The sequence below is a fragment of the Providencia sp. PROV119 genome (assembly GCF_028482435.1).
GTDB classification, from domain to species: domain Bacteria; phylum Pseudomonadota; class Gammaproteobacteria; order Enterobacterales; family Enterobacteriaceae; genus Providencia; species Providencia stuartii.
Window position 1 is genome coordinate 1 of the sequence record NZ_JAMPQL010000007.1, and the last position, 57671, is coordinate 57671.

General features: G+C 39.5%; 54 protein-coding genes and 3 pseudogenes (1 of these 57 running past the window's edge). 25 read left to right on the top strand and 32 right to left on the bottom strand.

Going from position 1 to position 57671, the window contains the following annotated elements:
- Positions 1-63 precede the first annotated feature (63 nt).
- The 8 genes and pseudogenes from PSF11_RS07860 to PSF11_RS07895 form a co-directional block, all read right to left on the bottom strand.
- Entirely contained in the window at positions 64-567 is a 504-nt protein-coding gene (locus tag PSF11_RS07860; protein WP_053110412.1) for a hypothetical protein, read from the bottom strand.
- Positions 568-917: 350 nt separating this feature from the next.
- Positions 918-1109, bottom strand: coding sequence for an RHS repeat-associated core domain-containing protein (locus PSF11_RS07865; protein ID WP_014656624.1), 192 nt, complete (start codon positions 1107-1109; stop codon positions 918-920).
- Between the two features lie 48 nt (positions 1110-1157).
- Positions 1158-1238: pseudogene (locus PSF11_RS07870) on the bottom strand (RHS domain-containing protein); the annotation flags it as partial.
- 30 nt (positions 1239-1268) lie between these two features.
- Entirely contained in the window at positions 1269-1433 is a 165-nt protein-coding gene (locus PSF11_RS07875; RefSeq protein WP_225829627.1) for a hypothetical protein, read from the bottom strand.
- A 684-nt stretch (positions 1434-2117) separates the two neighbouring features.
- Positions 2118-2423, bottom strand: a complete 306-nt coding sequence (locus tag PSF11_RS07880; RefSeq protein ID WP_004927190.1) for a hypothetical protein — start codon at positions 2421-2423, stop codon at positions 2118-2120.
- 15 nt (positions 2424-2438) lie between these two features.
- On the bottom strand, positions 2439-3683 hold the full coding sequence (locus PSF11_RS07885; RefSeq protein WP_225829628.1) for an RHS repeat domain-containing protein: 1245 nt from the start codon (positions 3681-3683) through the stop codon (positions 2439-2441).
- Between the two features lie 399 nt (positions 3684-4082).
- Entirely contained in the window at positions 4083-4853 is a 771-nt protein-coding gene (locus tag PSF11_RS07890) for an RHS repeat protein (RefSeq protein ID WP_072502481.1), read from the bottom strand.
- Positions 4854-4908: 55 nt separating this feature from the next.
- Positions 4909-6561, bottom strand: coding sequence for an alpha-keto acid decarboxylase family protein (locus tag PSF11_RS07895; protein ID WP_072502480.1), 1653 nt, complete (start codon positions 6559-6561; stop codon positions 4909-4911).
- Positions 6562-6851: 290 nt separating this feature from the next.
- Between PSF11_RS07895 and PSF11_RS07900 the strand changes: the two genes are divergently transcribed.
- The gene (locus tag PSF11_RS07900) at positions 6852-7121 is read left to right on the top strand and encodes a DUF1471 domain-containing protein (protein WP_004922790.1); all 270 of its coding nucleotides are present in this window, start codon (positions 6852-6854) and stop codon (positions 7119-7121) included.
- Positions 7122-7282: 161 nt separating this feature from the next.
- On the opposite strand, the gene PSF11_RS07905 is transcribed toward PSF11_RS07900, so the two are convergent.
- The 4 genes from PSF11_RS07905 to gltS form a co-directional block, all read right to left on the bottom strand.
- Positions 7283-7633 carry a RidA family protein gene (locus tag PSF11_RS07905; RefSeq protein ID WP_004922788.1) on the bottom strand — a complete coding sequence of 117 codons (351 nt, stop codon included), beginning with the start codon at positions 7631-7633 and terminating at the stop codon, positions 7283-7285.
- A gap of 9 nt (positions 7634-7642) precedes the next feature.
- Positions 7643-8884 (bottom strand): D-amino acid dehydrogenase, encoded by a 1242-nt coding sequence (locus PSF11_RS07910; RefSeq protein ID WP_036941455.1) that lies wholly within the window; start codon positions 8882-8884, stop codon positions 7643-7645.
- Between the two features lie 56 nt (positions 8885-8940).
- The gene (locus tag PSF11_RS07915; RefSeq protein WP_004922785.1) at positions 8941-9846 is read right to left on the bottom strand and encodes a LysR family transcriptional regulator; all 906 of its coding nucleotides are present in this window, start codon (positions 9844-9846) and stop codon (positions 8941-8943) included.
- Positions 9847-10076: 230 nt separating this feature from the next.
- Entirely contained in the window at positions 10077-11282 is a 1206-nt protein-coding gene (gltS, locus tag PSF11_RS07920) for a sodium/glutamate symporter (RefSeq protein WP_000599533.1), read from the bottom strand.
- A gap of 443 nt (positions 11283-11725) precedes the next feature.
- On the opposite strand from gltS, the gene PSF11_RS07925 reads away from it, so the two are divergent.
- From PSF11_RS07925 to PSF11_RS07935, 3 genes are read left to right on the top strand one after another with little or no spacing between them, the layout of a single operon-like run.
- A complete protein-coding gene (locus PSF11_RS07925; RefSeq protein WP_040132382.1) occupies positions 11726-12046 on the top strand; it encodes an antibiotic biosynthesis monooxygenase family protein in 321 nt (106 codons plus the stop codon).
- Entirely contained in the window at positions 12039-12425 is a 387-nt protein-coding gene (locus PSF11_RS07930) for a hypothetical protein (protein WP_000460651.1), read from the top strand. The genes PSF11_RS07925 and PSF11_RS07930 overlap by 8 nt, the downstream gene beginning before the upstream one ends.
- A gap of 7 nt (positions 12426-12432) precedes the next feature.
- Entirely contained in the window at positions 12433-13119 is a 687-nt protein-coding gene (locus PSF11_RS07935) for an ArsR/SmtB family transcription factor (RefSeq protein ID WP_001284954.1), read from the top strand.
- Here PSF11_RS07935 and tetR(B) read toward each other — a convergent pair.
- A complete protein-coding gene (tetR(B), locus tag PSF11_RS07940; protein WP_000088605.1) occupies positions 13097-13720 on the bottom strand; it encodes a tetracycline resistance transcriptional repressor TetR(B) in 624 nt (207 codons plus the stop codon). The two genes, PSF11_RS07935 and tetR(B), sit on opposite strands and share 23 nt — an antisense overlap.
- A gap of 81 nt (positions 13721-13801) precedes the next feature.
- Here tetR(B) and tet(B) point away from each other — a divergent pair, with 81 nt between their 5' ends.
- Positions 13802-15007, top strand: coding sequence for a tetracycline efflux MFS transporter Tet(B) (gene tet(B), locus PSF11_RS07945; RefSeq protein ID WP_053110393.1), 1206 nt, complete (start codon positions 13802-13804; stop codon positions 15005-15007).
- A gap of 112 nt (positions 15008-15119) precedes the next feature.
- On the opposite strand, the gene PSF11_RS21290 is transcribed toward tet(B), so the two are convergent.
- The gene (locus PSF11_RS21290; RefSeq protein WP_001121511.1) at positions 15120-15374 is read right to left on the bottom strand and encodes a hypothetical protein; all 255 of its coding nucleotides are present in this window, start codon (positions 15372-15374) and stop codon (positions 15120-15122) included.
- Positions 15375-15455: 81 nt separating this feature from the next.
- Positions 15456-15713, bottom strand: a complete 258-nt coding sequence (locus PSF11_RS21295) for a TetR family transcriptional regulator (protein WP_425401916.1) — start codon at positions 15711-15713, stop codon at positions 15456-15458.
- An 87-nt stretch (positions 15714-15800) separates the two neighbouring features.
- On the opposite strand from PSF11_RS21295, the gene PSF11_RS07955 reads away from it, so the two are divergent.
- The 4 genes from PSF11_RS07955 to PSF11_RS07970 all read left to right on the top strand — a co-directional run bounded on the left by PSF11_RS07955 (position 15801) and on the right by PSF11_RS07970 (position 19040).
- Entirely contained in the window at positions 15801-16733 is a 933-nt protein-coding gene (locus PSF11_RS07955; RefSeq protein ID WP_004922753.1) for a helix-turn-helix domain-containing protein, read from the top strand.
- A gap of 83 nt (positions 16734-16816) precedes the next feature.
- Positions 16817-17221 (top strand): RidA family protein, encoded by a 405-nt coding sequence (locus PSF11_RS07960; RefSeq protein WP_004922750.1) that lies wholly within the window; start codon positions 16817-16819, stop codon positions 17219-17221.
- Positions 17222-17620: 399 nt separating this feature from the next.
- Positions 17621-18772 (top strand): lactonase family protein, encoded by a 1152-nt coding sequence (locus PSF11_RS07965; RefSeq protein ID WP_014656610.1) that lies wholly within the window; start codon positions 17621-17623, stop codon positions 18770-18772.
- A 64-nt stretch (positions 18773-18836) separates the two neighbouring features.
- The gene (locus PSF11_RS07970; RefSeq protein WP_014656609.1) at positions 18837-19040 is read left to right on the top strand and encodes a hypothetical protein; all 204 of its coding nucleotides are present in this window, start codon (positions 18837-18839) and stop codon (positions 19038-19040) included.
- 37 nt (positions 19041-19077) lie between these two features.
- On the opposite strand, the gene PSF11_RS07975 is transcribed toward PSF11_RS07970, so the two are convergent.
- Positions 19078-20421, bottom strand: a complete 1344-nt coding sequence (locus PSF11_RS07975; protein ID WP_272682752.1) for an NCS2 family permease — start codon at positions 20419-20421, stop codon at positions 19078-19080.
- A gap of 24 nt (positions 20422-20445) precedes the next feature.
- Positions 20446-22236 (bottom strand): adenine deaminase, encoded by a 1791-nt coding sequence (locus PSF11_RS07980; protein WP_004922737.1) that lies wholly within the window; start codon positions 22234-22236, stop codon positions 20446-20448.
- A gap of 195 nt (positions 22237-22431) precedes the next feature.
- On the opposite strand from PSF11_RS07980, the gene PSF11_RS07985 reads away from it, so the two are divergent.
- The gene (locus tag PSF11_RS07985) at positions 22432-23346 is read left to right on the top strand and encodes a LysR family transcriptional regulator (RefSeq protein WP_004922734.1); all 915 of its coding nucleotides are present in this window, start codon (positions 22432-22434) and stop codon (positions 23344-23346) included.
- A 12-nt stretch (positions 23347-23358) separates the two neighbouring features.
- Here the strand turns inward: PSF11_RS07985 and PSF11_RS07990 are convergent, their stop codons facing one another.
- Positions 23359-23865 (bottom strand): DUF2165 family protein, encoded by a 507-nt coding sequence (locus PSF11_RS07990; RefSeq protein WP_040132372.1) that lies wholly within the window; start codon positions 23863-23865, stop codon positions 23359-23361.
- Between the two features lie 279 nt (positions 23866-24144).
- Here PSF11_RS07990 and PSF11_RS07995 point away from each other — a divergent pair, with 279 nt between their 5' ends.
- The 4 genes and pseudogenes from PSF11_RS07995 to PSF11_RS08010 all read left to right on the top strand — a co-directional run.
- Positions 24145-25038: a hypothetical protein gene (locus PSF11_RS07995; RefSeq protein WP_014656606.1), complete on the top strand. Its 894-nt coding sequence runs from the start codon at positions 24145-24147 to the stop codon at positions 25036-25038.
- A 200-nt stretch (positions 25039-25238) separates the two neighbouring features.
- A complete protein-coding gene (locus tag PSF11_RS08000) occupies positions 25239-25976 on the top strand; it encodes a vWA domain-containing protein (RefSeq protein ID WP_072502478.1) in 738 nt (245 codons plus the stop codon).
- A gap of 480 nt (positions 25977-26456) precedes the next feature.
- Positions 26457-26729 (top strand): hypothetical protein, encoded by a 273-nt coding sequence (locus tag PSF11_RS08005; protein WP_053110384.1) that lies wholly within the window; start codon positions 26457-26459, stop codon positions 26727-26729.
- 27 nt (positions 26730-26756) lie between these two features.
- A pseudogene (locus PSF11_RS08010) lies at positions 26757-26891 on the top strand (IS256 family transposase); the annotation flags it as partial.
- 52 nt (positions 26892-26943) lie between these two features.
- Here the strand turns inward: PSF11_RS08010 and PSF11_RS08015 are convergent.
- The 7 genes from PSF11_RS08015 to PSF11_RS08045 form a co-directional block, all read right to left on the bottom strand.
- The gene (locus PSF11_RS08015; RefSeq protein ID WP_072502477.1) at positions 26944-27645 is read right to left on the bottom strand and encodes a tetratricopeptide repeat protein; all 702 of its coding nucleotides are present in this window, start codon (positions 27643-27645) and stop codon (positions 26944-26946) included.
- Positions 27646-27979: 334 nt separating this feature from the next.
- The gene (locus PSF11_RS08020) at positions 27980-30379 is read right to left on the bottom strand and encodes a beta-N-acetylhexosaminidase (RefSeq protein WP_072502476.1); all 2400 of its coding nucleotides are present in this window, start codon (positions 30377-30379) and stop codon (positions 27980-27982) included.
- 264 nt (positions 30380-30643) lie between these two features.
- A complete protein-coding gene (efeB, locus tag PSF11_RS08025) occupies positions 30644-31915 on the bottom strand; it encodes an iron uptake transporter deferrochelatase/peroxidase subunit (protein ID WP_072502475.1) in 1272 nt (423 codons plus the stop codon).
- An 11-nt stretch (positions 31916-31926) separates the two neighbouring features.
- Positions 31927-32826: an EfeM/EfeO family lipoprotein gene (locus tag PSF11_RS08030; protein WP_036941362.1), complete on the bottom strand. Its 900-nt coding sequence runs from the start codon at positions 32824-32826 to the stop codon at positions 31927-31929.
- Positions 32819-33652, bottom strand: coding sequence for an FTR1 family iron permease (locus tag PSF11_RS08035; protein ID WP_004922715.1), 834 nt, complete (start codon positions 33650-33652; stop codon positions 32819-32821). Before PSF11_RS08035 ends, PSF11_RS08030 begins: the two co-directional genes overlap by 8 nt.
- A gap of 11 nt (positions 33653-33663) precedes the next feature.
- Complete coding sequence (locus PSF11_RS08040; RefSeq protein ID WP_014656601.1) at positions 33664-33999, bottom strand: cupredoxin domain-containing protein; 336 nt, start codon at positions 33997-33999, stop codon at positions 33664-33666.
- 226 nt (positions 34000-34225) lie between these two features.
- A complete protein-coding gene (locus PSF11_RS08045; RefSeq protein WP_014656600.1) occupies positions 34226-34783 on the bottom strand; it encodes an iron transporter in 558 nt (185 codons plus the stop codon).
- 264 nt (positions 34784-35047) lie between these two features.
- Here PSF11_RS08045 and PSF11_RS08050 point away from each other — a divergent pair, with 264 nt between their 5' ends.
- The gene (locus PSF11_RS08050; protein WP_004922707.1) at positions 35048-35977 is read left to right on the top strand and encodes a DUF7916 family protein; all 930 of its coding nucleotides are present in this window, start codon (positions 35048-35050) and stop codon (positions 35975-35977) included.
- 102 nt (positions 35978-36079) lie between these two features.
- Here PSF11_RS08050 and PSF11_RS08055 read toward each other — a convergent pair whose 3' ends face one another.
- Positions 36080-36970 (bottom strand): hypothetical protein, encoded by an 891-nt coding sequence (locus PSF11_RS08055; RefSeq protein WP_225829630.1) that lies wholly within the window; start codon positions 36968-36970, stop codon positions 36080-36082.
- Positions 36971-37295: 325 nt separating this feature from the next.
- Between PSF11_RS08055 and rimO the strand changes: the two genes are divergently transcribed.
- Both rimO and PSF11_RS08065 read left to right on the top strand, forming a co-directional pair.
- On the top strand, positions 37296-38630 hold the full coding sequence (gene rimO, locus PSF11_RS08060; protein ID WP_004922699.1) for a 30S ribosomal protein S12 methylthiotransferase RimO: 1335 nt from the start codon (positions 37296-37298) through the stop codon (positions 38628-38630).
- A 721-nt stretch (positions 38631-39351) separates the two neighbouring features.
- Positions 39352-39489, top strand: a pseudogene (locus PSF11_RS08065) (helix-turn-helix domain-containing protein); the annotation flags it as partial.
- Positions 39490-39677: 188 nt separating this feature from the next.
- Here the strand turns inward: PSF11_RS08065 and dhaM are convergent.
- Together dhaM and PSF11_RS08075 are read right to left on the bottom strand one after the other, a co-directional pair.
- On the bottom strand, positions 39678-41111 hold the full coding sequence (gene dhaM / locus PSF11_RS08070) for a dihydroxyacetone kinase phosphoryl donor subunit DhaM (RefSeq protein ID WP_072502472.1): 1434 nt from the start codon (positions 41109-41111) through the stop codon (positions 39678-39680).
- Positions 41112-41812: 701 nt separating this feature from the next.
- Positions 41813-42442, bottom strand: a complete 630-nt coding sequence (locus tag PSF11_RS08075) for a response regulator transcription factor (RefSeq protein ID WP_014656595.1) — start codon at positions 42440-42442, stop codon at positions 41813-41815.
- A 488-nt stretch (positions 42443-42930) separates the two neighbouring features.
- Between PSF11_RS08075 and PSF11_RS08080 the strand changes: the two genes are divergently transcribed.
- The gene (locus PSF11_RS08080) at positions 42931-43926 is read left to right on the top strand and encodes a LacI family DNA-binding transcriptional regulator (RefSeq protein WP_036941349.1); all 996 of its coding nucleotides are present in this window, start codon (positions 42931-42933) and stop codon (positions 43924-43926) included.
- A gap of 39 nt (positions 43927-43965) precedes the next feature.
- Here PSF11_RS08080 and PSF11_RS08085 read toward each other — a convergent pair whose 3' ends face one another.
- Positions 43966-45420 (bottom strand): glycoside hydrolase family 32 protein, encoded by a 1455-nt coding sequence (locus PSF11_RS08085; protein ID WP_072502471.1) that lies wholly within the window; start codon positions 45418-45420, stop codon positions 43966-43968.
- Between the two features lie 231 nt (positions 45421-45651).
- Here PSF11_RS08085 and PSF11_RS08090 point away from each other — a divergent pair, with 231 nt between their 5' ends.
- The 3 genes from PSF11_RS08090 (at position 45652) to purT (ending at position 48923) form a co-directional block, all read left to right on the top strand.
- The gene (locus PSF11_RS08090) at positions 45652-46596 is read left to right on the top strand and encodes an aminoimidazole riboside kinase (RefSeq protein WP_072502470.1); all 945 of its coding nucleotides are present in this window, start codon (positions 45652-45654) and stop codon (positions 46594-46596) included.
- 112 nt (positions 46597-46708) lie between these two features.
- Complete coding sequence (rarD, locus tag PSF11_RS08095; RefSeq protein ID WP_004922670.1) at positions 46709-47626, top strand: EamA family transporter RarD; 918 nt, start codon at positions 46709-46711, stop codon at positions 47624-47626.
- Positions 47627-47744: 118 nt separating this feature from the next.
- A complete protein-coding gene (gene purT, locus PSF11_RS08100; RefSeq protein ID WP_004922667.1) occupies positions 47745-48923 on the top strand; it encodes a formate-dependent phosphoribosylglycinamide formyltransferase in 1179 nt (392 codons plus the stop codon).
- Between the two features lie 45 nt (positions 48924-48968).
- Here purT and PSF11_RS08105 read toward each other — a convergent pair whose 3' ends face one another.
- Entirely contained in the window at positions 48969-50576 is a 1608-nt protein-coding gene (locus tag PSF11_RS08105; RefSeq protein WP_036941340.1) for a GMC family oxidoreductase, read from the bottom strand.
- A 353-nt stretch (positions 50577-50929) separates the two neighbouring features.
- Between PSF11_RS08105 and PSF11_RS08110 the strand changes: the two genes are divergently transcribed.
- From PSF11_RS08110 to yjiA, 4 genes are all read left to right on the top strand, one after another.
- Positions 50930-51406 carry a WG repeat-containing protein gene (locus PSF11_RS08110; RefSeq protein ID WP_014656592.1) on the top strand — a complete coding sequence of 159 codons (477 nt, stop codon included), beginning with the start codon at positions 50930-50932 and terminating at the stop codon, positions 51404-51406.
- A 382-nt stretch (positions 51407-51788) separates the two neighbouring features.
- Complete coding sequence (locus tag PSF11_RS08115; RefSeq protein ID WP_004922657.1) at positions 51789-53942, top strand: carbon starvation CstA family protein; 2154 nt, start codon at positions 51789-51791, stop codon at positions 53940-53942.
- Positions 53943-54012: 70 nt separating this feature from the next.
- Complete coding sequence (locus tag PSF11_RS08120; RefSeq protein ID WP_072502469.1) at positions 54013-54216, top strand: YbdD/YjiX family protein; 204 nt, start codon at positions 54013-54015, stop codon at positions 54214-54216.
- Between the two features lie 23 nt (positions 54217-54239).
- Entirely contained in the window at positions 54240-55214 is a 975-nt protein-coding gene (gene yjiA, locus PSF11_RS08125) for a GTPase (RefSeq protein ID WP_014656591.1), read from the top strand.
- A 663-nt stretch (positions 55215-55877) separates the two neighbouring features.
- Here yjiA and PSF11_RS08130 read toward each other — a convergent pair.
- Entirely contained in the window at positions 55878-56249 is a 372-nt protein-coding gene (locus PSF11_RS08130) for a helix-turn-helix domain-containing protein (RefSeq protein WP_004922647.1), read from the bottom strand.
- A 780-nt stretch (positions 56250-57029) separates the two neighbouring features.
- On the bottom strand, positions 57030-57671 hold the final stretch of the coding sequence (locus PSF11_RS08135; protein WP_004922642.1) for an L-cysteine desulfidase family protein. Its footprint extends 678 nt past the window's final position; 642 of the gene's 1320 nt are visible here — the last part of the coding sequence; its start codon lies beyond the right edge, outside the window; the stop codon is at positions 57030-57032.

Consider the following 57671-nt stretch of genomic DNA (forward strand, 5'->3'; position numbering starts at 1 on the left):
GTGTATCAGTATAGTTAAGCTAGAAGATTGAAATATCTTCTAGCTTAACTACGATAAAGTTCTTTACTGGTCAAGCTTTAGTAGGGTTAGATCATTCACTATATGACGCAATTCATCATATCTAAACTCTTCATAGAAGATATTTTTAGGATAATCTATTAAATCCTTCAATGATTCACTAGTATCAACAAATCTCCATAAAATGGCACCAATTTCATCGGTTAATTTGTATGAATATATATTAAAATAATCTGACCAAGTTCCTAAATTCACATTAAAATTTTCGGCTAACTCATACTCTTCACCATTAAAGTCTAAGATATCTGCTTCTAATAGTTCATAAGTAGAACAATAATTATCAAGCAAGTATCTTTGATTTAAGTGTTTTTTGTTTAAAATTTCATTGAGCCCACCGATTAAGTAGCCATCAAAAAAAATTGTATCGTCTAAGCTTCCAAAAAATAAGTCATTAATCCAAAACTTTGCTCGGCCAATAAATTTCTCCTTATTTTCAAAAAAATATTCGACTGCAAGAGTATTTTTTTTTCCTATAAGTCTTGTCTTCATTTGCACGGTTTTATACCTTCCATATTTTTTGCATACTTAGGGACATTTCTTGGATCTATAGCTCTAGGTTTGCCTCTAATATCAACACTATCCGTTGAACCATTCCAATGGAATGGTCCTGAGCCATCAGCAGCACTACTTTGGAATCTATGCCAAACAGCTTTTTTACCTTCCCCAATTTTGACCTAACTCGTTTTTGAGTCATTAGGGTCTAACTGACTAAGTTTAAAGAGCTCTTCAGCGTTAGGTGGTATTATGCTTTTGGAGCTATTGAATGGCACTTGTCTACCTGGTAAATACCCGGGTTCATGATGTCCGGGATTTTTATAAATTAAAGCCTCCGTCAATCCTCAAGGATTCACCCACATTAGCGGGTTAGGTGCATACTGATACAGATTTATCCCACCCAATAACCCAATTGGGTCGGACATGATAAAACGGCCTATCTGTGGGTCATAGAATCTGAAGGTATTAAAATGTAATCCTGTTTCAGTGTCAAAATACTGTCCAGCATAGCGTAAGTTCTGCTCAAAGGACTCCATCTTGCGATCTGGGTCGGAGTAGAAACTTAATGGGCTATTGCGAACAAAGCCAAAGCGTTCATATTTCCCTGACCATACCGTATTGCCTTGTTCGTTGGTGACATCAAGTGGGGCACTGCTAATGTCGCAGTGATGCCAGTAATAGTGGTATCCACTGGATTACTTCACAATAACGGCGAGTGGGGTATAGCTGCCGTGTTCTTCGCAGTAATAGGTTTGGCATTTACCGGTATTGATATTCTGCTCTTGCAGTAACCGTAGTCCTTGCCAGACAAAATGGGTTTCGTGGCGTGTTGGTTTGCCGTGAGCCCGTGATTCAACCACTTTATGAATATGACGACTCAGTGCATTGTTATTTCAAGAAGGCTATGCCTGTAAGGCAAATATTGAAAAGCAGGGTTGCCCCTGCTGATCGTTATGAAAAATATGAAGGTAGAGCGCCTCCTGTAAGTCTAGGTAACCCCTAATAATTCTTTAACCTGATAATCAGAATGTGGGCTTAATGGTGGGTATTTGGTTAAATACATCAAAGAAGACGGGGCACCCCCAACTTATGATGAGATCGGAAAAGCGTTGGGTTATTCAAAAGGTCTGGTCGCACACCGTGTGAGGTTGTTGGCAAAGCGGGATAAAAGCGTGGTTTTTCCCACTTTGTGTTATCAGCCGAAAATCAATAAATTGATTTTCGTAATTTATTTTCAAAACCTATTAGACTTGCCGCCAAACATAATATGTTTGTTAGCAGTCTGAGATGGCAGGTAAAACTGCCTTCTATACTTGTTATTTAGCAATATAAAAATTAAATGCGGTAGCTGTTAAGTAGCGACCATCTGTACCATCATAAATTTTTGCAGCATCAGGCCAAGCAAAATACCGAGTTTCAGGTTTGTCACGATACAATTCACCCGTTTCCCTGTTAATAGCATAAACCTTTTTGGCTCCTTTTTTGAAGATTTTCCAAACGCCCTTAACGAATGCATCTGTTTTTGGGGCTTATTGGATATTTACCTACTCATCAGTAAACGAATAAGCACTCTCACATAAGAGATTTTGTTTTGATAGCGATTCTAACTTTCTGATATCATTTATTATTCTCTCTAATGCTAAATACAAACCTTCTAATTCCTTTATAGATAAATTGTATGTTGCTGCATTCTCGATAATATCTATGCCACTTTTACATTTATCATGTATGTACAACGTTATGAATTTTTCATAATTAGGCAGCTTTATGGTACTTGATACCCCCCCAAAAGAAGTGTTTGAATTTACATCACCAAATAAATAGGTTCCAGTGTATATCTCTTTGGGCATATATAACTCCAGATGTTAACATTTTTTTAATTTAACTTCAGGGTGATTAGGTGATGGCAGCCTTGAACCGCCATCTGTTAGTTTATTATATGTATTTAAACCTTTGCCTTTTTTGTCTATAGCATCTACATTTTTGAGCCCTGCTTGTTGGGCAACGTAAGTCGTACGATTATTTAAGGTTGCATACACCTCTTGCCCATTAGGCATTATTATTTTTTCATAACTAATTTGAAGACCATCTGGTAATTTACCTAGTTTTCTAGTTTCAATGATGGCCTCTTCTACTGTTTTACCTTTCCATGGGCCTTGCGCAAAAATATCCGAAATAGAATTTTGTGTATACCATAAGTCATTAGGATTAATTAATCCTAATGGATCTGTATGTGACAACGGATTCGGTGCATATCGATACAAATTCATCCCACCCAACAACCCAATCGGATCAGGCATGATAAAACGGCCTATCTGTGGGTCGTAGAACCTGAACGTATTAAAATGTAGCCCCGTTTCATTGTCAAAATACTGCCCGGCATAGCGTAAGTTTTGCTCGAAGGACTCCATTTCACGTTCTGGGTCAGAGTAGAAACTCAATGGGCTACTGCGAACAAAGCCAAAGCGCTCATATTTCCCTGACCACACCGTATTACCTTGTTCGTTGGTGACATCAAGTGGGGCGCTGTTAATGTCGCAGTGGTGCCAGTAATAGTGGTATCCACTGGGTTGCTTCACGATGACGGCGAGTGGGGTATAGCTGCCGTGCTCTTCGTAGCAATAGGTCTGACATTTACCCGTATTGATATCCTGCTCTTGCAGCAACCGTAGCCCTTGCCACACAAAATGGGTTTCATGTCGTTTCAGTGTGCCGTAAGCCCGTGACTCAACCACTTTATGAATGCGACGACCCAGTGCATCGTAGTGATATTGGGCTTTCATGTCGCTGGTTTGGGCGATAACTAAACGGTTATCCCCATCATACTGATAAGTTTGTTTGGCTTGGTTAGGGTGCCCGCGTGAAATCACGTTACCATAGGCATCATGGCGATATTGCCAGCCTTGAAATTGAAGTAGCCTATCCCCTTGTGGGCTTAGGGCAGGCATTGATGGCGTTTGAGCCTCGATTTCTGATTGAGGACGCTCTAACAGATTATCCGCACGGTCATAGAACAGCATGGCATCCATGTTTTCGCCACTGGAGACTTTTTTCAGTCGCTGCTCAGAGTCATACAGGTATTCCACCCAACCCCGATAATGGTCTTCCATCGCGCCAAGGTTATCTTGTTCGTCATAGAACCATTTTCGTGATGAGGCAATGCCGTTGAGTGGATGCGGTTTATTGCGTGAGCTGAAGGTACTTATCGTCCGTCCCAGCTTATCGTACTGTCGATATTGGGTTAGAGCACCTTGGGTACGGCTAATTTCACGGTGCAGGTCATCGCGTTCAAATTCGGTGATTAAGTGCGGGGTGCCGTCGACAAGGTGATTGATGGCAGTGGCATGCCCTGAACCGTAATAGAGCCAGTTTAGGCTGTCACCTTGAGGTAACGTCAGACAGCTCAGATTATTGAGTTCATCGTAAGCAAATTCGACGATATCATCGCCCGTTTGCTCACGGGTAATGCATCCCAGCGCATCGTACTCAAAGCGTACTTGGCTGGCTTGTCATCCCAGCTCAAACCCTATTTTATTGGGTTGCCTTGATGCGAGTAACAGACGGTTCATGCTATCCCACTGATATTGATAGCAATCAGTTAACGTTTCACGTTGGGCAAGGTTACCCGCAGCGTCATAATAGAGTGATACCGTACGCGCGGCGGATGGGAATACACGGTCGCTTAAGTGAGACTCTTCCGCGAGTCGCCCAATGTGGTTATAGGTGTATTTCAGCAGTGTATCATCCGGGCGGATTTCTTCGATGAGTCGGCCTTCGGCATCACGGTTAAGTAGGTAACGTCCGCCGTTGGCGTTTTCAATTGAAATTAATACGCCTTCAGCATTGTAATGGTAATGGATATGTCGAGTGAGTTTATCGATTTCCGTTGTGACGCGACCGAAGGCGTTGTATTGCCACTGACGCGGAGTATTGTCATTGCGTTGGTGATGGGTGAGGAGCCCCGCGGCATTCCAGGCCAATTGAACGGTAGAATTATCCGGCAACACAATGCGCGTGATGTGTCCTGCATTATCGTAGTGGTACTCTGTGGCTTCATGTAAGGCGTTAGTGTGAGAAACCAAACGACCTTCATCATCATAATGCCAGTAGTGCTGCTTGCCAGAGCAGTCGGTATGACGCAGTAATTGTCCGCGTTTTGTCCAGAGGAACTCGCTGCGCCCCTGTTTGGCATCAATGCGGACGGTGGGGCGCAGTGTAGTTTTAAAGTCATAGCGGTATTCGGTCGTTTGCTCCAGTGGAGAGATTTCTTTAACTGGCAAGGTTTTGATTGTTTAATAACCAGCTGCCAGTTCTTATCATAATAGTTATTTCATATTAAGAAGAGTATAACGAATCTAATGCTCCCCGTAATTTATGTGCAAGCTCAGGTGCAACGTATTTATCAGTGACCACTTCAATGTAGGATGCAAAAGGGGATGACTCAGCATGATTGATGGCGATATCAAGTTCATTACAACGTGTTACCTTTTGGCAATTCCAATCATGACAACCTAATGCAGCGGGTAATTTTCCATAATCCCATTTAGCGATATCATTGTAATAAGCTTCCGGATCTTTGCATATTAAGCGCTCAAATAGATACCCATCATTATTGATAATGAAAATAATCGGTTTTAATTGAAAACGTGCAAACTGGCAAATTTCTTGTGCTGTTAACTGATGAGCCCCTTCCCCTGTAATTAAGATCACTCTACGCTTAGGTGCTGCCAAAGCCGCTCCGAAAGCGGCGGCAGTAGACCATCCAATAGACCCCCACAAGGTTTGGTTACAGAATTGAACCCCTTTAGGAAGTTGTGCAAAGACTAAACCCATTAATGGGGTTCCTGTGTCAGTAAAAATAATATCATTTTCTTTAAACATCTTTTCGAATCGAGAATATAGATATTCAGCCGATATTGATTGATAGCCGGTGAACAATGATTCATCTAAGCATTGAACTTTAGGGTGGTTTTGATGAAATGAGGGAATTCGCTCTTTCAATTTAGCGAGTACATCCTTCATATACACCTGAGAGTATACTGTAGAACCAATTTTGACATAATCAGGCATGATATTGATATGATATTCTGAAGGGATAGCGGCAGTAAAACAGCCCGTATTCATATCCGTCATCATTGCACCGATGCTAATAATACAATCGCTGCTTTCTATATATTCACTAACAGGGGTATTTATTAAATGCCCGTAATAGATGCCCATATAATTAGATGCTGTTTCATTGAGTACCCCTTTATCCATAATCATGGTGGCATAAGGTAAGTTTGATTTATTTATTAGGGTTTGAAGCTCATCGATTAATCCTAAACGAGAAGCTAAAATTCCCGGAAGTAGGCTAATTTTTTGGCTAGTTAATAGTTTATTTAAAATTATATTAATAACTTTGGTTAGGTTTTGATTATTACTTTGGGGAATATCAGTGCATACTGAATACCGTTTATTTGTATGAATAGGCATTTCAGCATAATCGGATGGAATACCGATATAGACAGGTTGGCGCTTAAATAAAGCGTATGTGATCAGCCGTTCTACTTCTTCAATACAATTTTCAGGGGTAAGAATTGCTTGCGCACAACTAATAGGTTGAAACATTTTATAGAACAGAGTGAAATCCCCATCTCCTAAAGAGTGATGAAGAATTTTTTTACTTTCCTGTGCACCGCTAGATGGCATTCCTACCAAATGAAAAATAGGTAAATATTCAGCGTAAGAGCCCGCAATAGCATTGATAGCACTGAGTTCACCAACACCGAATGTTGTTGATAATGCAGCTATACCTTTTATTCGCGCATACCCATCTGCAGCATATGCTGCATTTAATTCATTACAGCAGCCAATCCAGCGCATTTTATTATTTTCACAAATGGCATCATTAATTGGAAATGAATAATCCCCAGCAACACCAAAAATATCGCTAACACCTATATCGTATAATCGAGTTAATAAATATTGTACCACTGTTTTTTTCATCATTTTCTCCATTATGCTTTTAAGACAGTCGGTAATGAATAATGAAATATCATTTGTAGATGAGTTTAAATGGAACTGCTCTATGTGATCGCTGTTATATAAATAAAATAATATAATAAAGCTTAAAAATGAGAATGTAGGGTAATCTTTTGTTTATTAAGAGCTAACAATATTTTCAATCTAGAAAGGAATAAACGAATTAGATAATGTAGTCATTGACAGAACAAATATAAGCCATTAACGTTTTTTATTGTTTATAAACAAAAAATTATTGTTAAGGTGGCTTTATTATGAAAAAACTAAAAATACTTGTATTATCTTTTGCATTATTAAGTCCATTAGCGTTTGGGGCGACAGAAATTAATTATACAAAATCTCTGTATTTGAAATTTGCAGGCACGGTCAATGTTGTTATGAATGATGGTGTATCTGCTGATTATGTAAAGGCAATCTCTCAAAAAGCGGATGAGAAAGGTGCTGAATATTTTGTTATTACTTCGGTTGAGTCTGAAGGAAGTGGAAACGATGTTTCGGTAACGGCCAGCTTATATAAAAAATAATCATTAAACTAAGTTGTATCATTCACCCTTTATTAAAGGGAACGATGCAACTTAGTTGTTTTTTAGGTAGGGATTAACCTGTTGAGAGTGATATGCAAAGGTCAAACGCCCATGGAATATAAAGCGATTTTTAGGCCAAAGTATCGTTATTGAAATCGGCACTAACGTTGCGCAGCGGTTACCATGATTTCCACAAGCACTTGCTCTCTAGCCATATTTGCTTCAACGGCAGCACGTGCAGGGCTATTCTCTGTTGGCATCCATGATTCCCAAACAGCATTAAAAGCAGCAAAATCACGTTCCATATTTTTGATCCAAACTTGGGCTGAAAGAATACGTGTTTTGTCACTGTTACTTGCAGCTAATAGAGTATCTATTTTTGCAAGTACATCTTGTGTCTGAGCTGTGATATCACCATTTAAATCATTAGGAACTTGTCCTGATAAATAAACTAAACCTGCATATTCAACGCTATCAGCTAAACGTGGCTTTGGATTATTACGTTTGATCATATTGTGGTATTACCTCGTTAATCCAGTTAAAGAGATGGGAGATGTTTCCCCTGAAACTAATTGGCTGAGAATTTGAGCGCTGCCAGCGGCTAAGGTAAACCCTAAGCTACCATGACCAATATTTAACCAAAGATTGTTATATCCAGTTTTGCCTAATATTGGTGGCCCTTTTGGTGTTGATGGACGTAATCCACACCATGTTTCGGCATCTTCAATATTTGTTACATCAGGGAATGTGTTTTTAATAATATTTTTTAAGGCGGAAATTCGGTTATCACGCAAGCCTAATTTGTCATAACCGATATCCACCATTGCGGCGATGCGAAGTTGCTGATTAAGTTTTGCATAAACAATTTTATTTCCATAATCAGTTACATTGATTTTAGGCACCACATGTTCTTTTTCTGGATAAGGAATAGAAAGGCTATAGCCTTTTAAGCCAAGCATTGGTACATGAATACCTAATGTTTTTAGCAGTTTCCTGCTTCCATTCCCGGCACATACAATGACATCATCGGCAGAAATTGTTCCTTGCGGAGTAATAACACCTGTAATTCGCTTATCATCTTTAATAAATGAAACAACAGAATGTTGTAAGCATAGTGTAAAATCTGCTTGAGTTGATAAATATTGGAGTAAGTTTTTACAGAATAAATAACAGTCCGCACTTTCATCATCAGGAGCATAAATTGCGCCCACTAACTGTGATTGAATATTCTTTAATGATGGCTCTAAGGCGGTAATTTCAGTCGGATTTAAAACCTTTTGAAATTGACTGTCGATGGTTTCGCAAGCTTTATTAAAGCTTTTTTGGTCACGGTGAATAATTAGTTTACCCGATTTTTCCCAAGCAAAGTCACCGATATCACCATTATTACGCCAGATATTCATGATCTCTTGGCTGAGTAAAGAGAGGCGTAGTTGGTGAGCACCATTAATTTTATTTGTTTTGCGATTACAAGCTAAGGTGAATTGAGTTAACCAAGCCCATTGTTGCAGGGAAAATTGTATTTTTAAATTCAATGGTGAATCATCTTTCCCCATCCAACTTAAACCTTGTAATGGTACTCCTGCATCTGCTAACGGCGAAACATAGCGATAGCTAAGTTGTCCGCCATTGGCGAAACTTGTTTGCATGCCGACATCAGATTCTGATTCTAATAAAGTGACGGCATGACCCGCTTTGATTAAAGCATATGCAGTACTAAGGCCAATGACACCTGCACCAATAACCACCACATGTTTTTTCATAATTATCCGCAACCAATAATAACTGAGGAGTTATTATTTAACGGCGAATAAGTTAACTAAACAATTGAGTTTTCATTGCCAGAGTATAACTTTTGGTTAACTACTTTATTTCTTTTTTCGAGGGTTAGTGACAAAGTATTTACATAGTTTTGAGCCGCTTTAGTCAATGGTCTATCCGCACGATGGAAAACTGAAACAGCTAAATGCAGATCCTCTTTGAGTGGATAGATCATCGATTTTGGTAATGTGTGCTCAGCAGAGAAAATATCAGTAATACTGCAACCTAACCCTGCTCGAACAAATTCAGCCGCCATGTGGTAGGTATGCACACTAATATTTGAAACCGAGAACTCATGGTATTGCTGTAATAATTGCGCTAATGAGTCTGAACCTGGATGTATCCAACGATCTTGGTCAATATCAGCTAATGAAACAGGACCTTCATGTTTTTGCGTATCAACATAAACAAGGGGGATTTCAGCGATGGGTAATACCGTAATTCCGCCTTCAATAGCCAAATTGAAACCAATACCAATATCAAGGTCTTGTTGGGTTAATAATTGCATGATATCGACGGTATGATGGGTGCCAATCGTTAATTTTATATTGGGGTGTTTTTTAATAAACAGAGCGGTGACTTCAGGTACTAAGTTTAAACCTAGGCTTGGTAAACAGCCAATCGCTAATTTTCCCTGAGGGTTTTTGGATAAATTTTGCGCTAATATTCTTAAGCGGTCTAAATTTCGATAAACTTCTTTTGCTTCATCAAAAAGCAGTAAAGCCTCATCGGTTGGTAATAATTTCCCTCTAATTCGTTGGAATAATACTAACCCTAATTGTTGCTCAGCATGTTTGAGTGCTTTACTCGCCGCGGGTTGAGAAATATGTAAAACTTCAGCCGCACGCGTTAAGGAACCACAAGTCATTACAGCATAAAAGATATCGAGATGTCTTAATTTCATTCCATGTAGCCTACTGATTATTTATTTCTACGGACTATTCTAACGAATAAAGTATAAATAATCAGATATACTCGTCATAATTCAAATTTTGGTTTAGTTGTCACGAGAATTAATTCGTAAACGTGCAAGCTAAATAGATTGACTAGGGGAATATACGGGGTAAGAAAGCGGCTCGGCATACTGCCCTATAATAAATTGTTAGGAGAAGTACGCCGAGTAGTGTGTAGCTATTAGGTAAAGTACGTACCAATTTCAATAAATATTTTAATTAAGATACTGTTTGAAATATCAACAATAAAGGCACCGACCATAGGAACGACAAGGAAAGCTTTATGTGATGGTCCAAATGCTTTTGTGACTGTTTGCATATTCGCAATTGCTGTTGGTGTTGCTCCCATACCAAAGCCACAGTGACCCGCGCTGATCACGACAGCATCATAATCTTTGCCCATCATTTTGAAGGTGACAAAGCAGGCAAATAGCACCATGACAACAGTTTGTACAGCAATGATAATTAATACTGGCCCTGCCATGCTTGCCAATTGACCAAATTTTAATGACATTAACGCCATTGCCAAGAAAAGCGATAAAGCAACGCTACCTAATACATCGACGGTCGGCTCAAACACTTCGTGTTTAAATACATGAGTCAGTGTATTACGGATAATAATACCGACAAATAAACACCAGACAAAAGTAGGCAGTTGCAGAAAAGTATCTTTAAACAATGCACTGATATAGCCACCAACAACAATACAGATAATCAGCATTGAAATGGTTTCAATAACGTTATTTGCATTGATTTTTCTTTTGACGCTTGGTTGCTCAAAAGCTTCAACGATAGTGTCGCGCTCTTGCTCGGTTGTTTTAGGAATAGAGACCTTTTTCAAAAGATGACGGGCAACAGGGCCGCCAACTAAACCACCCAACACTAATCCAAGTGTTGCACAAGCCATCGCTAATTCAACGGCGCCTGTTACACCATATTTATCAGCGAGAATAGGGCCCCATGCTCCGGCATTACCATGACCACCTGTTAGAGTAATTGAACCTGCAATTAAGCCAATAAATGGACTTTCATTCATCATGACAGCCATACTCATGCCGACAGTATTTTGAATGGCGATTAGGATCGTTACTGCAATAGTTAATAGAACTAACGGCTTTCCTCCTTTAATCAGTCGAGAAAAGTCAGAACTTAGCCCGATAGAGGAAAAGAATGTGAGCATTAATAAACTTTGCAATGAAGCATCAAAAGTAAACGAATAACCTGATGTTTTATCAATAATTAACAGAACAATTGCAACAATAAAGCCACCAACGACGGCTTCTGGTATGTGGTTTTTTTGTAGGAACGGGGTAAATTTTACGACAAACATTCCTATGAGTAGCGCGATACATGCGACTAATAATGTATAACTGGCATCTAGGATCATTTTTTTACCTCTATTAGTTTACCAGAATTTTCACTATAACAATTTAACAATAGTGAAAAATGAAGTTACTTTGGTTAACTAATTTTTAACAATGAGTTTTATTAGGGTATCCATAACTTTTAGTTAATAGGGTCATAATTTAAGTGTGATCTTAATCATGAAATATTAAAAAGGTTAAAATAACAACAATGGTATTTAATGATGGGTAAACCTGAATACCATGCGGGATCCGCACTATTTTCGGTGATAGCAAAAAATAAAAAAGTATAAATAATAAACAAAATTATAAGAGAAGGAGAACATGATAAGCGCAGGCCGAGCAATTTAAAGAAGTGTGATATACAACATAAAACAGCAGCATGACCTTTCTATATTTCGTTGCTTATCGAAGTGTTAATTTTCGGGTGGATTACTCTGTTTATTGATTAATAACGGAGAAAAATATGATTGCTGTAATATTTGAGGTGCAAATACAACCCGACCAACAAACTCGCTATTTGACTTTAGCTGAGGAGTTAAGACCACTGTTAAGTCATGTAGCTGGTTTTATTTCAATTGAACGTTTTCAAAGTTTAGCTACAGAAGGAAAAATATTATCGCTATCTTGGTGGGAAAACGAATACGCAGTTCTGCAATGGAAAAATCATGTTTTACATGCGAAAGCTCAGCAAGAAGGGCGAGAGTCAATATTTGATTTTTACAAAATTAGTATTGCTCATATTACTCGCGAATATTCATTTAAAAAGGACAAGGATAATGTTTGATGTTCACGTTGTTTTAGACAATCAAATAGGACAATTAGCATTACTAGGAAAAACATTAGGTAATAAAGGTATTGGATTGGAAGGGGGAGGGATATTTACGGTTGGTGATGAATGCCATGCTCATTTTCTTGTTGAACAAGGAAAGGAAGCTAAAATAGCGCTAGAGCAAGCTGGACTGTTAGTACTTGCGATCCGGACACCATTAATTCGTAAGTTAAAACAGGAAAAACCGGGGGAACTTGGCGAAATAGCACGAGTATTGGCGGAGAATAACATTAATATTTTAGTGCAATACAGTGACCATGCTAACCAACTGATATTAATAACGGACAATGATAGTATGGCTGCATCTGTTACGCTCCCTTGGGCAATAAAGTGAACTTGCGATGGCTAATTTAATACGAAAAGAGGTTACCTTTGAGTCCTCAATAGCCGCGATAGGGGCGGCTATGTCTGACATTTCACGAGTTAAAATACTCAGTGCTTTGATGGATGGGCGAGCTTGGACGGCCACTGAGCTAAGTTCTGTGGCGAATATATCAGCTTCAACGGCGAGCAGTCATTTATCTAAATTATTAGATTGCCAGCTAATCACAGTAGTAGCTCAAGGCAAGCATCGTTATTTTCGGCTAGCAGGAAAAGATATTGCTGAATTGATGGAAAGTATGATGGGGATCTCCTTAAACCATGGCGTACATGCCAAAGTTTCCACGCCAGTGCATTTACGAAAAGCACGTACTTGCTATGATCATTTAGCTGGTGAAGTTGCCGTTAAGATCTATGATTCCCTTTGTCAACAGCAATGGATCACTGAAAATGGTTCAATGATCACATTAAGTGGTATTCAATATTTTCATGAAATGGGAATTGACGTTCCTTCCAAACATTCACGTAAAATCTGTTGTGCGTGTTTAGATTGGAGTGAACGCCGTTTCCATTTAGGTGGGTACGTTGGAGCCGCATTATTTTCGCTTTATGAATCTAAAGGGTGGTTAACTCGACATCTTGGTTACCGTGAAGTTACCATCACGGAAAAAGGTTATGCAGCTTTTAAGACCCACTTTCACATTTAAGTTGTTTTTCTAATCCGCATATGATCAATTCAAGGCCGAATAAGAAGGCTGGCTCTGCACCTTGGTGATCAAATAATTCGATAGCTTGTCGTAATAATGGCGGCATACTATCAGTAGTAGGTGTTTCCCTTTCTTCTTTAGCGACTTGATGCTCTTGATCTTCCAATACGCAACCTAAAGTAAAATGCCCCACAGCGCTGAGTGCATATAATGCATTCTCTAGTGAAAAACCTTGTTGGCATAAAAAGGCTAATTGATTTTCGAGAGTTTCATACTGTTTTTCTGTAGGCCGTGTACCTAAATGTACTTTTGCTCCATCGCGATGACTTAGTAAAGCACATCTAAAACTTTTAGCGTTATTACGTAAAAAATCTTGCCAGCTTTCCCCTTCTAAAGGGCAAAAGTGAGTATGGTGCCTATCTAACATCTCAATGGCTAAGGCGTCGAGCAAAGCCCGCTTATTTTTTACATGCCAATACAATGTAGGCTGCTCCACACCTAGCTTCTGGGCGAGTTTACGGGTTGTTAAACCTTCGATTCCGACCTCATTAAGCAGCTCTAATGCGCTGTTAATCACTTTACTTTTATCTAATCTAGACATCATTAATTCCTAATTTTTGTTGACACTCTATCATCGATAGAGTTATTTTACCACTCCCTATCAGTGATAGAGAAAAGTGAAATGAATAGTTCGACAAAGATCGCATTGGTAATTACGTTACTCGATGCCATGGGGATTGGCCTTATCATGCCAGTCTTGCCAACGTTATTACGTGAATTTATTGCTTCGGAAGATATCGCTAACCACTTTGGCGTATTGCTTGCACTTTATGCGTTAATGCAGGTTATCTTTGCTCCTTGGCTTGGAAAAATGTCTGACCGATTTGGTCGGCGCCCAGTGCTATTGTTGTCATTAATAGGCGCATCGCTGGATTACTTATTGCTGGCTTTTTCAAGTGCGCTTTGGATGCTGTATTTAGGCCGTTTGCTTTCAGGGATCACTGGAGCTACTGGGGCTGTCGCGGCATCGGTCATTGCCGATACCACCTCAGCTTCTCAACGCGTGAAGTGGTTCGGTTGGTTAGGGGCAAGTTTTGGGCTTGGTTTAATAGCGGGGCCTATTATTGGTGGTTTTGCAGGAGAGATTTCACCGCATAGTCCCTTTTTTATCGCTGCGTTGCTAAATATTGTCACTTTCCTTGTGGTTATGTTTTGGTTCCGTGAAACCAAAAATACACGTGATAATGCAGATACCGAAGTAGGGGTTGAGACGCAATCGAATTCGGTATACATCACTTTATTTAAAACGATGCCCATTTTGTTGATTATTTATTTTTCAGCGCAATTGATAGGCCAAATTCCCGCAACGGTGTGGGTGCTATTTACCGAAAATCGTTTTGGATGGAATAGCATGATGGTTGGCTTTTCATTAGCGGGTCTTGGTCTTTTACACTCAGTATTTCAAGCCTTTGTGGCAGGAAGAATAGCCACTAAATGGGGCGAAAAAACGGCAGTACTGCTCGGATTTATTGCAGATAGTAGTGCATTTGCCTTTTTAGCGTTTATATCTGAAGGTTGGTTAGTTTTCCCTGTTTTAATTTTATTGGCTGGTGGTGGGATCGCTTTACCTGCATTACAGGGAGTGATGTCTATCCAAACAAAGAGTCATCAGCAAGGTGCTTTACAGGGATTATTGGTGAGCCTTACCAATGCAACCGGTGTTATTGGCCCATTACTGTTTGCTGTTATTTATAATCATTCACTACCAATTTGGGATGGCTGGATTTGGATTATTGGTTTAGCGTTTTACTGTATTATTATCCTGCTATCGATGACCTTCATGTTAACCCCTCAAGCTCAGGGGAGTAAACAGGAGACAAGTGCTTAGTTATTTCGTCACCAAATGATGTTATTCCGCGAAATATAATGACCCTCTTGATAACCCAAGAGGGCATTTTTTACGATAAAGAAGATTTAGCTTCAAATAAAACCTATCTATTTTATTTATCTTTCAAGCTCAATAAAAAGCCGCGGTAAATAGCAATAAATTGGCCTTTTTTATCGGCAAGCTCTTTTAGGTTTTTCGCATGTATTGCGATATGCATAAACCAGCCATTGAGTAAGTTTTTAAGCACATCATCATCATAAGCTTTAAGTTGGTTCTCTTGGATCAATTTGCTGACAATGGCGTTTACCTTACCAGTAATGTATTCAAGGCTAATTTTTTCAAGTTCATTCCAACCAATGATAGGCATCACTTCTTGGATAGGGATAAGGTTTTTATTATTATCAATAATATAATCAAGATAATGTTCAAATATACTTTCTAAGGCAGACTAACCATTTGTTAAATCAGTTTTTGTTGTGATGTAGGCATCAATCATAATTAATTGCTGCTTATAACAGGCACTGAGTAATTGTTTTTTATTTTTAAAGTGATGATAAAAGGCACCTTTGGTCACCAATGCTTTTCCCGAGATCTCATCTATTGAAACAGCTTGATAGCCTTTTTCAACAAACAATATTCGTGCTGAGTTAACCAGTGATTGATAGGTACTCTTAAAATTTTCTTGTTGATGATTTTTATTTTCCATGATAGATCTAAAATAACATACCGTCAGTATGTTTATGGTATCATGATGATGTGGTCGTGACAATCTTAAGAACATTTAGGTTATTTTATGTATATTGAACAGCATTCTCGCTATCAAAATAAAGCTAATAACATCCAATTAAGATATGATGATAAGCAGTTTCATACAACGGTTATCAAAGATGTTCTATTATGGATTGAACATAATTTAGATCAGTCTTTACTGCTTGATGATGTGGCGAATAAAGCGGGTTATACCAAGTGGTATTTTCAGCGGCTGTTCAAAAAAGTAACAGGGGTCACACTGGCTAGCTATATTCGTGCTCGTCGTTTGACGAAAGCGGCTGTTGAGTTGAGGTTGACGAAAAAAACTATCCTTGAGATCGCATTAAAATATCAATTTGATTCCCAACAATCTTTTACACGTCGATTTAAGTACATTTTTAAGGTTACACCAAGTTATTATCGGCGTAATAAATTATGGGAATTGGAGGCAATGCAGCCACCTATCAATTTCGATATTGATTATTTAGCAATCCCTCAAATTGTTGAGTGTGAACAGTATACTTTGCATATTAAAGAGTATCAGTATCTATCTTCATTAGATGAGGTTGGATTATTGCATGAAAATATTAGGGGAAGTTTTTGGGATGATTTTTTTAAGGCGACAAATTTAAAAATAAAAGAATGCTATGTGTTGATCAATTATCAGAAAACAGAGAAAAGATCACACATGGTGCAAGTGAAATACCAGATTGGCTTAAAAGCAATAGATCCAATTGTTGATCACAACCAGTTTAAAGAAATTTATTTGCCTAGTGGAAAATACGCAAAATTTTCATTTAAAGGCTCTTTGGCTGAATACCGTGATTTTAGCTTAAATCTTTATCTTTATTCTTTGCCTTCTCTAGGGCTACTTCGTCGTGAAGGGGTGGATATTGAAAAATATATTAATAATAAAGAAAATGTAGAATTACCAATAAAAGAAATTGAAATAGAATATTTTGTGCCAATTTACTAACACTGAAAACTAGTTTGTTCAAGCTTTGTTTAAATATGAAAAGGTATTTTATTCAAAATACGATTATTTTAAAATGAGATAATATGTCAAAAAAATCAATTAATCCTTCATCTGTTTTTAATTCATTGCAGTATGGATTTAGTCAAGCTATTGAAACTACAGGTACTCGGCAGCTTTTTCTCTCTGGGCAAGTTGGTGTTGATGCGAATCAACAAACCGTGGCTGGTGGTATTTATGAGCAAACCATTCAAGCAATTAAAAATATCGAGTATGTCCTTAAAGAAGCCCACGGAACGCTGAATGATGTTGTTATGCTGCGGATTTATATTAAGCAAGGTTGTGATAGTGATGAAGAGCAAAATGCGATATCTCAGGCACTAAAAGAAAAGTTTACCTCGGCGCCACCAGCATCATCTTGGGTGATCGTTACGGGGTTATCATTGCCAGAGTGGCTGATTGAAATTGAAGCCCATGCAGTGCTTAATTAAATGAGATTAACCGATAATATTAATTATCGGTTTTCGCCAATTCAATAAAATCTAGGTGAAATACAGACTGTTATTGATGATTAAATAATGATGATTTTTGTTCAATAGCGCGACGCTTATCTCAAAAATAAAAATACATACTAAAGTTAAATTATCTATCCAGATTGATTTTAAAATTCAATTTTATCAACAAAGCCAGTTGTTAATGTGTAACACCAGCTAAGTGGAAATGGATAACGCTAGTTAGTAGATTATTTCCACGAGAAAATGGAAATAATGTGGCTGCACAGTCATAGATGATTTTTCTATTCTACCAATGTAGTGGTTAAGTTTAATACTCATATTCGGTCATATACCAAGATATGAGCGTGTATTGTTATTTAACTAGGAAAATTTATCATGGCAAATAAGTTATCTATCTGGGCGGCGTCATTTATGTTTGCGAGTACTTCTTTGGTAGCCGCTCCTCAATTTGCGTGGGTTGGAACTTATAGCCCTAATGGTGAAGGAATATATCGTTTTGATATCGATAATCAAACGGGGCAATTAAGCCGTAAAGTTTTAGCCGCTCCACTTACAAATGCTGCACAATTGGTTTTATCAAAAAATGGTAAAGTGCTGTATGCAGGGAGTGAAACAGAAAAGGGAACGGTTCATGCATGGCAGGTTAAGGATAATGGGGAGTTACAGGCGATAAATAATGTTTCATCTGGAGGGGATGGCCCTGTTTATTTATCGATAACCCCAGATGGGCGCTACTTATTGGTTGCGAATTACCATAGTGGTGCTGTGTCGGTGCTTCCTATTCGAGATGATGGCGGTCTATTACCTGCAAGTGAAGTTATTCAACATGATGGTCCTGCTGGAGCCGCCTATCCTGAAGCGGCAGTTGAGGGGAGCTTTGCAATCAGTGATCATAACGGGCCTCATGCTCACATGATAGCAACCGACCCTTCAGGGGAATATGTGTTTACCACAGATCTCGGTCTTGACCGCATCTATCAATATCGCTTTGATGGAAAGAATGGAAAATTAATTGCAAATGATCCCCCATACATTATGGCATCATCAAAAGGTGCTGGCCCTCGCCATTTTGTTTTTTCTAAATTAGGAGACAGAGTTTGGTTGGTTAATGAAGAAGCATCAACATTGACTGAATATCAATTTGATAAACAAAAAGGTACTTTAAAAGAGAAGGCGACAGTTTCGACGTTACCTGAAAATTATAAAGGCACAAATTTTATTTCGGGTATTGTAGAGAGCCAAGATGGTAAACATCTCTATGTTGGAAATCGTTTACACAATAGTGTTGCACATTTTAGTATTAATGAAGAGGGTTCACTCAGCAAAGTATCGCAAACATGGACACGAGGGGATTACCCAAGAACATTAACATTGTCTCCAGACGGTCAATATTTATATGTTATGAACCAACGTAGTGACAATATTACCCGTTTTAAGGTTGAACCGAATACAGGGGAATTGGTGTTTGTTGATGACTATGTACCGATTGGCGCCCCTTCACAAATGGTCGTCAGTGAGACAAAATAACTTACAGGTTTTATTGGTGGTGCTAATAAGTGCGATCAATGCGAGTTGAGAAAAGGAAATTGCAATGTCCGGTGAAAAATTAGGGAATGAACGTATTCGAAGTGCAACAGGGAATAATAAGCGTCTGTCACGGCTCGAAATCAATGAAATTAAGCGTGCGGTTGAAATTGAAAATTCAATCAGTAAGCGTCAAGGTAAACAGCCTAAACAACCTCAAATTGTGCGTTTTCACTGTGGCTGTAATTGCTTTTCAATTAAGGTTGATTAATGGGAAAGCACCCAACAGTTGTTGGGTGCTTATATGATCAGTGTTTGACCAGCGTAGAAAAATAGTAGACGAGTGGTACAGCTAATACCCATAAGCTGATAGGGATCTCTCTCCATTTCCCTGCAACAGCTTTAATCAGAATATAGAACAGTAGGCCACCTGCAATACCCGTACCGAAACTATTGGCGATCAATGTGATCATCACCATCATTAAAACAGGTAAACCATCCGTAAAGTTTGCAAGGTCAACTTTACGTAGTCCACTGAACATATTTAGTCCAATCAAAATTAATGCAGGCGCGGTGGCTTGCGCTGGGATCATTAAAGCAATTGGTGTAAACAGTAGCATTAATAGGAACATAAAGGCCGCTGCAAGAGCCGTAAGTCCCGTTTTACCGCCGGCTTCCGCAGCCGCTGAAGACTCAATTAAAGCGGTTGCCGCAGGAATGCCTACCCATGGGCCGAGTGCGGCTGCAATTGAGCCAACGATAAATGGGCGGTTAATGTTCGGCATATTGCCTTCTTTATCAAGTAACCCCGCTTCACCACCGACAGCCAGTGTCGTGCCCATCGTCGAGAAAAATTCAGCGGCAAAAAATACAAATAAAAAGGGTAAGAAGGCGATGTTTAAGGCGCCAATTAAGTCAACCTCTCCGAATACAGGGCCTACTGAATGAGGAATACCAATAAAGCTATCGGGTAATTTTGTGACCCCAAAAGGAATACCTATAACGGTGGCAAATAAAATTGCCCATAAAATAGCTCCGGGTATACGTCGTGCTTGCAAGGCGATGGCGACAAAGAAACCAGCCAAAGCCACTAATGCCCCCGGTGATAAAAAATCACCTAACATCAAGGCGTTGGTTTTAGGGTTAGCAAGTACTAAACCTGCATTTCGAAAACCGAGAACGGCAACAAATAAACCGATAGAGGCGGTTAGCCCAAGTTTGATCGATTGAGGAACCGAGCGAGTGACAACTTCGCGTAAACCAAATTTAGTGAGCAGGAAGAATAAAATGCCTGACCAACAAGCTATGCCCAAACCAATTTGCCAGTTAATCCCTTCGCTACCTGCAAGTGTGATACCTACCAGTACAGAGCCGCCAATGCCTGGTCCAACGACGAAAGGAAGGTTGGCATAGAAAGCCATTAGCAGACTCGCCAGCACAAAAACAATGATCGTGCCTGTTGTTGCGGCACCTTTATCCATTCCCCCAGCGGCGAGCAGCCCGGGGATCACAACTAACAAATAAGCGGCAGCAAGAAAACCTGTTACCCCTGCTAAGAACTCTGTTCTGACGGTGCTCCCTCGAGCGCGCAATGCAAAACGTTTTTCTAGCCAACTCCCTGATGTTGGCACATTAATCATATTGTCAGCCATAAATTGGCTCTCCTATCATTATTATTAATTATTGTGATTGTGCGAGTGTTTACTGGTTTGAATCACGGGATCAACAATTTGTCGCGTTGTACCGTCAGTCAACCCTAGGTCAGTCAAATGAGGGCCTGCATTACAGGCAAGACAGGTGCCTTCAATAGCTTTAAAAACACGATAAGGCGGCTCCCAATCGGCTATTTCACTGCTAAGCTCTCGTAATTGACGAAACTGTTCGGCAAGCTGTTTTGCAGGCAGATCGGATAGCATGCCAGCAATTGGCATCGCAACGTGAGCGAGGACTTTACCGTTTTGAACTAAAGCCATACCACCGCCACTTTCGATAAGCAAATTAGCCGCGTGTGCCATATCTTCTGCATCACGACCTAGTACAACTAAATTGTGAGAATCATGTGAGTAGCTGGTTGCGATAGCACCGCGTAATTCACCCCAGCCTTCTAATAGTGCAATTTGTGGCTTGGCATCATGGCGTCCATGGCGATGTTGTACGCGGATCAAGCTAAAGCCATTCGGTATTTGAACTTTGCCATCGGTAATTTGCACATCAATTTCACCCCATTGTGTGAAGCGAGCTCCTCGAATATGGCGTAATCGAGCACTGCCATTAATAATATTATCAATTTGTAATGTGCAATCAGCGGCTGTGATAGGTGACAGACACATGGTATCTCTAGGTGGTAAAACGGTTTGATCTGTGGCTAGTGATTTAAATAGTTTTCCATCTTCGGAAATTTGCTGACCTGCAACATACACGCGGTGTGCTTGTAATTTTTTGAGTGAATCAAAGACCACCAAATCAGCGCGACGCCCTGCGGCAATTAACCCCAGATCGTGACGTTGTAAGCGAATGGCTGCATTTAAGGTTGCAAAACGGAGTACATCTGTCGCTTGCATACCATGCTCAATTAATAGATTCAGTAGGGCAATGATCCCCCCTTTTTCGATTAAAATATCAGGTGGAACATCATCGGTGCATACGGTGATTTGTGATGAGAGATGAGGTAGCTTTTGCAACTCAGCGACGATGTCTGGCAATAGATAAGGGTGAGAGCCACGAATTTCGAGTGTTAAACCAGCTCGCAATTTCTCTAAAGCATCTTCTGCTGAGGTAAGCTCATGATCAGATGTCACGCCAGCAGCGAGGTAGGCTTGTAAATCGGCTCCTTTTAACCCTCTAGCATGGCCTTCAATGAGTTTCCCCGACGTAAGCCCCGCGTTTAAAATCTCCTCCATTCGTTCACTACCATGAAGAACGCCGAACATATCCATCACTTCTGCAACACCATGGACCTCTGGCCAACTTAACATGGTTGACATTTCTTTTCCGGCAAAGTCGGCTCCTGACATTTCAAGGCCTGGTGTTGAGGGAACAGAGGAGGGGGCAGCTACCATGACATGCAGCGGTAAATTGCGGCTTGCTTCAATCGCATAACGGACACCTTCCAAGCCTAATACATTAGCCAATTCATGGGGATCCCAAAATACCGCGGTGGTTCCTTGTGTTAGCACTATTTCGGCGTAACGCACGGGAGGAAGATGGGAGCTTTCTAAGTGAACATGTGTGTCAATCAGCCCTGGTGAAATAAAATACCCGTTAAGGTCATGGATTTCCTTGGCATCACTTCGGCTTCCTGTTGGGTGGACACTCGCAATGAGTGAATCGACAATACCAATATCGGCGGCACGGATCTCGCCAGTAACCATGTCGACAATATTGGCCTGTGTGAGAAGCAGGTCAAAAGGGATTTCACCTTTTGCTGCTTGCACTGCTCTGCGTCTGCTGTAGTTGGTTTCGCTCATAAAATACCATCAATAAATGATCCTTTGCTGCTACTTTATGAGTTACGCAAACGTTTGCCAAGATGATAAAACTTATCAGATCATAAGAAAGGGTTATAATGGTGAATAAGAACATTAAGGCTAGGTTAGGCTTTGTATGGTTAATTAGAGGGTTATAACAACGCCTTATCATAAAATAGAGTGTGAATAGAGAACATGAGTGAACCATGGCAGCGCCTGCCTGCATTGACGTTAAAACAGATACAATATTTTGTGACTTTGGCACATTTAAGGCATTTTACTGATACAGCGAGCCGACTAGCCATTAGTCAACCTGCGTTGAGTAGTGCATTACGTCAAATTGAAAGTGTGATTGGAGGAAAACTAGTTAATCGAACCGCTTCCTCTGTAACGCTAACAGAGCTTGGTGCTGCTATTTTACCGCATGCTGAACGTATACTGAGTGTTTCACACCGTGCTTTTAGTGATATTCAACAGATAATTGACGAAGGCGGAGACGGCACGTTGCGTATTGGCTTGGTGCCTTCCGTGAGTTCACTACTTTTTCCTGATGTGCCGACACAACTTAATTTGCACTTTCCTCGGCTGAATGTGGAGTTTTACGATAAAACCAATGATTCATTAGTTTCTCAATTAATGAATAATGAGATTGATTTTGGGGTTGGTGTATTAGACAGCTCAGTCCCTAGAGAGTTACAACTGTTTACGTTACAAGATGACCCTTTTGTCGCAGTCGTACATCGAGAAGATGTATTAGCGGGAGGCTTCCATTTACCTTGGAAAATGCTTAATAATCGCGATATTGCGGTGTTTTCTAAAGGCAACATCCAACGTTTAGTGTTAGCCACATTGGAAAGCCACCGCTTAAAGCCCAATATTCGTTATCAAGTTGATTACATTGAAACGCTATATGGCTTAGTCCGTTCTAAATTGGCGATTGCTATTCTTCCTCACCTTTATACCGTACATTTACGCGACCCTGACTTAATGGTTTTGCAGTTACAGCAACCGGCATTGACTCGCACGGTGTCTTTGATGCGAACCAGCCAAATCTTAACACCAATGGTAGAATCCGCATTTACAGTGCTGCTTAAGACACTGAAAGCATAAGCTGCTTTTTAATTACTCATGCGGTTTTTCATCATCGCTGTCACGAGCCGTGACATACATGAGTACCAACAAAATGGTAATAAAGAAACGGAATGCATTGGGTATACCGTTCCATTGTTTTGACATCCACATTGCAAACCATTCACCCCCAATAGACATAAATGCGACTTGCCATAATAAGAATGCCAGTGTTAATCCGATAATTGCCCATTTTTTGCTTTGATTAAAAGCCACAGCATTTTTGTTGATATTTTTAAATAAGATGAAAGCTCCCCACCAACAAATGAGAGCCGCAATAATTTCAATACTAATAATAGTGATATAGACAAGATGGTGAAAGGGCGGTGAATTGATAGCCCGATACTTCACATTTGCATTAGGGAATATTGCATCCATTGTTAGGACATGCTGTACAAATAAAAAATTTGTGTTGTAATCGGTTAAATTATTAAAGGCAGTAAATGAAATGAATAAGGCTATAGCACAAACACAGAGTGATTTTGATAAACGAATTATCATTTGTTTCCCTTAAGTTATTTTTCATCGTTTCATCCGTTGATAATTCGACAAGATAGCATCATTGACAAATTGCCGCTATTAACCATAGTAAATATCAGACAATATTCATCATATTGGCGACTTATTCTAAATAAGATAAATATTGAATATAAGTGCTATAAATATTATGAAGAAGGTAGGCGGTTTAGCTTAGTTTAAAATATGTTTCTATTTTTAATATGCTAATATTTTTCTATTAGAAAATGATAATACACACACCAATAGTGAGAAAAATAGATAATGAAAACAATATGTAAAAGTGGATTGCTAGCTATTGCGATGTTTGCTGTATCTGCTTGTGATGATTTTGATCCAATGAGCCATAAAGGTGAGTTTTATTATAGTAATCCAACAAACGATAATATTTCATTTAAGGTCGATAATAACGATTATAATGTGCTACCAGGGCAAAGAGGCATTATTCAACTTGCATCGGGTAAACATACGTTAGAAAACAGCCAAGGTGAATTATTTTCGTTTATGGTTTTTGACAACAATAACGGGGGGATTATTAACCCAAATAACCTTGTTTATTATACCCTTTCAGAGGCTTATGTTGTTGAAGGTAAAGCTGATCGTTTCAAACCGACCACTTATAACGTAACTATCAACGGCCATGATGTCAATATGGCAGTAAGAAGCGCAAATGCGTTTGTCATTGATGCTAATTTATTTAAGTGTAGCTATTTATTGGGAGAGCCTTTCCCTGAATCAATCACGACACATGATCAAAAATTAGACGGCAATATTAAGTCAAAGTGTTTTGATAAGGCTGAATTAATTGAATATATTGCCAATGAATATGGTGAAGATTTACAGCCTAATATGCCGGGAGATGCCCTGCATGACTCCATCAATATGGCCTTTAGTTATGAGCTACCAACAGCAGACTTTACGGATCAATCGGTTCAGTCAATAGCCGAAGAATTGGTGAATTTACTAAAACAACTGAAAGAAACCAATGATACTGCTATCCATGAAAAATTAAATCAACAATTTCACCAGCTCAGTATCGAATTAGTGAAAGCTCATGCTAATAACTCGGCATCTAATTCAGTTTCAGATAACGAGCAATACAATAATTTTGTTCATCAGGTTGGTGAATTGAGAGGTTATGGTATTTGGGAAAAATAATAATAAATTTTAAATAATCAAAAAAAGATTGTATTTATAAAATCCCCCCAATCGTTGGGTAATCAATTATTGGGGGATTTTGTCTCCTTTTCTTTTTAAGAATCTGCCTGCAAACTAACCAGAGAATTCTTATGTGAAATGATTGTGATAAACGGATGATAGCTATTATCAAATAAGATCATCTGCATAGGAATAATAATATGAAGGCAATATTAAAGCCATTTCTTGGTATTACGTTTGCTTCTATCTTTTTGATGTTTTCTTCAATAGCAAACGGCAAATCGATCGTTGTAGAAAAAACACAGCCTGAAGTCTTAGACCTTGTATTTATACTGGATAAAAGTGGTTCAATGTCAGGTTTTGAATCTGATACGATTGGCGGCTTTAATCGTGTGTTAACAGAAAATCGTAATAAAAAAGGGGAGGTCTTTATTACGACAGTGCTGTTCAATGATAAAACAACCCTCTTACACAATAGAGAGCCTATCGATAAAGTACCAAATTTAACTTTAGAAGATTATCAGGTTGGCAGTAATACTGCACTATTAGATGCGGTTGGTGACACCATTAGCAAAATGCAAGAAAACCGGAAGATAACAAAAAATAATAACGTTTTATTCGTTATCATTACTGATGGTGAAGAAAATAGTAGCCACAAATATAGTCAATCGAAAATTAAATCTATGATCAAATCGGCAGAAATGGAGGATAAATGGGACTTTATCTTCCTTGGCGCCAATATTGATGCGATCACTGCTGCCGATAGTATTGGTATTAGTCGCTCTAAAGCAACTGGATATGTGCAAGATAAAACCGGTTACGACAAAGCATATAAAGCGATTAATAATGCCGTTGAGTCGAAGAAAAATGCTGCACCAATATCAGAGGAATGGAAAAAAGAGGTTGAAACTGACGCGATGGAGCGCACAAATAAGTAGTGTAATGGAAGAGTAGATTTACTGATAAACTAATCCCTCAATATTGAACTGCACCCCAAAAGTGAGACGCTTTTAGTCTAATTTGAAGGGTGCTTTTCTATGTTAAAACATACTCTAGAGTTTAAACTTGAAATTATTCAGGCCTACCTAAATGGTGAGAGGGGTTAAAATACTCGATAAAAGATTTAAACGTAATCATGATACGACTTGGTGATGGATTGAAAATTATCAACAGCACGGGGTGTATGGGCTAAACGTTAAAACATGAAAACAGGTTTATTTTCCTGAATTCAAATTTCATGCGGTTCACATGATCCTAAATGGGACATTTTTACATGAGGGCTCTGACAACTTGATATCAATGGCTGATCATATAAAGAATACGGTAGATAGGAAGTAAAAATAAACCGAAAGGGTGCCCAAACCAAATGAAGAAGTCTTCCCTGTTTTTGAGACAGCGATGGTAAAATTTCAGCTGAAATGCTGGGCAAGAACACTGTAATTTATGTTGAGAAACAACTTGGTGTTAAAATAGGTGAATATACAACATTTTGTAAAAATACTGTTGGTGCTTGTGCTGAGGCATCAGCAGCAGACTCGTTGATCCGCCAAGGGGTTAAGCCAGAAAATATCCGATTTACCCAAGCGGTCAGGCCACGAGAGGTTTGGGGAAAAGTTACAATCCCGCTAAAAGCAATAAAAGAAACATGTGACAATTGCCTAGTTACATGGCCAACAGGCGTAGATAAATGAGTGCATTAGCAAATGACTGGAAACCAAGACTCTGCACAGAAAGTGATTTATTTAGCGATTGAATCGGCCTCTAAAAAATGGAGTATGCCAATTCAAAACTGGAAACAGGCAATGAGTCGTTTTATTATTGAGTTCGGTGACCGCCTAAACGGCCACATTTAATAAAAGGCAAATACACCGAATTATTTACAGTGTCGGCAATGGCTCTCCCTATTTATTGTTCACTGATATCTTTTAGTTCTAGAACTCTTTTACACCCATCTTGATTACCGTTATCGCACGACTTGCTATACCAAATTTTAGCAGTTGATTTGCTCTGTCTAACTCCTAATCCTTTATCATACATTTGTGCTAGATTGAATTGAGCCAATTCATTGTCTTGTTCTGCACCTTTCTGGTACCACTGTAGCGCCTGCTGGTAATCCTGTTCAACACCATTTCCATACTGGTACAACACGCCAAGATTATTCTGAGCTGCACTATTATTCTGTTCGGCAGATTTCAAATACCACCGTAACGCTTGCTGGTAATCCTGCTCAACTCCTTCTCCAAGATAGAACATCACCCCCAAGTTGCTTTGAGCGCTAGAATTTCCTTGTTGGGCCGATTTCAGGTACCATAGCCGCGCTTGCTGATCATCTTGCTCCCCACCCCAACCATGACTAAACATCACACCAAGCTTATATTGAGCATCTGCATTGTTCTGTTTTGCTGCTTTCTCATACCACTGTCTAGCCTTCTGATAATCCTGTATAACTCCTTCTCCATATTGATACATAGTACCTAATCTGTATTGAGCAGTTGCATTTCCCTGTTCGATTTTTATACATAAATCATTATCTGGTACTTCACAACTTGCGGCACTAACGACTACTGGAAGCATCCCCAAAAAAAGGAGAAAAATCGTTTTTTTCATCTAATCCTTATTCCCTAATCAGCACGTGAGGTAGGTATCGCTATGTTATATAAAGATATTAAAATCTAACGAATTTTAGTTCAGAGCATAAAAGCAATAATTCAATATGGGATTAATAAGTGTTATTGCTTGTCTGGCTTTATCATCGAGAAAATAGCGAATGAAAAACATACCTGAAAAAGTGGCGATATCATTAAAGTAAGTTTAACTTAAGGTAAAAGAATAGCATAAACAAACAGTGACTGATTTTCCAACTATTAAAACTCTTTATACCGATTATATTCCCCCCAAAAGTCGAATACTTGAGTTTAACTAAAGGGGGGATTGACTGTAACTATTGACCTGTTGTCGGGATGTGTCGGAGTAGTTTTTCTAGTGGTTCGACAATTGCAATGACAACTTCATCTTGCAAACCTGAGCTTTTTTCTAACTGCTGCAAAATAGCTGCTTTACGGCTCTCGGCTAACGGCTCACCTGTCGTATAATGCTTAATCAGTTCTAAACCAATCACCGTCAATTGTTCCACATTCTCGGTAACAGGCGTTAACCTAACTAAGTTAGCATTCTGTTTAATAAGACGCTGGACTTGTGGAATATTATCTTGCCAACGTTTTAATCTCTGCTCTAACCATTGTGCTGCCGCTGTATCATTCGGTTTAGCGATTAATGCGTCAATATGCTGGCGGAAGGCTCTTGCTTGCATACTTTCGGCCGGTAAAGCATCGACAAATCGGTTAAGAGGTTCATATTGATGATATTGGTTTTCTCTCCACTTAAGATGATGGCGAGTATAGTAATGTGCAGGCTCTACAGACTCAGAGAGGATCATCAAAGGCTCAATTTCAACGCCATTTGCTAAACGTGTAAATTCACGGGCCGTTTGTGCATGCTGCTGTAAACCCACCGAAATGGTTGACCAAGCATCTGTTGCGTTTAGGCGACGATACATGTCATTCTCATTATTGACATCTTTTGCAGACCATAGGCGCTCGGATACGGCAAAAGCACGTGGCCATAGCTTAGTATCAATGATGGGAGCACGAATATTTTCAGCCCATAACGCAATTTCCCCGCCGAGAATATTGGTCATTTTATTATTGTCGGGCGTGGTTGGCGCAATTCCTTCGGGAATGGCTGTTAAGTGGGTTCCTGTCGTTGGATAGCGAGCATTACCTATTATGGTATAACCGCTTAATTTATCATCCGTAAAAGTAACAACAGGACGAGTTTCTCCCATCCAAGTGTCCACTGAGAAACTGACTTGTTTAGGCGAAAACCACTCAATCTTATTAATTTCTCGACGTGATTTACCTGCAAAATCAATAAATCCACGCCATCCATTTGACCCCTTTATTAATGTAAAACTGCCTTTGACGGGGCTACCTTTTAACCTTTCGATTTCAAATTGCCAACTTTGCGATTGTTCACCCTGTTTAACATTTGTCTCTACAGTAAGTGGCTGAGGTAGTATCTCATTTCGATAATGGTATGCCGCACTTTGAGATTGGTCGAGATAGAAACCGGTTGAAAGTAAACCTTTAAATCCTTCTTGAGCGCTATCGCCTAAAGAATCTTGTCCTTGCCACGACTGAATAACAATATTTTTTGATAGTGAAGGGTGTTGAATTTCATCCCAGCCGACCATTTTACGGTTATGTTTTGTGAGGATTTGTTCAAGCCGTTGATTGAAATAAGCCTGTAGTGCATGGGTATCTTTCAGGTTGTTTTTTTGCATAAACTCCTGAATAGCTGGATTGTTTTTCCATTGGGTTGGGTCAACCTCATCTCCGCCAATATGGATATATTCATCTGGGAAGATAGTGGTCAACTCGTTAATTAAGCTATCTGTAAATTGGTACACATTTTCTTGGGTTGGATTAAGTAGAGGCTGATGCACCCCCCAGTGACGTTCCATTTGGTAAGGGCCAGCTGCGCTCATAAGCTCAGGGTAGGCAACAGCAATAGCTGAGGCATGACCAGGGAAATCAATTTCAGGCACCACCCGAATTCCTCTTTCTTTGGCATAGGCGACAACTTGGCGCATTTGATCTTGAGTATAGTATTGGCCATCACTGGCTAGCTGTTGTAATTTAGGGTAGCTAAGTGACTCAAAACGCCAACCTTGGTCATCGGTTAGGTGCCAATGAAAAACGTTTAACTTAGCGGCTGCCATACCATCAATTTGGCGCAAGATATCATTGATTGGTAAAAAATGTCGTGAAGAATCAAGCATCACACCGCGCCAAGCAAAACGCGGACTGTCTTTAATTGTAAGCAGTGGGATAAACGTATTTTCCCCATCTGTTTGTATCAATTGTAATAATGTTTCCATCGCTCGCATTGCACCAAATCGGGTTGCCGCTTTGATCGTGGCGCCATGGTTATCTGTTGTGATTTGATAACTTTCGTCCATTTGTAGAGATGGCAATTCAGGTACTTTTTTCTCGATAAAAATTTTTATCGGGGCTTGAGTGTTGTTTGCTTGGTGTGGTGTTAATTGCCAGCCTGTTTGGGTCTCTATTCTTTCACGCCAACGACGGGTTGCATCACCTAAATCATCGCCTTCTACATAAATATCTAGCGTATTATTTAATACCCATTTTCCATCGGCATTTTTTACTTCAACTTGCTGTGGCCAAGGCATGAGCGGTAATTCAGATAATGATTGTGCTCCGCTTGGTAATGAGTAAATAAGTGAGGATATGACGATAGCAGACGTAAGTTTGTTAATCATAGAGATCCCTTATTATTCGTAATAGTGAATGCCATTTTGAGCATAAATCAATCTATGAAGTCCAACACGGTTATCGTATTAAATGATACGAGTCACATTATTTTTTATTGCGAATTAAGTGTGGATGATGTTGATTTATTTAATTTATTGATTTTGTGATTGTTTTTAAATGTGGCTATTAGAAGGGAAAAGAGGGGGTGATGATGTTTAGTAGAATATTCAAGTGCGGGAAGGCAATGCGCGATCCCGCAAAAATTAAATCGATTAAGCTTTTTTGGCGGCTTCAAACATACCTTGAGCTAGGTAGTCTTGGGCTGTTTGTACACCTGGCAATACAAAATAGTAGCCACCCCCAAAAGGTTTAATATAGCGTTCAAGTGGCTCACCATTAAGCCGTTTTTGAGTATCAATAAAACCTGTTTTAAGATTTTTTTGGTATGAAACGAAGATAAGCCCCATATCAAGTAACCCATTAGGGGTTAAACCAAGTGAGTAGCTGTAGCTACGGCGCCTTAGTTTTGCGGTATAACGCTCAGGGTTACGAGGTTCGGCACGGCGCATGTGGGAGTCGAATAATACGCGGTCCCCATGAGGATCTTTGTCAAATTGAGGGTCATCATGTTCTTGCTTCATACCGATAGGTGCCCCTGTATCTTTATGGCGACCGAAATCATTCTCTTGGTCTTCAAGCGGGGTTCTATCCCAAAATTCAAGATTAAAACGGATGAGTCGTACTGCTTGATAGGTGCCGCCAGTACACCAACTAGGCTCTTTTCCTCCTTCGGTAACCCAAATAAGTTCATTCATTAATTGGTTATCATTGGCAGGGGCATTGCCTGTGCCATCTTTAAACCCAAATAAATTGATTGGCGTTGATTGGCTGTCAATATCACGAGAAGGTAAGAAACCATCTATTTTCCACAGTGGGAACATAAAAGGGGATGTATGCCTTAAAATATCGCGTAACGCATAAATGACGCTTTCTTGACTATTCGCACAAATTTGTAATGTGATATCACCGCCACACCACTTTTGCTCTAGCCTATCATTTGGAAAACTGGTCATTTCAACAAGATAGCGAGGTTTGATTTTATCTAACCCAAATCGTGTATCAAATAAGCTCTGACCCAGAGAAACCGTGACAGTTAAAGCATCTGGCTGAATGTGAGTTCCTAAAATCCCTGATTCAGCCGGCGGCATACGGTCATTAGGAGTTTTAGGTGCTGCTTGTACCTGCGTTAGATACGCAATTCTTTTTGTCAGTATTTCGAATAGCTTCTGTAGTTTATCGAGTGATTCAACGGTGACATTAAATGCAACAAATGAGGCATTTTTCTGTTCAGGCGTTAAAACACCCGCTTGGTGTAAGCCTTCAAAAGGGATCGTCTTATCATAGGACGACAAACAGGCATTTTGGCGCGTGTTAGCCGCAAATGTAGGAGCCGCTGCAATAAAACTACCAACAGCTAATGTTTTTAATGCATTGCGCCGAGATAAGCTGACAGTTGTAGAATCGTTTTGTAATTTAGCCTTCATGGCTTGTTACCTCAATATTTATAATATACATCAACACTGAGCTGATATCTGAGCTGTGCGAGGTCTTCAGCTTGCTGCGTTAATACGGAATAAAGTGCCATCATGTCTTTTTTGCTCAACTGGTTATAAGGCTGGTAAATCCCCGAGGGCAATTGATAAGGCTTCATGATCTCATTGGCCTTTTGATAATTATTTTGGATACGTTGGAGCACGTTGGGAGCGATAAAAGGGGTCAGCACTTTAATAACGTGTTGTGAGCCTTGCAGGTTTGCTGCTATATCGCTCAAATCAGATTGGCTATAGATATTCTCTTTGCCAGCCAATTTAGTTTCAAGGATCATCTCAATAAAATCGGCTGACGCTTGCACTAATTTAGGTATCTCAACACGTTCAGTCGCTACGCGTTTTTGAAGATCCCGGGCTTTTAGCAGTAGCTCATCGGTTGCAGCGAGTGCCGCTTTACTGTCTTTACGGTCAAATAATTGATATTCAATAAGATGGAAACCAGTGAAACGGTAATCTTTTTCTTTATCAAGAAAGTAGTCAGCCCTAGCATTAATGGTTCTGTCAGTATTACCAAACAATATAATAATTGGGCGAACAGATTCGTAATATTGATGTGCCTGAATATAGGCTTGTTCAGCGGTTTTGAGGTCGCCTTTTTTTAAACTTTTGTTCAAGGTTTCCAGTTGAGAAACCATTTTGCCTAATTGTTCCGTTGTATAACTTAAATAATTTGTAATGGCGGAATGATATTTCTCAGGGGTGGGAATATCACCTTTAGCGATAATTATGTCATCCCCTGTTTGTACAGGGGATCTTAATGCTTTTGCTGATACAGTAGTGGGTATTGCTATGACTAAAACCATACCGCATAGAAACATAGACTTTAGTGTTTTAGCATTACGCATGTTTTTTACTCCGAGAAAACAGCGCGATAACGACTATCCAATAAATGACAAATGTAATCACACTTAGCCAAATTGGTTGTGAGCGGTAAGCGAAGAACGAAGAGATAAAATTACCTACAATATTTGAATCATCTAATAGTGCTGTCGTATCCCATGCTGGGTAAATTAAAAACTCAGGAATAGCATAATCATATTCAATTAATAAGTTTGCGCTCTCTTCAACCCCTTTGAGTAGTAGCGATAAAGCAAGAAAGAGTAAGACCACGCCGGTGATTTTAAAGAACAGCTTCCATGAAATAAAACGGTTAGTAAGCAAGAAGGCATATAATGTTAGGCCTGCAATTAATACGCCACCTGCGACTTCTAAAGCAAATCCTGAAGCATTTTCTGCATTTAATGACATGATAAAGCTAGATAGGAAAACAACGATCTCACTACCTTCTCGAGCGATAGCAATAGCGATGATGAGTGCTGCTCCCCACCAATTATGGCGCTCTGCATTTCGGCTAATACCGGATTCAATTTCGGATTTTAAGGAACGACCATGCTTATTCATCCAATAGACCATTTGGACGATTAATATACACGCAAGGAATTCCATAAAGATCATAAACAGGGATTGCCCTGTATCATCAAGAATATTAAATACGCCATAAATGAGTAATGCTAACAAAATGGAAATGAGAAGACCGAGGGCAACCCCAGTCCATAAAAAACGCATTCCATTTCGTGCATCTGGGTGGTGTTTGATCCACGCATAGATAATGCCGATAACGAGTAGCGCTTCAAAGCTTTCACGCCATACAACAAACAGAACTTGCCCCATAAATTATCCTACTACTTCGCTATGATCTCACCTTTTGGGTGAGACAGGTGAAAATCATCAAAAAAGGTGTAACTTCCTGGTTTTAGAGGTGCAATGACGACAACAGAGCTAGCCCCCGGAGCGAGCACTTTTTCTTTGCGTAATTGGGTGCTTTCAAACTCTGCAGGTTCAGTGCCTGTATTGGTGATTTTGATCCGAATAATAGTTTTTGCAGGAACCTCGAGGACTCGTGGGATCAAGTCACCATTTTTCATTTCGAGTTCGACGGTAAATTTTTCTGCTGCGAAAACCGTATTCGGTATTAGCACTGAAAAAAGAAGCAGAGTAAGGCTTAGTAGTGTTCTCATCTTCATTTAGCTCAACAAAAGTGACCTTTAATAAAAGTAAAAGGGCTATTCGCAGCAATTAAGCAGCGGCTAGCCCTTAAACCCTATACACTCGCGATATTCAAGTTTAAATAACAGCGATATTAGTGATGCTGATGCGCACAGTTCATAAAGGTTTGTATGATCCTTGTGATACATTCATTTCACTTAGCTGCATCCCGAATGATTTAGAGTATTGATTCGTAGGTTAGTAGCTGCCTTTACGGCCGACGCCCGCATAGTCAAACTCCCATGAAACTTCGAAAGGTTTGAACCAAGGAGCAACGCCTGTTTCTTTATCGATATGACGACCAAAGGCAACTTGTTTGTTGTAGGATGGTGGATAAATTTTGTAGGTTACCTTGTATTTACCATTACCATCTAACTTGATGTTTTCGCCATAGTGAGGCCCATCACTTGCGACCATTGGCATGAAAGTACCCGTTTGGGTTTGGGGTTTGTCACCAAGTTTAGTTACTGTGTATTCGATGCTGAGATATGGGATCCAATCACCTTCAGCAAAACCATTCGGGTTATCTTCAACCGCATGAATATCTGCTTCTAAATGGATATCTGCTTTATCGGCCGGAAGGTGGGACATTGCATGTTGTCCTTCTTCGGTATCCATTGTGATAGGCTGTAGATAAACACCTTGGATTTCCATTCCATTTTTAATGACGGGCTGGCCTAAAGGGTATTCTTGAGCAAAAGCAGCCACAGAGAATAGAGCTAAACCCGAAACAGCAGCTTGATAAGCGAGTTTCATCATTTTGTCCTTACCATTATTTTATTATAGGAAGCGCAATTATAATCATTATTATTACTGCTATTCAAGTTAAAGTTTAAGCTGAAAATTTCATTTAACGCCAAATACATGAAAAGTTTTAAAAAAATAATTACAGTAAGAAAGTTATTATTCTTTAAAAAATATCTTGTTATATCGAATATAATCAGCTTATTGATTTTATGTCACGATGAATTGAACAGAGTTTGTTTATTATCACCCCACGAATATATAAAGGTGTAAAGTATGCAAAAACGTTATCTTGATTGTACGGCTTCTGAAATACTGCATATGAATAAAAAGGCATTATTAGAAGCGATTAAAGGAAGTGAAGGGCGCCTAGTGGTTTCTGAGACTATTGGCACTATTCAACCTGTTTTAATGAATGTGACAAATGCTGAACTTGCAGCGAGTCAAGGTGCTGACATTTTACTATTAAACATTTTTGATGTGGATAATCCCGTTGTTCAAGGGCTTCCTGATAATACACCTCAAACAGAGATCATCCGCACGTTAAAACGCCTTACTGGCCGAGCTATCGGCGTGAATCTAGAGCCTGTTCCCGCAGGTTTTAATAATCCTCATCAAGATGCGCAGTGGAAAATATCTGAAGGGCGATTAGCTACGGTAAAAAATGCCATCAAATTAAAAGAGATGGGAGTGGATATTATTGTATTAACGGGAAATCCAGGCAATGGCGTCACCAATCATGAAATTAATTTAAGCCTAAAAGAGCTTAAAGCGGCTGTGGGTGAAAATATTATCTTGGTCACGGGCAAAATGCATGCTGCGGGGGTGTTAAATGAATCTGCTGAGCAGTTAATTACCGAGACGGATATTCGTAGTTTTATTGATAGCGGTGCAGATGTGATTTTATTACCAGCCCCTGGAACGGTGCCGGGGATCTCAGCCGAATTTGTGCAAAAAATGGTGGCTTATTGTCATTCACAAGGGGTATTAACGATGACGGCAATTGGGACATCGCAAGAAGGGGCGGATATACAAACCATTCGCCAAATTGCGCTGATGTGTAAAATGGCAGGAACAGATCTGCATCATATCGGCGATTCGGGCTATAACGGTATTGCATTACCAGAGAATATTTTAAATTATGGTATTGTGATCCGAGGTGTTCGGCATACTTATTCACGTATTGCTCGTTCAATAAATCGTTAGTGTTTTTTAAGCCGAGAGTTGATAGGGAATAGCTTTCGGCTTTATGGTTTATATTCGTTTCATTAGGTAGACCAAATGAGGAAAGTGCGACAGCTAAGGTGATTATTTATTAACGTTATCGGTATCGGTATCGGTATCTGTATTGGTATAGCTAATATTGTTTACAGTTTCTGGATAAAGCCAACTAATAAATAAAGTCAATCCAATAAATATCGGGATAACTGAAGCTAATAACAAACCTAAAGCCCATGAAAATGGTAGGTTTATGGACAAAAATGTCCATAATATAAAGGAAAGACCTAAAATTATGATTGAGATAATAATGGCCTCTATATTTTCTACCCTTCTCTTTGATGGTGCAAATTCAAAGGTTTTTGGGTTTACATCGAGTTTAGTAAATACACTTTGATTGATTTTTATATCAGGAGTTCTCGCAAGTCCTTTAAGGACCGCCTTGAGCATCCACTTCCTTTTTTCTATTGGAGAGAAAAGTGAATAGTTAAGCCAGTTTTCGAGGGGGAATTTATATTCTTTACGCTCATTTGAGGCATTTTTATATTGAAAAACAAGATAGTCAGGCCGATTTCTACCGCCTGTTTTAATATGCACAATATACTCAGAGCAAATAGTTTCCCAGAGTATTTCAATGTTCCCGTTTGGATATAGGGTATTAATAATACGAAATCCGTCGTTATCTACAGAAAAATAACCAACAGTTTTACTTAATCGTTTTAGTAGAGCATAAAATGAAACTAATAGTATGGCCTCAATAGTAATAAAAAGTAACTTTCCCAAGATAACTTCCCATAAAATGAGAGAAGTAAATGCAAATAGCAATGCAAAAAATAGCCATAAAAAATAAATAACTGCTTGATTACCATGGCCAATTACGGGTTCTATAGGGCGTTTTAGTTCATTTGGTAATGGGTAAATTATCGTTTCGAAGATAACATAAGGGTTATTGTTGTTACTGATACTATTGTCGTTACTCATGCTATCTATACTGAAAGTATTGCTGTTGTAGCTATGGTTATTTCTACGTCTGTTGCTTTTCTTATTCTTGCTCTTATTTTTCTTCATATTTTAACGAACAGTATTTAGCATCAACTCTTTTTAATGGAATCGAAGAGGGTAACATAAGTCAAATTTGATAGCTAATAAATAACGATGTATTAATAATGTCTATTTTATAGCGGTAAAATCCTTAAGAGGTAAATGGCTTAATCTAATCAATGTTCATAGCTAAAAATTTGTACAATTTTTACTATACTTCAGGTAAAATCCAGCCCATTTTTTAAAACAATAAAAGAAGTGAGTTATGTCGCAAAATACTAATCCGGTGCCAAAAATTGGTTTTGTTTCACTTGGCTGCCCAAAAAATCTTGTCGATTCAGAACGTATCTTGACTGAACTACGCACAGATGGCTATCAAGTTGTACCAAGTTATGATGATGCTGATTTGGTCATTGTGAATACTTGTGGCTTTATTGATAGTGCCGTTCAAGAGTCTCTTGAAGCGATTGGTGAAGCATTAAATGAAAATGGCAAAGTGATTGTGACAGGGTGTCTTGGGGCTAAAGAAAACCAAATCCGCGAAGTACACCCAAAAGTACTCGAAATTACAGGCCCTCATAGTTATGAGCAAGTACTCAATCATGTTCATCATTATGTGCCAAAACCAGAACATGATCCTTTTTTGAGCTTAGTTCCTGAGCAAGGTGTTAAATTAACGCCAAAACATTATGCCTATTTGAAGATATCGGAAGGTTGTAATCACCGTTGTACATTCTGCATTATTCCATCCATGCGTGGTGACTTAGATAGTCGCGCCATTGGGGATGTACTAAATGAAGCAAAACGCTTAGTTGAATCAGGCGTTAAAGAGCTACTGGTGATCTCACAAGATACTTCCGCTTATGGTGTTGATGTCAAACATCGTACAGGCTTTTGGGAAGGTAAACCCGTTAAAACCAGTATGGTTGGCTTATGTGAGCAATTAGCGTCACTTGGTGTGTGGGTTCGCTTACATTATGTCTACCCATACCCACATGTTGATGAGGTAATCCCATTGATGGCGGAAGGGAAAGTTCTTCCTTATTTGGATATTCCATTGCAGCATGCTAGCCCAAAAATTCTAAAACTCATGAAACGCCCTGGTGCGGTCGAAAGAACACTTGAGCGTATTAAACGCTGGCGTGAAATTTGCCCTGAATTAACTTTACGCTCTACTTTTATTGTGGGCTTCCCAGGGGAAACGGAAGAAGATTTCCAAATGTTACTCGACTTCTTACAAGAAGCGCGCCTTGATCGCGTTGGCTGCTTTAAATATAGTCCAGTTGAAGGCGCGAAAGCGAACGAGCTAGCCGATCAGGTTCCTGAAGAAGTTAAAGAGGAGCGCTATCATCGTTTTATGCAGTTGCAACAACAAATTTCAACAGAAAGGTTGCAAGAAAAAATTGGGCGCAAATTGCCTGTTATCATTGATGAAGTCGATGATGAAGGTGCAATTGGTCGTAGTATGGCGGATGCCCCAGAAATTGATGGTATGGTTTATTTAAATGGTGAATTTGACGTGAAGCCAGGTGACATTGTTAATGTGCTGATTGAGCATGCTGATGAGTATGATCTCTGGGGTTCAATTGTCTCTGAATAACCACCAAGTGAAAAGATAATAGACAAAAGCCTGCTCAATAATTGAACGAGCAGGCTTTTTTTAGCCGCATTATTAGTATCTAATTTCGATATAATCAATGTTATTGTCCTAGATCAAAGGATAAAAAACTATTCATGTATTATTTGATTTGTGATATTAAAATTTCATGAAAAATTGACATAATTTGAGAATGACTTACGGATGTATAAGGATGGCTATGTCTATTGATTTATCATCTCCAGTAATTTCTCCCAAATCAAAAGAAGTGGCGAAGGCGATTTCTTCAGAGTTGTTAATTCATTTTGCCAGTCTTGCTATCGAAAACGGATTGGCTCCTATCAATGATATGACTATCGATGCTTCACTTATTGAGCCTAATGGAAAAACGTTGTGGTTAAGTGAGATGCTGACAGCACCATTGGCTATTACCAACGTATTATCAAATTGTACAACTCAGGAAGCGTTATTTAGCTTATTTACTCATCCTGTTAAGTTACAGGGAACCTTTTATTATCTCGCCCCTATTTATTGTGAAAATAGAGCATTAATTGCCATCGTTGCGTTTGCTTCTCAAACGGTTGACAGCACTATTCTACTTGCCTTAGCAAACGCTGTTGGTCGTGAAATCAGTGAGAAAATAAAGCGTCACTTATGTTTGCAAGAGTTGGTTTTTGAAAAACATCAACCTACAGAGCGCCGAGAGCTGAGTATTCAGGAAGTCGAAAAAGCGGCAATTATCGAAGCGGCAAGGCTTTGTGGTGGAAAGGTCCAAGAGATGCATCAAGTCTTGAATATGGGGAGAACAACGCTTTGGCGAAAACTAAAGCAATACGACATTAATATTAAGGAATATAAGTAACTAACTCAAAGCGGGCTCATTATGCATGAAAAACAATGAGCAAAAAATGGTTGTAATTGATGGTTATCATCAAGAGATATAAAAGCCTTTCGAGTCGTTACACAAACCGCCGTATATTTTTACGGCGGCCTATGTTGAATCTATCAGAAATTGTCAGTGGTGGTAGTTGAAGCTCACCGTTTCACCATTTATGACGTCACTATTAATGAGCGAGTCTCAATAGATAATTGTAATTTTGTTTGTTCAGCTATTTGGTGAATGTTGTCGCCAAGATCCGTTAATATCGGTAGCCCCATTTTTGCCGCAATAATACAGGTATGGGAATAAGGGGAACCATTTGCCAGAGCAACACCCACTACGTTTGTATTTCTGTAGCGAAGTAGTTCAGAGGGGCCTAAGTTACCACTTAAAATAATCGTAGGCTCGGTGAAAGCACATGATGGCTGTGCGACAGATGATATTGACATAAGTAACTGATTTTTTAAGTCTTCAATATCAATAAATCGAGCTTGTAAATACTCATCGTCTAGTTGCTGATACTGTTTTGACATATTGTTGAATATGTTGGAAATCGCGTCATAGGCAGTATTGCGTTCATTTTCGATGCTTTGTGTGATTGATTCTACAAGTTCATCATCTTCTAATAATAAGCGATGTCCTCGAAAAATATTGGCAATCTCTTCACCATATTGTTCGTTCAGTGTATTAGCGAGAGAATCTAAGTGCGTTTTTAACTGTTCAATTGCTTTGGTGGCCCTACGGGTTTCGTTTTCACTTGTTTGATAAGACGAAATGCAAGGTTCAGTGTTTGGAGCGTGGTGATGAGCTAACCCTGCTACGATTGGTACATAGGCCGTTTTCCCTACAAAGGTTTTGCTGTCCGTTGTTGCGATGTTATCTCCAAAATTGTGTTGGGCAAGCTGATTAAAAGCATCGATGGCATTTTGGCTATCTACTCCTTCTGCAACCAATGTAATTTTGTCACCTTGACGCACCTGTAATAACGCAATTTGGTTCATGCTTTTCGCATCCGCGCGTTTTTCACCATGACGTAATTCTAGTGTGGCTGTAAAACCAGAAAGCAACGTTGCTAATTTTGCCGCTGGGCGGATATGTAGGCCCGAAGGATTCTTGACCACCCATTGGGTTGTTAATGCCTGCTCTGAAAAATGAGTATGTTTGTCTTTTTCATTCTCAGTGGTAGTGACGGTGTCATTTAGCTGTTGCTGTTTTGCCTGTAAAGCTTGTTGAGCTTCATTTAATATTTCATCAATTGAAGCTCCACCCGATGCGGCGGCCGTAATCGCTATGGCGCCTTCCACTAAAGGGGCGCTACATAAATGAACCTTTTCTGCCAAATCTGGATCGATGAGATCAAGTGCCGTTTCTGCACTGAGTAGTGCACTGCCTAAGTCCATTAATAAAATGATATGCTCGGCATCGGATAAACTTTCGATTGCCTCCATCACTTTCACCGCATCTGTGCCGATAGGGTGAGTTTCATCATCAACACCTGCCGCGGTGATGATGTGACACTTTTGTTTGTTTTGCATTTGCGCTGCAAGTTGATGCAACCCATCAGCGAGCAATTTACTATGAGAAACAATAATGAGACCAATCATATCCTTCTCCTTTACCAAAGTGTGGCGTTCAATCGTATCGTTTGATAATAGGGAATTTTACGGCAAAAAGAGAGCGCCTCGGCTGTTATTGAGCAATAAAAGTGTAAAATATTAGCGGAAGCGCAAATAAACCAGCCAATGCTCGTGGATGTTTGCTGTGTGGCAAGGATCGAGACTTAAAAACGTTTGCTCCCTTTTCCTGAAATTTTCATGGTGTCAGCTTACTGATACAAAAATTAAAGAAAAATGAAGTAACGGCATTATTATTGACTAATCATTGATACTTGGATGTCAGTTTTGAACCGTTTTTTTTAGATTAAGAGCATTTTTAGAGAATAGGATTTAACGGAGAGTAACTTAAATTTAAAAGAAAAGTTGAGTGCACCTAGGCGGTTATTTATATGAAAGAGGGAGATAAGTGAAATAACTTAAAACTAATATGCGAAATTATTTCACGGTGAAAATAATAATTCACTTAAGTAACATTAACGATATCGGCGAAGGAGGCTGACACACTGCAAGTTTACATGTGGCAGCCCAGAACATTAACTAATCTAGCCATGAAAATGGCCTATAGCAATTAAAACTGTAAAAACCTTAATATTCAAAATAAAAATATATTAATGGTTAAATTTTTTAATTAATTAAAGCTAAATAGCTAAATTAATATTATCGACAATGTGCATTGATAATCAATGATGTCATAAATTTCTAGAGTAAGTATTTATATATTCATACTCTTGTATTAATTGCGGTAACGATTTTATGCCGAGTTTTGTATAAATATTTGAGCGATGAACTTCAACCGTTCTTGGCGAAAGTGCTAATTTTTCAGCAGTTTCCTTACTCGTGTTACCTTCTAGGATCATATCCATGATCTCTTTTTCTCGATTGGAAAGACGATCAAATTTATCTGCTAATTTATTGTATTTCTTGAGCTCAGAATGCTCATTAGCAAACAATTCCATAGCATGGCTGACAGCATGCGCGATATCCGAATCTTTAAATGGAAATGAAAAGAAATCAAATGCGCCGGATTTGAAACTTTCACGGCAAAGCTCTACAGATGGCTTTTCTGATAGGATAATAAAAGGGATGATACCTAATGAACCATTGATATTATTCAATCTGCCAATATGATTATTTTCACTGTTTAGGAATATTAATACACACTCTTTTGCTCCTTCTTCTTGAGGGTACGTATAATTACTTGTAAATAAATCTTCATCATTATAGAACTTAAAATTGAAACCAAAAGATTCCATCATTAGTTTCAGTTTATTCTTAATGACATTATCATTTTCTATGATTACGTGAATGGTGTTATTCATCACCATACTCCTGTTACACTGATTTGATATTCATATAAAATTTGAAAAATACGTTGAGCCAGATTGCTACGTAAGCTAATGGTAATATTTTCTTGCTAATTTTTTAGATTTATTATTAATGTATTTACGGACCTTTAACGACCTTAATTTATATTATATTTCGCGACTAGGTAAATTTAATATAAAAGTAGGGTTAATGGTTAACGTTTGTGTCATTAAGTAAAAAATAATAAATATCTTACTATATGGTAAGTAGAAACACGTATACTTTGTTTATCTCACTATATATTTTAGATATGTTATAAAATTTTTTTATGTAATGGAATGATAATATCGTAAAATAGTAGTCATAAAAAGCTCTAATACTAGATTTAGTATAGTTTCATTTGTAATAATCACAAATATATTTAATCACTCCTGTAGGTGATTTTTATCCTTATCATGTTAGAATTTTCATTCGTTATTATATGGCTGAGTGAAAACACGTAATGGCTTCTTTAAAAGATGTGGCTCGACTTGCTAATGTTTCATTGATGACAGTCTCAAGAGCCATCAATAACCCTGAGCTTCTGAAACCTGATACCCTAAAACAGGTGCAGCAAGCCATTCAAACACTTAACTATGTTCCTGATTTTTCCGCTCGAAAAATTCGTGGGAAGGGGTCGAAAATATCCACGGTTGGTGTACTTGCGCTTGATACGGCTACAACACCTTACTCAGTTGAAATTATTCTTTCAATAGAACAGACCGCAAGGCAGTTTGGTTGGAGTAGTTTTGTGGTCAATATCACATCAAATGATGATAATGAGCGTGCTGTACGACAATTATTGTCGCAGCGGCCGGATGGTATCATTTACACAACAATGGGGCTAAGAGAAGTATCGATACCAGAAGGGCTACATACTTATCCTCTTGTATTGGCAAACTGTATTGACCCACAGCAGAATTTTCCTGCCTATATCCCTGATGATTACCACGGGCAGTATCATGCAATGTGCAAATTGATTGAAAAAGGTTATCGACGCCCTTTGTGTTTGTATATTCCAAAAGAAACATTAGCAGGACAGACCCGTAGAGAAGCGGTTGAATCTTCATGGAAGTCGGCTGGATTACCACAAGAGGCATTAAAACAATATCACTTAGCGCTTGGTGATGAACATTATCTGGATGTGATCGACCTTATTAATAGGCATTGTGAAAGTGGTAAACCTGATTTTGATGTTGTGGTATGTGGTAATGATCGTATCGCTTTTTTAGCGTATCAGGTTTTGCTGAGCAAAGGGCTGCGTATACCTAAAGATGTTGCCGTATTGGGGTATGACAATATGATTGCGGTTGGGGAGCTGTTTTATCCACCATTGAGTACGGTTGTGCTGCCTCACTATCAGCTAGGGCAGGAGGCAGCATTACATATTATTGAACAACGAAAAATTGAAGGTACACAGTATGTTTCTTGTGACCTTCTGGAGCGCTCATCAATTTAATGAAAGGATCACGGTTTATTCGCGATCCTTAAAAAGTGGTTATTCGACCGCTTTATGCAGTGGCCATAATGTCGCCTTTATTAATTTGGCTTTCTGGTTTATGGCAAATAAAGTTAAAACTCGCTCCCCTTCTTGCGGATAAATTCGGCTGGTAAAACACATTTCCCCCTCATTGATAAAAACTTCAATGCTAGATTTATCAATAAAAGCACGTATTTTGAGATACTGGGTTTGTGGTAACGGCGCACAGCGGTAATCACTAATAACATATTCTGGATAGTGGCGGGTGAGCATTAAGGTTTGTGTCTGCCCATCAATGAAGAATTGAGCACCATTACCAATCCAAAAACCGAATTTTTCAGCCAGGCTGTTCTGTAAATCCCAAATTAACTCAATTTCACAGGCTTTGGCATCATCATACATTTTAATCACACTATTTTTTTCTAACACACAAGGTGTGATCTCAATAGCTTCTTGCCGTAACGATGTCAGCTCTTTAATTGGGTTTACCCGTATTTTACCTTGGTTGTTCAAGGTTAGCTCTCTTGGGATGGTAAAGCAGCCTGACCAACCGTGAGGTTTTGATGGCATATGGCTTTCCCACATATCCATCCAAGCAATCGCTATACGCCGTCCATCTTTAGATAAGAAAGTTTGCGGCGCATAAAAGTCATGACCAAAATCGATTTCGGTAAAATGGTGAGTTATTTCATAAGGCTGTTGCGGTGACCAATGACCCACAAGATAGCCATTTTGGAAACGGTTTCGATACTGATGACCCGATGGTTTTTTGCCTTGAGGGGAAAATAATGTGACAAACTGTTCGCCTAAAGGGAAAAAATCAGGGCATTCCCACATATAAACATTTTTATCTTCTGTTTTAGCCAAAACTTGGTATTCACTAGGCCAATTAAGTAGATCCTCTGTGCTAAAGAGGAGAATTTGCCCCTGATTTAAATGGTCTCTTGCACCAACGACCATCCACCAACGGGAATCTTGATACCAAACTTTTGGGTCACGGAAGTGCATATAACCTTCAGGTGGAGGGATAAGGACACCTTTTTTCTCAAAATGTATGCCATCTTCACTCACTGCAAGGCACTGCGCTTGATAGATCTCGCTGTCATCCCCTTCATCGGATAACCAAATATGACCGGTGTAAAATAAGTATAGTTTTCCATGATGACTGACCGCAGAGCCTGAAAAACAACCGTCGCGATCATAGTCATTACCCGGTGCGAGGGCGATAGGTTGATGTGACCAGTGGAGCATATCTTGACTCGTAGCATGCCCCCAATGCATTGGTCCCCAATCTGAACTGTAGGGATGATGTTGGTAAAAAGCATGGTATAGACCATTATGATAAACAAGCCCATTTGGATCATTTAACCAACCCGCATAAGAGGCAAGATGATATTCAGGATAAAATTGCTTGTTTAGAGATTGTCTCGCTGTTTCAAGCGCTATCGATGCTTGTTCAATACGTTGTTTCATCATAGCTCCTTTACGTGTACCGATTGTTTATCAGTGCTTATTGTTAAAAAGATTAGGTAATACACATTGATCCATAAATAGGATGAGGCGATATAACACGTGCGTTAATATTGTCTTTTATTTATACTCTAAGCTTTAAATGTTAACGTTAACAATCTGGGTTTTCCAGTACTAATTTGTGTTAATGTAATAATTGTATGTCGAGTCATTCAATCTTCGAATGGGGTGAATATGAAAGTTTGGTCTTTAGGTGATGCGGTCGTTGATTTAATTCCTCTGCACAGTATGCAATATGAAGCCTGTGCTGGTGGGGCTCCTGTGAATGTCGCTGCTGGTGTTGCAAAATTAGGGATACCAAGTGGTTTTATTGGGCGCGTAGGCGAAGATGCTTTTGGTCATTTTATGCAAAAGACGTTATTTGATATCGGTGTTGATACTAGCGCGATGGAATTTGATGAGCGGTATCGCACGAGTACGGTGTTAGTGTCTTTACATGAAAACGGTGAACGTGAGTTTTCCTTTTTAGTTTCACCTTCGGCAGATCAATTTCTCAGTAACAAAAATTTACCGCGTTTTGAAAAAGATATACTGCATTTTTGTTCGTTAGCGCTTGTTCATCCAGTTTGCCGCGCATCATTAAATGAAGCAATTGATAAAATTCAGCAAGCGGGGGGATTACTCAGTTTTGATATTAATATTCGACCTCAAATGTGGTCGGATCCTATTGAAATGCATACCAAGGTCGATGAATTTGCTTATCAGGCAGACATACTGAAACTCTCGGAAGATGAGTTATTGTGGCTTGTTGAGGAGGTGACATTGGATAGGGCAATAGAGAAACTCAAGAATTATCCTGCCCGTTTGAAAGTTGTCACTCAGGGAGCGAAGGGCTGCTTGGTATTAACCCATACTCATCAAATCGGCATTAGCGCATATCGTGTCGAAAGTGTTGATACGACGGGGGCTGGTGATGCTTTTATGGCTGGATTGCTTGCGGCCATCGCCCAATTTGGAGTGAGTGATAATGATGACGATTTAATGAAAGTCATTACACAAGCAACAGCTTGTGGTGCATTAGCGACAACACGTAAAGGGGCAATCAGTGCAGCGCCATCCCAGCAAGAGCTAACGGCATTTATTCACCAGCAACCACCATTACATATTCGCGAACGTTGAGAAGGGCTTTACGGATGCGAATAGTGATGTTAATTAATTCAAATTGATAAATAAAAGTGTATGATATTTATAGTGAAATTTTATTTAAGAAAACATCAATTTTGGGTTAATTATGTTACTGAGATCAGGGGTAGCATTGGCTATCTTTTCTTATATTTTATGGGGGATCACACCGCTTTTTTACCGTTTGTTGCCCGGCGCTGAACCTTTAGAGCTACTTGCCCAACGTGTAATTTGGTCGATCCCCTTTTTATTAGCCATTCGCTTACTGATTAAAAATAAAACGCTTTGGCAACAAGTATGGGCAGATAAACGCTCAATTATTTTATGTTTGTTTAGTTCATCTATTATGGCGATATCATGGGGGGCATTCACTTATGCATTAACCCATGGGCAAGTACTTGCTGCCAGCCTAGGTTATTTTATTAATCCACTGTTTTCTATTTTACTTGGGGTCGTATTTTTACATGAACGGCTAGTTTTAGCCGAGAAAATGGCGGTATTGCTGATTTTTTCCGGTGTCTGTTTCCAAATCTGGCAGTATGGTGAATTGCCTCTACTTGCCCTTGTGATGGGAAGTGCTTTTGCCGTCTATGGTTTGATCCGCAAATTTATTCGTTTTGATGTTATCACTTCCCTTTTTGTTGAGGCGATGTGGCTATTGCCTGTCGCCATTGGGATCACATGGTGGCTATCCGCTAATGGCACGAGTGCTGTCGAGGCGGGGGATTGGCAAATCAAGCTGCTGTATATGCTTGCGGCTCCGGTGACAATTATTCCATTACTGTTTTTCACTGCGGCGATAAAACGCACAACATTAACCGTAATAGGGCTTGCCCAATATATTGAACCAACGATCCAATTCTTATTAGCTGTATTCTTATTTAATGAACTATTTGATTGGGTGAAAGGGGTTAGTTTCTCATTGATTTGGTTAGGATTACTGTGCTGTATTATTGCCTTGCTGCATAAGCGCTACAACGAATATCACAAACGTGTCCCTTATGTAACAGGTCGTGATAAGCGTTAGAAATGCTAAGCGAATATTGCGATAAATGAAGTGAAATACGATCTCTTATGGTTTAAGCAAACGATTGCGTATATAATCTTGTCCATGAAATCAGCTTTTTTATACAAGGTTATCCATCATGAATAAATTAGGTACAGCGCTTTGTCCTTCTGCAACAAAAGTGATGCTGCTCGGTTCAGGAGAGCTCGGGAAAGAAGTGGCGATTGAGTGCCAGCGTTTGGGCATTGAAGTTATTGCGGTTGATCGTTATGACCATGCGCCCGCCATGCATGTTGCTCACCGTAGTTATACCGTTAACATGCTAGATGGAGAGGCAATTCGCCAACTTGTTGAGAAAGAAAAACCTGATTTTATCGTGCCGGAAATTGAAGCGATTGCGACCAAGACCTTAGTGGAATTGGAGCAACAAGGGCAAAAAGTGGTGCCTTCTGCTAATGCGGTTTATTTAACCATGAATCGTGAAGGGATCCGCCGGCTTGCGGCAGAAGAATTAGGCTTACCGACCTCAGATTATCGTTTTGTTGAGACTGAAGCGGATTTTGTGACCGCAGCTAAAGAGATTGGCTTCCCTTGTATAGTCAAACCAGTAATGAGCTCTTCGGGTAAAGGCCAAAGTGTTATGCGCGGCGAACAGGATCTCAAAGCAGCATGGCACTATTCGCAAGAAGGTGGACGTACTGGTCAGGGGCGTGTGATCGTTGAAAAAATGATCCATTTTGATTTTGAAATCACGATGCTCACCATTAATGCCGTTGATGGTATTCATTTTTGTGCGCCTATTGGGCACCGCCAAGAAAAAGGGGATTATCGAGAATCATGGCAACCACAACAAATGAGTGAAAAGGCATTGGAAAATGCACAAGCGGCCGCTGCCAAAATTGTGACTGCATTAGGTGGGTATGGCTTATTTGGTGTGGAACTATTTGTATGTGGTGATGAGATCATTTTTAATGAAGTTTCGCCTCGGCCTCATGATACAGGTATGGTGACCTTAATTTCACAAAACTTATCTGAATTTGCCCTTCATGTGCGTGCTTTCTTGGGGCTACCTATCGGGGCAATCCGTCAATATGGGCCAAGTGCATCGGCGGTGATCCTTCCTGAATTGTCTAGTCGTGATGTTGTTTTTTCGGGGTTAGGGCAAGCGTTAGATTCGGATATTCAATTACGCTTATTTGGTAAACCTGAAATTGCCGGAACTCGCCGCTTAGGTGTTGCCTTGGCGATTGCAGATTCTATCGATCATGCGTTAAATAAGGCGAAGAAGGCAGCGGCAACCATAACCGTGAATGGGTAATGGTATCATGATCGCCCACTTAGGGTGAGTGGGCGATCATTGGCGTTAATGGTTATCCTGTATCACCATTGCCGCGCCACGCTCGGCAATCATGATTGTTGGAGCGTTGGTGTTACCACTTGGGATTTCTGGCATCACAGAGCAATCAATGACACGAAGTTGCTTAATGCCATGCACACGTAAGCGTAAATCGGTCACGGAAGTTGCTGTGTCTTTTCCCATACGACAACTGCCGACAGGGTGGTAGACGGTTTTACAAAAGTTACGTACAAACTCCTCTAATGCTGCCTCATCATGTTGAACCTGTGCTGGCGGCATTAATGTCTCTTTACTAACCGCTTGTAGTGCCTCCGACCCAAGTACTTTTAACCCAAATTTGACAGCACGTTTGCAGCCTTCCATATCTTCCGGTGCGGCTAAATAGTTGGCATGAATTTTTAGTGGCGCTTGTGGATCTTTGCTACGCAAGAGTAATTCACCGCGCGACTTAGGTTGTAAATAGCCCACTTTTAATGTGAAACCATGTGTCGCGGGCAGTGGCTCGCCGGGAACATCATCCCAGCTATCAAGTATGGGTAAAAAGTGAATTTGTACGTCGGGGCGACCTTGACCACAGCTATCAATAAATGCAGCACCTTCAAGTACGTTTGATGCTAATAATCCACTACGAAAAGCTAACCACTGAAAGCCATGTTTTATAGCATGGATACCTTTGTCAGCGCCAAAGAGGCTAATAGGATCTTTGGTTGTGACATTAATGGACATATGAAGATGATCATGGAAGTTTTTACCGACAGGAAGGTCAGCGACCGTTTCAATCCCTAATGATGAGAGGTGATCTTTAGGACCGATACCTGAGAGCATGAGTAATTTCGCGGAGCCCATCGCGCCGGCACAAATGATCACCTCTTTTTGGGCGAAAACATCGACTTCACCACCATTTTTATCCTGATAGCTTACCCCAACAGCGACACCATCACGGATAATAATACGGTTAACTTGTTTATTAAGCTTTACTGTAAGTTTATCGCTTTGTGCGACACTCTTAAGATAAGTTTTTGAAGTGCTTGCTCTTTCGCCATTTTTCGTTGTTGTTTGATAAAAACTGACTCCTTGTTGGCTTTCACCATTAAGGTCATTAACATAAGGAAGCCCTTGCTCTTGTGCGGCTCGGATAAAAGCCATAGAAAGAGGGTGCCGATAACGGTTTTCACTGACAGGAAGCAGCCCTGCGGTACCATGATAGCTATCAGATAAACTTTCATTTTGTTCGGCTTTCTTAAACCAAGGTAGGACATCTTGGTAGCTCCAGCCATCACAGCCATAGATTTGCGCCCAATTATCGTAATCCTGTTTTTGGCCTCGAATATAAATCATGCCATTCACAGAACTGCTGCCTCCGAGAACTTTACCTTGTGCTATCTGCATCTTGCGATTATTTGCATGTGGTTCAGGTTCCGTTTCGTAGGGCCAGCTTTTTTGGGCAATAATTTTAGCTACCCCAGCTGGCATACGAATATACAGATGATCATCACTTCCTCCGGCTTCAATCAAAAGAACGCGTGACTGGGTTTCTTTAATAAGCCGTGCGGCAAGCACGCAGCCAGCCGAACCTGCTCCTACAATGATGTAATCATAGTTTTCATTATTCATACAGTTATTCCCCTGATCAAAGTAGCGTTGCTATAACAATTTATTTTCATGTTATTAACAATAACTCTTTATCTTATTAAGGTGTGAATAATGTGTTGTTTATGTGAAGAGTATCAAAATGAAAGTTGTGTGTTTTTTTCTCGGTGTTTTAGTATTTTGTTGTTTTTAAAGGATAAAAAAATCTAATTTATTAAGGTTTTTTGGGGTTTTCTTATTATTAATAAGTAAATGAGCTAATTAACTGATTGTTTTTTATTAGAGTATTTGCTGATTTTCGCTGTATTCTTAGTTTGAATATTAGTGGCATCCGCTATATTGCATTAATACAACTGACTGGGGTGAGGAAGTCGAAGATGAAGCAAGGTTTGATTGGGCTGTTATGCGTATTACCGAGCATGTTATTTGCTGATTCACTACATGAGCAATTTGCACAATTGATAGAAGCACCAGAAAAAACATTAAATTGCTTTGAAGCCGACTCTGCATATCGCTTTTGTTTAAAAAATCTCCCTAATCAAGGAATAGTTGTGGTCGACCAACAGGGCAATGAAGCCTATCGACCTTATTATTTTGATAATTGGCCTGATGAGCCTAAAAATGGGCTTTATCGTATCCGCCAAGGTGACAAAATTGGTTTTGCTGAGGCAAAAACAGGCAAGGTCGTGATTGAAGCAAACTATGATTGCGCCTACCCTTTTGAGAATGGGAAAGCACATGTAGGAATAGGTTGCCAACGGGAAACGGATGGTGAGCATAGCTGGTGGGTTGGTGGCCATTGGGTATGGATTGATCTGCAAGGAAATAGGATAACCGCTCATCCTGCATCGTGAGATTTTACGACTATTCGAGTTTTATTTAACAAACCATTTCATTTATACCATTTCCATTAATATGATTAACTTATTGATAATCAACTGTTATTGTTAAGTTAATCACACTTTTTTCGTCTTTGCCATTTCGATAAAACCATTCGCAGTGAAAAACTGACCGCTTAATTTTGTATGCAACCGCTCGCACTGACTTTAGACATTCGCCAATAGATATTTTCTACCATAGAGACCATGGCAGAGCTCAAATTTTTTCTTATTGCACGGTGATAACGACTGCCAAAAAGAGACTTAGTAATGATAAAGAACGGTTCTTTGAATCGATTTGTTATTGATAAGTCAATAAAACATAAGAGAAGTTCGTTTTACCTCAGAAGGGTGTTTTATGAACAAAAATGGTATTTTAAAGCACATTCCTTGGATGATCCTTGGGATTATCGGTGCGATTTGTCTAGGTGTGGTTGCACTTAGACGCGGAGAACACATCAGTGCGCTGTGGATTGTTGTGGCTTCTGTGGCGGTTTATCTCATTGCTTATCGTTATTACAGTTTGTATATCGCGAAAAAAGTGATGAAGCTCGATGAAACGCGAGCGACACCCGCGGTCATTAATAATGATGGCTTGAACTATGTTCCTACAAATAGAAACGTTCTATTCGGTCACCACTTTGCTGCAATCGCAGGTGCAGGGCCACTTGTAGGGCCTGTCTTAGCAGCACAAGTCGGTTACTTACCAGGCACCTTATGGTTATTGGCTGGGGTGGTACTGGCTGGTGCAGTACAGGACTTTATGGTGCTATTTATCTCTTCTCGCCGTAATGGTGCATCATTAGGGGAAATCGTCAAAGAAGAGCTTGGCCCTATTCCGGGAACCATTGCGCTTTTCGGCTGTTTCCTCATCATGATCATTATCCTTGCAGTATTAGCGTTGATCGTGGTTAAGGCACTAGCAGAAAGTCCATGGGGCGTGTTTACGGTATGTTCAACAGTACCGATTGCGCTGTTTATGGGAATCTACATGCGCTATATCCGACCCGGACGAGTGGGGGAAGTTTCGGTCATTGGTATTGTGTTACTGATCTTGTCGATTTGGTTCGGTGGTGTTATCGCTCATGACCCATATTGGGGTCCTGCACTGACCTTTAAAGACACTACAATTACTTATGTTTTAGTTGGTTATGCGTTTATCTCTGCATTATTACCTGTTTGGCTGATTCTGGCGCCTCGCGACTATCTCGCTACCTTCTTAAAAATCGGTGTGATTGTCGGTTTAGCGATTGGGATTGTGATTTTAAATCCTGAGCTAAAAATGCCAGCGGTCACTCAGTTCGTTGATGGCAGTGGCCCAGTTTGGAAAGGCACGCTGTTCCCATTCTTATTTATTACGATTGCTTGTGGTGCCGTATCGGGTTTCCATGCCTTAATTTCGTCAGGGACAACGCCTAAGTTGTTGGCTAACGAAAAAGATGCTCGCTATATCGGCTATGGTGCGATGTTAATGGAATCGTTTGTCGCGATCATGGCGCTAGTTGCAGCTTCAATTATTGAACCTGGCCTCTATTTTGCGATGAATACTCCACCAGCCGCTTTAGGTATCACTATGCCGAATCTGCATGAGCTTGGTGGTGCTGACGGTGCGGCAATCCTAGCACAACTGAAAGATGTTACGGCACATGCTGCGGCAACCGTCAGTTCATGGGGCTTTGTGATTTCACCTGAGCAAATTATGCAAACGGCAAAAGATATCGGAGAGCCTTCCGTATTGAACCGTGCAGGGGGAGCACCGACGTTAGCGGTAGGTATCGCGTATGTATTCCATGAAATCATACCTGCTGCTGATATGGGCTTCTGGTATCACTTTGGTATCCTATTCGAAGCACTGTTTATCTTAACTGCATTGGATGCAGGAACGCGCTCAGGTCGTTTTATGTTACAAGACTTATTGGGTAACTTTGTACCTGTGCTGAAAAAAACCGATTCACTGTTGGCTGGGATTATTGGTACAGCCGGATGCGTTGGTTTATGGGGATATTTATTGTACCAAGGCGTGGTTGACCCACTGGGCGGCGTGAAGAGCCTATGGCCTCTGTTTGGTATTTCGAACCAGATGCTGGCGGCAGTTGCCTTGGTGCTCAGCACCGTAGTCTTAATTAAGATGAAACGCAGTAAATATATCTATGTCACTGTGTTACCAGCGGTTTGGTTATTGATTTGTACAACTTGGGCATTAGGTTTGAAACTGTTTAGTGATAACCCTCAACTCGAAGGTTTCCTCTATTTAGCTAAGTCTTATAAAGAGAAAATTGCGGCGGGTGGTGCTGACTTAACGGCTCAGCAAATCACTGACATGAATCACATTATTATCAATAACTACACAAACGCAGGGTTAAGTATCCTATTCCTAGTTGTTGTCTACGGTATTATTTTCTATGGTATCAGAACAGCGATGAAGGCGTATAAAAACCCAGAGCGTACCGATGCTGAAACACCTTATGTACCGGTGCCTAAAGAGGGCGTGAAAACCTCATCTTCACACTAATCTTTAGTGTATAAAATGGTGCCCTGCATTGTGAGTAAACATGATGTAGGGCATCTGTATTGGAGAGCATATGTTTGGAAGTTTAGGCAAAACAGGTAAGTACTTAGGGCAGGCTGCACGTATGTTGATAGGCATTCCTGACTATGATACCTATGTACAGCACATGAAAGATAATCATCCAGACAAACCGATTATGACTTATAAAGAGTTTTTTCGTGAGCGCCAAGATGCGCGCTATGGTGGAAGCGGTAAAGGTGGATTTCGCTGCTGTTAATTAATGACGTCATGAGGAATACAATGAAACCAATCTCTGTCACGATTTTGACCGGTTTTCTCGGTGCGGGCAAAACCACCTTACTACGCCATATTCTTCAAGCAGATCATGGGCATAAAATCGCAGTCATCGAAAATGAATTTGGTGAAGTGCCAATTGATAATGCCTTAATTGGTGATCGTGCGACACAAATAACGACATTGAGTAATGGTTGTATTTGTTGTAGCCGCTCTAATGAGTTGGAAAATGCTTTGCTCGATTTACTTGATGGGTTAGATAGTGGGAAACTCGACTTTGATCGCTTAGTGATTGAGTGCACAGGAATGGCAGATCCCGGTCCTATCACTCAAACTTTTTTTTCTCATGAAGTGCTTTGTGAACGTTATTTATTGGATGGCATTATTACATTGGTGGATGCGGTTCATGCAAATAAGCAACTTGATGATTTTGCGATAGCGCAGGCACAAATTGGCTATGCTGATCGGATCTTATTAACGAAAACGGATGTTCAGCCTGAGCATGAAAGCTTAATTGAACGCTTACAGCGCATCAATGCACGGGCACCCATCTATCCCGTGACCCATGGTGAGATTGACCTCGATTTACTGTTTAATATTCAAGGTTTTTTACTCGATTCACAACTGAAAGTGAATCAACCCACTTTCCGCTTTACCCCTAAACAGCACAATGAAGTGAATTCTATCGTTGTTGAATTTGATTACCCTGTTGAGTTAATGGCGGTCTCTGATGTTATGGAGTCTCTACTGCTAGGATTTGCGGATAATTTATTGCGTTATAAAGGGATTTTATCAATCAAAAACGAGCCGAAAAGGCTACTATTCCAAGGGGTTCAACGCTTATATAGTGCTGATTGGGATAGCGATTGGGCAGAGAATGAGCCGCGTCACAGTGTTTTGGTGTTTATTGGGATTAATTTACCAGAAAATGAAATACGCCAAAAATTCGCACAACTCCAGACGAATAATGAAGAGCTATAAACATATCGATAACCCCTTTCCTGACTGCTAAGGGAAGGGGGCGATAATAAACATACGAATCTTAACTTAACATCATAGCTTTTCATTGGTTCCGATATTAACTTAACCAAAATTAAATGGGTTAAATTTTTTGTCTCATAGGAACGGTACAAAAATATCAAAACTAAATTTTAATAATTTCAAAAGGAAACTTATTCTTTATTTTAAGGGGAATTTTAGGTTTGGAAGGGTAAAAGTGTGCTCTAATCGAAAATAATGGTTATAGATTATCGACCTTACTCATTTTTATTCTATTATGAATTAGTATAAAGAATCAGTAATTAAATGATCCATTGGCTTGTGTTGATAGAAAAACGAAAAACCAGCGTTAATTTGCTATTATACTTTTAGTGATGCTATCGCGATATAACGTTCACCATCAATGATACTAAATTTAGTATCGTTGTTTTTATTGGCCATTTTATTAGTTCGGCCTTGGTTCTGTTGAAATAAACACGACTTACTCCACTGAGATAACCAATAATAACAAGATTTTTTAACCCACTTTTACTAGCAAATACACTAGGGTGCCAAACAGGGCTAACTTACGTGTCTATCCTAACAGCGGCACCTTGACTGCAAGGGACTGAGAAAAAAGGAGATTGAAAGTTTATTAAATGCGATTTAGCCAAATAATAATGAAGATTTTGAAGTTACATAATGATCAGTTTTCTCACCATTATTTTTGCAAACATTTAATATCCTATCTAAATCAACGTGATTTTTGATCGGGGTTAAATTAATTTCTTCGATAAGTAAAGTATTAAATTCCCCAACGGTAATATCGAGTTTTTCTAATAATAGTAATAGCATGCTGACATTAATATGATTAATGCCACACTCATAGCGTGATATTTGCTGTTGGCTAAGATTGACTAAACGACCAAAATCGGCACCAGTTAAACCTTGATTTTGCCTTAGTCGTTTCAACGTTCGACCAATAGCTAATGAAATAGATGAAAAAAAACTATCGATACTCAATTCTTCACTTTCCATTAAAAACCTCTGTGTAGATAAAGTTAATAAATTATAGCCAACAAGCAATATGCTAAAACGTATTGCTTATTTAAGTTATGTTTTTATGTGAGCTTATTCTTATTTCTAAAACAAATATAAATCTTATTTTTTTTTAGATCAAATATCCGATAGTCTGAATTTATTTATTATACGAGTAAAACCCATAAATGGAGTAATGGTTCTATTAATATAAATCTAATAAAATCAATGCGATAAATGGTTATTGATACTTTTTGAGCACCAATAACTGAGTATTATATGCTTATAACCCTGGTTTTTATGTGTCAATTCGAGATAAACAACTAAGATTATTAACAATTAATAGTTGTTATATAAACATGTTACAAAAAGAAATGTTTAACGGGGAATTGTTAGAAAGTATTAATAAAGTATAAAAAAATATGAATATGAATAAATCAAAAATTATTACTATCAATAAGTTATAGGTTTCTGGTTTTTTGCCATATAAATAAGAAATAATAATGATTGTAATATATTAAATAACGCTCAACTGCATACATGCCAAGTTTAAATAAAAATTACCGATTATTTGGTTAACATCTACATTTTATTGAGCAACAGCACTATGCTCGACCTCCATTGAGCTAAATTATCTACAAACCCATATTTAAGTATTATTGTAAGAATTATCTTAGTTATTTTCTACTGTTTTTATCTGTTTTTTTAATATTTTTAGATGCCATAAAAAAAACAGGCCACGAATAATTAGTGGCCTGTTTTTCTTGAATTTTGACTATGTTAGCGAGCTTTTGCTGCCATTATTTCAATAATTTGAACATCGGTGTGCCTCATAGAGCCGGTAGCTAAAGCGCATAAGTTAGCTATGGATTGGTCTACATCGTCGGACACGATGCCATCAGAGCCTCTTACACAACTGTTGTCGAGAGCCATTAACACGGCTTTATAGGCGGCGCTAGCGCTGGTTGAAACCTTCATCGCACAACTGTTTGATGCACCATCGCATATCATACCACTGACATCGCCAATCATACTGCTAATTGCCATTGCGACAACCTCATAACGTGATTCTAGCAACCAAGCGATCCCCGCCGCAGCTCCCATTGCGGCTGTTGTTGCAGCACACAGCGCAGATAAGGCGGGCAGTTGATTATGGATATAGATTGCCATTAAGTGTGACAACATTAAGGCGCGAGCTAACTGCTCTTCTGTTGATTGTAAGTAGTCAGCAGTGACAACAACAGGCATTGTCGCCGCTATACCTTGGTTACCTGAGCCGGAATTACTCATCGCGGGTAATACGGCTCCACCCATACGTGCATCTGAAGCTGCCGATGTTCTGATCATAATTTCTGACATAAGATCTTTCGACAGCAAGCCTCTATCTCGCTGAGATTGCAACGTTTTACCAATATGCAGACC

Bases quoted from the DNA above. Each gene is read 5' to 3' on its own strand.
- PSF11_RS07860 (WP_053110412.1), bottom strand. From the start codon at position 567: ATGAAGACAAGACTTATAGGAAAAAAAAATACTCTTGCAGTCGAATAT.
- PSF11_RS07865 (WP_014656624.1), bottom strand. From the start codon at position 1,109: ATGGAGTCCTTTGAGCAGAACTTACGCTATGCTGGACAGTATTTTGAC.
- PSF11_RS07880 (WP_004927190.1), bottom strand. From the start codon at position 2,423: ATGCCCAAAGAGATATACACTGGAACCTATTTATTTGGTGATGTAAAT.
- PSF11_RS07885 (WP_225829628.1), bottom strand. From the start codon at position 3,683: ATGGAAGACCATTATCGGGGTTGGGTGGAATACCTGTATGACTCTGAG.
- PSF11_RS07895 (WP_072502480.1), bottom strand. From the start codon at position 6,561: ATGAAAAAAACAGTGGTACAATATTTATTAACTCGATTATACGATATA.
- PSF11_RS07900 (WP_004922790.1), top strand. From the start codon at position 6,852: ATGAAAAAACTAAAAATACTTGTATTATCTTTTGCATTATTAAGTCCA.
- PSF11_RS07905 (WP_004922788.1), bottom strand. From the start codon at position 7,633: ATGATCAAACGTAATAATCCAAAGCCACGTTTAGCTGATAGCGTTGAA.
- PSF11_RS07910 (WP_036941455.1), bottom strand. From the start codon at position 8,884: ATGAAAAAACATGTGGTGGTTATTGGTGCAGGTGTCATTGGCCTTAGT.
- PSF11_RS07915 (WP_004922785.1), bottom strand. From the start codon at position 9,846: ATGAAATTAAGACATCTCGATATCTTTTATGCTGTAATGACTTGTGGT.
- gltS (WP_000599533.1), bottom strand. From the start codon at position 11,282: ATGATCCTAGATGCCAGTTATACATTATTAGTCGCATGTATCGCGCTA.
- PSF11_RS07925 (WP_040132382.1), top strand. From the start codon at position 11,726: ATGATTGCTGTAATATTTGAGGTGCAAATACAACCCGACCAACAAACT.
- PSF11_RS07930 (WP_000460651.1), top strand. From the start codon at position 12,039: ATGTTTGATGTTCACGTTGTTTTAGACAATCAAATAGGACAATTAGCA.
- PSF11_RS07935 (WP_001284954.1), top strand. From the start codon at position 12,433: ATGGCTAATTTAATACGAAAAGAGGTTACCTTTGAGTCCTCAATAGCC.
- PSF11_RS21290 (WP_001121511.1), bottom strand. From the start codon at position 15,374: ATGCCTATCATTGGTTGGAATGAACTTGAAAAAATTAGCCTTGAATAC.
- PSF11_RS21295 (WP_425401916.1), bottom strand. From the start codon at position 15,713: ATGGAAAATAAAAATCATCAACAAGAAAATTTTAAGAGTACCTATCAA.
- PSF11_RS07955 (WP_004922753.1), top strand. From the start codon at position 15,801: ATGTATATTGAACAGCATTCTCGCTATCAAAATAAAGCTAATAACATC.
- PSF11_RS07960 (WP_004922750.1), top strand. From the start codon at position 16,817: ATGTCAAAAAAATCAATTAATCCTTCATCTGTTTTTAATTCATTGCAG.
- PSF11_RS07965 (WP_014656610.1), top strand. From the start codon at position 17,621: ATGGCAAATAAGTTATCTATCTGGGCGGCGTCATTTATGTTTGCGAGT.
- PSF11_RS07970 (WP_014656609.1), top strand. From the start codon at position 18,837: ATGTCCGGTGAAAAATTAGGGAATGAACGTATTCGAAGTGCAACAGGG.
- PSF11_RS07975 (WP_272682752.1), bottom strand. From the start codon at position 20,421: ATGGCTGACAATATGATTAATGTGCCAACATCAGGGAGTTGGCTAGAA.
- PSF11_RS07980 (WP_004922737.1), bottom strand. From the start codon at position 22,236: ATGAGCGAAACCAACTACAGCAGACGCAGAGCAGTGCAAGCAGCAAAA.
- PSF11_RS07985 (WP_004922734.1), top strand. From the start codon at position 22,432: ATGAGTGAACCATGGCAGCGCCTGCCTGCATTGACGTTAAAACAGATA.
- PSF11_RS07990 (WP_040132372.1), bottom strand. From the start codon at position 23,865: ATGATAATTCGTTTATCAAAATCACTCTGTGTTTGTGCTATAGCCTTA.
- PSF11_RS07995 (WP_014656606.1), top strand. From the start codon at position 24,145: ATGAAAACAATATGTAAAAGTGGATTGCTAGCTATTGCGATGTTTGCT.
- PSF11_RS08000 (WP_072502478.1), top strand. From the start codon at position 25,239: ATGAAGGCAATATTAAAGCCATTTCTTGGTATTACGTTTGCTTCTATC.
- PSF11_RS08005 (WP_053110384.1), top strand. From the start codon at position 26,457: ATGCTGGGCAAGAACACTGTAATTTATGTTGAGAAACAACTTGGTGTT.
- PSF11_RS08015 (WP_072502477.1), bottom strand. From the start codon at position 27,645: ATGAAAAAAACGATTTTTCTCCTTTTTTTGGGGATGCTTCCAGTAGTC.
- PSF11_RS08020 (WP_072502476.1), bottom strand. From the start codon at position 30,379: ATGATTAACAAACTTACGTCTGCTATCGTCATATCCTCACTTATTTAC.
- efeB (WP_072502475.1), bottom strand. From the start codon at position 31,915: ATGAAGGCTAAATTACAAAACGATTCTACAACTGTCAGCTTATCTCGG.
- PSF11_RS08030 (WP_036941362.1), bottom strand. From the start codon at position 32,826: ATGCGTAATGCTAAAACACTAAAGTCTATGTTTCTATGCGGTATGGTT.
- PSF11_RS08035 (WP_004922715.1), bottom strand. From the start codon at position 33,652: ATGGGGCAAGTTCTGTTTGTTGTATGGCGTGAAAGCTTTGAAGCGCTA.
- PSF11_RS08040 (WP_014656601.1), bottom strand. From the start codon at position 33,999: ATGAGAACACTACTAAGCCTTACTCTGCTTCTTTTTTCAGTGCTAATA.
- PSF11_RS08045 (WP_014656600.1), bottom strand. From the start codon at position 34,783: ATGAAACTCGCTTATCAAGCTGCTGTTTCGGGTTTAGCTCTATTCTCT.
- PSF11_RS08050 (WP_004922707.1), top strand. From the start codon at position 35,048: ATGCAAAAACGTTATCTTGATTGTACGGCTTCTGAAATACTGCATATG.
- PSF11_RS08055 (WP_225829630.1), bottom strand. From the start codon at position 36,970: ATGAGTAACGACAATAGTATCAGTAACAACAATAACCCTTATGTTATC.
- rimO (WP_004922699.1), top strand. From the start codon at position 37,296: ATGTCGCAAAATACTAATCCGGTGCCAAAAATTGGTTTTGTTTCACTT.
- dhaM (WP_072502472.1), bottom strand. From the start codon at position 41,111: ATGATTGGTCTCATTATTGTTTCTCATAGTAAATTGCTCGCTGATGGG.
- PSF11_RS08075 (WP_014656595.1), bottom strand. From the start codon at position 42,442: ATGAATAACACCATTCACGTAATCATAGAAAATGATAATGTCATTAAG.
- PSF11_RS08080 (WP_036941349.1), top strand. From the start codon at position 42,931: ATGGCTTCTTTAAAAGATGTGGCTCGACTTGCTAATGTTTCATTGATG.
- PSF11_RS08085 (WP_072502471.1), bottom strand. From the start codon at position 45,420: ATGAAACAACGTATTGAACAAGCATCGATAGCGCTTGAAACAGCGAGA.
- PSF11_RS08090 (WP_072502470.1), top strand. From the start codon at position 45,652: ATGAAAGTTTGGTCTTTAGGTGATGCGGTCGTTGATTTAATTCCTCTG.
- rarD (WP_004922670.1), top strand. From the start codon at position 46,709: ATGTTACTGAGATCAGGGGTAGCATTGGCTATCTTTTCTTATATTTTA.
- purT (WP_004922667.1), top strand. From the start codon at position 47,745: ATGAATAAATTAGGTACAGCGCTTTGTCCTTCTGCAACAAAAGTGATG.
- PSF11_RS08105 (WP_036941340.1), bottom strand. From the start codon at position 50,576: ATGAATAATGAAAACTATGATTACATCATTGTAGGAGCAGGTTCGGCT.
- PSF11_RS08110 (WP_014656592.1), top strand. From the start codon at position 50,930: ATGAAGCAAGGTTTGATTGGGCTGTTATGCGTATTACCGAGCATGTTA.
- PSF11_RS08115 (WP_004922657.1), top strand. From the start codon at position 51,789: ATGAACAAAAATGGTATTTTAAAGCACATTCCTTGGATGATCCTTGGG.
- PSF11_RS08120 (WP_072502469.1), top strand. From the start codon at position 54,013: ATGTTTGGAAGTTTAGGCAAAACAGGTAAGTACTTAGGGCAGGCTGCA.
- yjiA (WP_014656591.1), top strand. From the start codon at position 54,240: ATGAAACCAATCTCTGTCACGATTTTGACCGGTTTTCTCGGTGCGGGC.
- PSF11_RS08130 (WP_004922647.1), bottom strand. From the start codon at position 56,249: ATGGAAAGTGAAGAATTGAGTATCGATAGTTTTTTTTCATCTATTTCA.